Source organism: Sphingomonas sp. FG14 (assembly GCF_057809675.1).
On the sequence record NZ_JBMDKK010000004.1, the window covers coordinates 283370 to 338854 of the forward strand.

At 65.9% G+C, this 55485-nt stretch carries 56 protein-coding genes (2 of these 56 only partly in view); 27 read left to right on the top strand and 29 right to left on the bottom strand.

Annotated features, from left to right (window positions below; genetic code table 11):
- Positions 1-153, top strand: partial view of an MFS transporter gene (locus ACODTA_RS16530; protein ID WP_489067054.1) — the 3' portion only. It extends 1170 nt beyond the left edge of the window; the window shows 153 of its 1323 coding nt (coding positions 1171-1323); its start codon lies beyond the left edge, outside the window; its stop codon occupies positions 151-153.
- Here ACODTA_RS16530 and ACODTA_RS16535 read toward each other — a convergent pair.
- Positions 122-2419, bottom strand: a complete 2298-nt coding sequence (locus tag ACODTA_RS16535) for a CDC48 family AAA ATPase (protein WP_489067055.1) — start codon at positions 2417-2419, stop codon at positions 122-124. The two genes, ACODTA_RS16530 and ACODTA_RS16535, sit on opposite strands and share 32 nt — an antisense overlap.
- 268 nt (positions 2420-2687) lie before the next feature.
- Between ACODTA_RS16535 and ACODTA_RS16540 the strand changes: the two genes are divergently transcribed.
- Positions 2688-3590: a LysR substrate-binding domain-containing protein gene (locus tag ACODTA_RS16540; RefSeq protein ID WP_222991778.1), complete on the top strand. Its 903-nt coding sequence runs from the start codon at positions 2688-2690 to the stop codon at positions 3588-3590.
- Between the two features lie 43 nt (positions 3591-3633).
- Here ACODTA_RS16540 and ACODTA_RS16545 read toward each other — a convergent pair whose 3' ends face one another.
- Positions 3634-4080 carry a peptidylprolyl isomerase gene (locus tag ACODTA_RS16545; protein WP_489067056.1) on the bottom strand — a complete coding sequence of 149 codons (447 nt, stop codon included), beginning with the start codon at positions 4078-4080 and terminating at the stop codon, positions 3634-3636.
- Positions 4081-4224: 144 nt separating this feature from the next.
- Here ACODTA_RS16545 and mgtE point away from each other — a divergent pair, with 144 nt between their 5' ends.
- The 3 genes from mgtE to ACODTA_RS16560 are packed head-to-tail and all read left to right on the top strand — an operon-like array spanning position 4225 to position 6730.
- The gene (mgtE, locus tag ACODTA_RS16550; RefSeq protein WP_489067057.1) at positions 4225-5658 is read left to right on the top strand and encodes a magnesium transporter; all 1434 of its coding nucleotides are present in this window, start codon (positions 4225-4227) and stop codon (positions 5656-5658) included.
- A 54-nt stretch (positions 5659-5712) separates the two neighbouring features.
- Positions 5713-6120, top strand: coding sequence for a DUF1489 family protein (locus ACODTA_RS16555; RefSeq protein ID WP_489067058.1), 408 nt, complete (start codon positions 5713-5715; stop codon positions 6118-6120).
- Between the two features lie 58 nt (positions 6121-6178).
- Complete coding sequence (locus ACODTA_RS16560) at positions 6179-6730, top strand: response regulator transcription factor (protein WP_489067060.1); 552 nt, start codon at positions 6179-6181, stop codon at positions 6728-6730.
- Positions 6731-6751: 21 nt separating this feature from the next.
- On the opposite strand, the gene ACODTA_RS16565 is transcribed toward ACODTA_RS16560, so the two are convergent.
- The 7 genes from ACODTA_RS16565 to argH all read right to left on the bottom strand — a co-directional run bounded on the left by ACODTA_RS16565 (position 6752) and on the right by argH (position 15046).
- Positions 6752-7708 (bottom strand): zinc transporter ZntB, encoded by a 957-nt coding sequence (locus ACODTA_RS16565; RefSeq protein ID WP_489067062.1) that lies wholly within the window; start codon positions 7706-7708, stop codon positions 6752-6754.
- Positions 7705-8475 (bottom strand): precorrin-2 dehydrogenase/sirohydrochlorin ferrochelatase family protein, encoded by a 771-nt coding sequence (locus ACODTA_RS16570; RefSeq protein WP_489067064.1) that lies wholly within the window; start codon positions 8473-8475, stop codon positions 7705-7707. The genes ACODTA_RS16565 and ACODTA_RS16570 overlap by 4 nt, the downstream gene beginning before the upstream one ends.
- 54 nt (positions 8476-8529) lie before the next feature.
- Positions 8530-9801 (bottom strand): diaminopimelate decarboxylase, encoded by a 1272-nt coding sequence (lysA, locus tag ACODTA_RS16575; RefSeq protein WP_489067065.1) that lies wholly within the window; start codon positions 9799-9801, stop codon positions 8530-8532.
- A gap of 49 nt (positions 9802-9850) precedes the next feature.
- Positions 9851-11632 (bottom strand): hypothetical protein, encoded by a 1782-nt coding sequence (locus ACODTA_RS16580; RefSeq protein ID WP_489067066.1) that lies wholly within the window; start codon positions 11630-11632, stop codon positions 9851-9853.
- Complete coding sequence (locus tag ACODTA_RS16585) at positions 11629-13332, bottom strand: Hsp70 family protein (RefSeq protein WP_489067067.1); 1704 nt, start codon at positions 13330-13332, stop codon at positions 11629-11631. The genes ACODTA_RS16580 and ACODTA_RS16585 overlap by 4 nt, the downstream gene beginning before the upstream one ends.
- Before the next feature lie 92 nt (positions 13333-13424).
- On the bottom strand, positions 13425-13673 hold the full coding sequence (locus tag ACODTA_RS16590; protein ID WP_489067068.1) for a hypothetical protein: 249 nt from the start codon (positions 13671-13673) through the stop codon (positions 13425-13427).
- Complete coding sequence (gene argH / locus ACODTA_RS16595; protein ID WP_489067069.1) at positions 13670-15046, bottom strand: argininosuccinate lyase; 1377 nt, start codon at positions 15044-15046, stop codon at positions 13670-13672. The genes ACODTA_RS16590 and argH overlap by 4 nt, the downstream gene beginning before the upstream one ends.
- 16 nt (positions 15047-15062) lie before the next feature.
- On the opposite strand from argH, the gene ACODTA_RS16600 reads away from it, so the two are divergent.
- Positions 15063-15668 carry a TlpA family protein disulfide reductase gene (locus tag ACODTA_RS16600; RefSeq protein ID WP_489067070.1) on the top strand — a complete coding sequence of 202 codons (606 nt, stop codon included), beginning with the start codon at positions 15063-15065 and terminating at the stop codon, positions 15666-15668.
- 2 nt (positions 15669-15670) lie between these two features.
- Positions 15671-16099 carry an OsmC family protein gene (locus ACODTA_RS16605; protein WP_489067071.1) on the top strand — a complete coding sequence of 143 codons (429 nt, stop codon included), beginning with the start codon at positions 15671-15673 and terminating at the stop codon, positions 16097-16099.
- A gap of 3 nt (positions 16100-16102) precedes the next feature.
- On the opposite strand, the gene ACODTA_RS16610 is transcribed toward ACODTA_RS16605, so the two are convergent.
- Positions 16103-16804 (bottom strand): hemerythrin domain-containing protein, encoded by a 702-nt coding sequence (locus ACODTA_RS16610; protein WP_489067072.1) that lies wholly within the window; start codon positions 16802-16804, stop codon positions 16103-16105.
- Between the two features lie 194 nt (positions 16805-16998).
- Here ACODTA_RS16610 and ACODTA_RS16615 point away from each other — a divergent pair, with 194 nt between their 5' ends.
- The 6 genes from ACODTA_RS16615 to ACODTA_RS16640 all read left to right on the top strand — a co-directional run bounded on the left by ACODTA_RS16615 (position 16999) and on the right by ACODTA_RS16640 (position 23994).
- Complete coding sequence (locus tag ACODTA_RS16615) at positions 16999-17421, top strand: hypothetical protein (RefSeq protein WP_489067073.1); 423 nt, start codon at positions 16999-17001, stop codon at positions 17419-17421.
- On the top strand, positions 17418-18773 hold the full coding sequence (locus ACODTA_RS16620; RefSeq protein WP_489067074.1) for a GAF domain-containing protein: 1356 nt from the start codon (positions 17418-17420) through the stop codon (positions 18771-18773). Before ACODTA_RS16615 ends, ACODTA_RS16620 begins: the two co-directional genes overlap by 4 nt.
- Positions 18774-18926: 153 nt before the next feature.
- Positions 18927-20420: a UxaA family hydrolase gene (locus tag ACODTA_RS16625; RefSeq protein WP_489067075.1), complete on the top strand. Its 1494-nt coding sequence runs from the start codon at positions 18927-18929 to the stop codon at positions 20418-20420.
- Positions 20417-21862, top strand: a complete 1446-nt coding sequence (locus tag ACODTA_RS16630; RefSeq protein ID WP_489067076.1) for a mannitol dehydrogenase family protein — start codon at positions 20417-20419, stop codon at positions 21860-21862. Before ACODTA_RS16625 ends, ACODTA_RS16630 begins: the two co-directional genes overlap by 4 nt.
- A 29-nt stretch (positions 21863-21891) precedes the next feature.
- Positions 21892-22686 carry a 2-keto-4-pentenoate hydratase gene (locus tag ACODTA_RS16635; RefSeq protein ID WP_489067077.1) on the top strand — a complete coding sequence of 265 codons (795 nt, stop codon included), beginning with the start codon at positions 21892-21894 and terminating at the stop codon, positions 22684-22686.
- An 18-nt stretch (positions 22687-22704) separates the two neighbouring features.
- Positions 22705-23994, top strand: a complete 1290-nt coding sequence (locus tag ACODTA_RS16640; RefSeq protein ID WP_489067078.1) for an MFS transporter — start codon at positions 22705-22707, stop codon at positions 23992-23994.
- 10 nt (positions 23995-24004) lie between these two features.
- On the opposite strand, the gene ACODTA_RS16645 is transcribed toward ACODTA_RS16640, so the two are convergent.
- The 3 genes from ACODTA_RS16645 to ACODTA_RS16655 all read right to left on the bottom strand — a co-directional run bounded on the left by ACODTA_RS16645 (position 24005) and on the right by ACODTA_RS16655 (position 26508).
- Complete coding sequence (locus ACODTA_RS16645; protein WP_489067079.1) at positions 24005-24421, bottom strand: cupin domain-containing protein; 417 nt, start codon at positions 24419-24421, stop codon at positions 24005-24007.
- A gap of 72 nt (positions 24422-24493) precedes the next feature.
- Complete coding sequence (locus ACODTA_RS16650; RefSeq protein ID WP_489067081.1) at positions 24494-25453, bottom strand: aldo/keto reductase; 960 nt, start codon at positions 25451-25453, stop codon at positions 24494-24496.
- On the bottom strand, positions 25450-26508 hold the full coding sequence (locus tag ACODTA_RS16655) for a mannose-1-phosphate guanylyltransferase/mannose-6-phosphate isomerase (protein WP_489067082.1): 1059 nt from the start codon (positions 26506-26508) through the stop codon (positions 25450-25452). The genes ACODTA_RS16650 and ACODTA_RS16655 overlap by 4 nt, the downstream gene beginning before the upstream one ends.
- Positions 26509-26663: 155 nt before the next feature.
- Here ACODTA_RS16655 and ACODTA_RS16660 point away from each other — a divergent pair, with 155 nt between their 5' ends.
- The 4 genes from ACODTA_RS16660 to ACODTA_RS16675 are packed head-to-tail and all read left to right on the top strand — an operon-like array spanning position 26664 to position 33522.
- A complete protein-coding gene (locus tag ACODTA_RS16660) occupies positions 26664-28058 on the top strand; it encodes a TIGR03013 family XrtA/PEP-CTERM system glycosyltransferase (RefSeq protein ID WP_489067083.1) in 1395 nt (464 codons plus the stop codon).
- Positions 28059-28068: 10 nt separating this feature from the next.
- Positions 28069-30132 (top strand): XrtA/PEP-CTERM system histidine kinase PrsK, encoded by a 2064-nt coding sequence (gene prsK / locus ACODTA_RS16665; protein ID WP_489067084.1) that lies wholly within the window; start codon positions 28069-28071, stop codon positions 30130-30132.
- Complete coding sequence (prsR, locus tag ACODTA_RS16670) at positions 30129-31496, top strand: PEP-CTERM-box response regulator transcription factor (RefSeq protein WP_489067085.1); 1368 nt, start codon at positions 30129-30131, stop codon at positions 31494-31496. Before prsK ends, prsR begins: the two co-directional genes overlap by 4 nt.
- A gap of 7 nt (positions 31497-31503) precedes the next feature.
- Complete coding sequence (locus ACODTA_RS16675) at positions 31504-33522, top strand: tetratricopeptide repeat protein (RefSeq protein WP_489067086.1); 2019 nt, start codon at positions 31504-31506, stop codon at positions 33520-33522.
- Positions 33523-33710: 188 nt separating this feature from the next.
- On the opposite strand, the gene pgmG is transcribed toward ACODTA_RS16675, so the two are convergent.
- The 3 genes from pgmG to ACODTA_RS16690 are packed head-to-tail and all read right to left on the bottom strand — an operon-like array spanning position 33711 to position 36201.
- Positions 33711-35093: a phosphoglucomutase/phosphomannomutase PgmG gene (gene pgmG, locus ACODTA_RS16680; protein WP_489067087.1), complete on the bottom strand. Its 1383-nt coding sequence runs from the start codon at positions 35091-35093 to the stop codon at positions 33711-33713.
- Between the two features lie 36 nt (positions 35094-35129).
- Positions 35130-35411, bottom strand: coding sequence for a J domain-containing protein (locus ACODTA_RS16685; protein WP_489067088.1), 282 nt, complete (start codon positions 35409-35411; stop codon positions 35130-35132).
- A gap of 1 nt (position 35412) precedes the next feature.
- Positions 35413-36201, bottom strand: a complete 789-nt coding sequence (locus ACODTA_RS16690) for a division plane positioning ATPase MipZ (protein WP_489067127.1) — start codon at positions 36199-36201, stop codon at positions 35413-35415.
- Between the two features lie 86 nt (positions 36202-36287).
- Here ACODTA_RS16690 and panC point away from each other — a divergent pair, with 86 nt between their 5' ends.
- Together panC and ACODTA_RS16700 are read left to right on the top strand one after the other, a co-directional pair.
- Entirely contained in the window at positions 36288-37145 is an 858-nt protein-coding gene (gene panC, locus ACODTA_RS16695; RefSeq protein ID WP_489067090.1) for a pantoate--beta-alanine ligase, read from the top strand.
- A 106-nt stretch (positions 37146-37251) separates the two neighbouring features.
- The gene (locus tag ACODTA_RS16700; protein ID WP_489067091.1) at positions 37252-37548 is read left to right on the top strand and encodes a hypothetical protein; all 297 of its coding nucleotides are present in this window, start codon (positions 37252-37254) and stop codon (positions 37546-37548) included.
- A gap of 24 nt (positions 37549-37572) precedes the next feature.
- Here the strand turns inward: ACODTA_RS16700 and ACODTA_RS16705 are convergent, their stop codons facing one another.
- The 4 genes from ACODTA_RS16705 to ACODTA_RS16720 form a co-directional block, all read right to left on the bottom strand.
- Positions 37573-38709 (bottom strand): GNAT family N-acetyltransferase, encoded by a 1137-nt coding sequence (locus ACODTA_RS16705; protein WP_489067093.1) that lies wholly within the window; start codon positions 38707-38709, stop codon positions 37573-37575.
- Between the two features lie 109 nt (positions 38710-38818).
- On the bottom strand, positions 38819-39286 hold the full coding sequence (locus ACODTA_RS16710; protein ID WP_489067094.1) for a RidA family protein: 468 nt from the start codon (positions 39284-39286) through the stop codon (positions 38819-38821).
- 48 nt (positions 39287-39334) lie between these two features.
- The gene (locus ACODTA_RS16715) at positions 39335-39961 is read right to left on the bottom strand and encodes an HAD family hydrolase (RefSeq protein WP_489067095.1); all 627 of its coding nucleotides are present in this window, start codon (positions 39959-39961) and stop codon (positions 39335-39337) included.
- Positions 39958-40221, bottom strand: a complete 264-nt coding sequence (locus tag ACODTA_RS16720) for a DUF3572 family protein (RefSeq protein WP_489067096.1) — start codon at positions 40219-40221, stop codon at positions 39958-39960. Before ACODTA_RS16720 ends, ACODTA_RS16715 begins: the two co-directional genes overlap by 4 nt.
- Positions 40222-40259: 38 nt before the next feature.
- On the opposite strand from ACODTA_RS16720, the gene ACODTA_RS16725 reads away from it, so the two are divergent.
- Positions 40260-40622, top strand: a complete 363-nt coding sequence (locus ACODTA_RS16725) for a response regulator (RefSeq protein ID WP_222991749.1) — start codon at positions 40260-40262, stop codon at positions 40620-40622.
- Positions 40623-40744: 122 nt separating this feature from the next.
- Here ACODTA_RS16725 and rpmG read toward each other — a convergent pair whose 3' ends face one another.
- On the bottom strand, positions 40745-40912 hold the full coding sequence (gene rpmG, locus ACODTA_RS16730; protein ID WP_222991748.1) for a 50S ribosomal protein L33: 168 nt from the start codon (positions 40910-40912) through the stop codon (positions 40745-40747).
- A gap of 251 nt (positions 40913-41163) precedes the next feature.
- Here rpmG and ACODTA_RS16735 point away from each other — a divergent pair, with 251 nt between their 5' ends.
- The 4 genes from ACODTA_RS16735 (at position 41164) to pdeM (ending at position 44710) form a co-directional block, all read left to right on the top strand.
- Positions 41164-42360 (top strand): dipeptidase, encoded by a 1197-nt coding sequence (locus tag ACODTA_RS16735; RefSeq protein WP_489067097.1) that lies wholly within the window; start codon positions 41164-41166, stop codon positions 42358-42360.
- A gap of 111 nt (positions 42361-42471) precedes the next feature.
- Entirely contained in the window at positions 42472-43476 is a 1005-nt protein-coding gene (locus tag ACODTA_RS16740) for an aspartyl protease family protein (RefSeq protein WP_489067098.1), read from the top strand.
- A 6-nt stretch (positions 43477-43482) separates the two neighbouring features.
- Entirely contained in the window at positions 43483-44016 is a 534-nt protein-coding gene (locus tag ACODTA_RS16745) for an MgtC/SapB family protein (protein WP_489067099.1), read from the top strand.
- 31 nt (positions 44017-44047) lie between these two features.
- On the top strand, positions 44048-44710 hold the full coding sequence (gene pdeM, locus ACODTA_RS16750) for a ligase-associated DNA damage response endonuclease PdeM (RefSeq protein WP_489067100.1): 663 nt from the start codon (positions 44048-44050) through the stop codon (positions 44708-44710).
- Between the two features lie 42 nt (positions 44711-44752).
- On the opposite strand, the gene msrA is transcribed toward pdeM, so the two are convergent.
- The 4 genes from msrA to pabB form a co-directional block, all read right to left on the bottom strand.
- Positions 44753-45430, bottom strand: coding sequence for a peptide-methionine (S)-S-oxide reductase MsrA (msrA, locus tag ACODTA_RS16755; RefSeq protein ID WP_489067101.1), 678 nt, complete (start codon positions 45428-45430; stop codon positions 44753-44755).
- 57 nt (positions 45431-45487) lie between these two features.
- On the bottom strand, positions 45488-45631 hold the full coding sequence (locus ACODTA_RS16760) for a hypothetical protein (protein WP_489067102.1): 144 nt from the start codon (positions 45629-45631) through the stop codon (positions 45488-45490).
- Positions 45632-45832: 201 nt separating this feature from the next.
- The gene (locus ACODTA_RS16765; protein ID WP_489067103.1) at positions 45833-47035 is read right to left on the bottom strand and encodes a pyridoxal phosphate-dependent aminotransferase; all 1203 of its coding nucleotides are present in this window, start codon (positions 47033-47035) and stop codon (positions 45833-45835) included.
- Positions 47036-47138: 103 nt separating this feature from the next.
- Positions 47139-48899, bottom strand: a complete 1761-nt coding sequence (gene pabB, locus ACODTA_RS16770) for an aminodeoxychorismate synthase component I (protein WP_489067104.1) — start codon at positions 48897-48899, stop codon at positions 47139-47141.
- Positions 48900-49003: 104 nt separating this feature from the next.
- Between pabB and ACODTA_RS16775 the strand changes: the two genes are divergently transcribed.
- Together ACODTA_RS16775 and ACODTA_RS16780 are read left to right on the top strand one after the other, a co-directional pair.
- Positions 49004-49327 carry a YnfA family protein gene (locus ACODTA_RS16775; protein ID WP_489067105.1) on the top strand — a complete coding sequence of 108 codons (324 nt, stop codon included), beginning with the start codon at positions 49004-49006 and terminating at the stop codon, positions 49325-49327.
- A 9-nt stretch (positions 49328-49336) separates the two neighbouring features.
- Positions 49337-50719, top strand: coding sequence for an L-serine ammonia-lyase (locus ACODTA_RS16780; protein WP_489067106.1), 1383 nt, complete (start codon positions 49337-49339; stop codon positions 50717-50719).
- Positions 50720-50829: 110 nt separating this feature from the next.
- Here ACODTA_RS16780 and ACODTA_RS16785 read toward each other — a convergent pair whose 3' ends face one another.
- The 4 genes from ACODTA_RS16785 to ACODTA_RS16800 form a co-directional block, all read right to left on the bottom strand.
- Positions 50830-51009, bottom strand: coding sequence for a Trm112 family protein (locus ACODTA_RS16785; RefSeq protein WP_489067107.1), 180 nt, complete (start codon positions 51007-51009; stop codon positions 50830-50832).
- Positions 51006-51662, bottom strand: a complete 657-nt coding sequence (locus ACODTA_RS16790; protein ID WP_489067108.1) for an LON peptidase substrate-binding domain-containing protein — start codon at positions 51660-51662, stop codon at positions 51006-51008. The genes ACODTA_RS16785 and ACODTA_RS16790 overlap by 4 nt, the downstream gene beginning before the upstream one ends.
- Entirely contained in the window at positions 51662-52573 is a 912-nt protein-coding gene (locus ACODTA_RS16795; RefSeq protein WP_489067109.1) for a tetratricopeptide repeat protein, read from the bottom strand. The genes ACODTA_RS16790 and ACODTA_RS16795 overlap by 1 nt, the downstream gene beginning before the upstream one ends.
- A 71-nt stretch (positions 52574-52644) precedes the next feature.
- Complete coding sequence (locus ACODTA_RS16800; protein ID WP_489067110.1) at positions 52645-53286, bottom strand: YoaK family protein; 642 nt, start codon at positions 53284-53286, stop codon at positions 52645-52647.
- Positions 53287-53416: 130 nt separating this feature from the next.
- Here ACODTA_RS16800 and ACODTA_RS16805 point away from each other — a divergent pair, with 130 nt between their 5' ends.
- Positions 53417-55485 carry the 5' portion of a S9 family peptidase gene (locus ACODTA_RS16805; RefSeq protein ID WP_489067111.1) on the top strand. It continues 10 nt past the right edge of the window, so 2069 of the gene's 2079 nt are visible here — the first part of the coding sequence; it begins with the start codon at positions 53417-53419; its stop codon lies beyond the right edge, outside the window.

Below are 55485 nucleotides of genomic sequence, written 5' to 3' on the forward strand. Positions count from 1 at the left end.
ATCAACGGCGCGGCGTTCGTCTTCGGCCCCTCGCTGGGCGTCGGCCTGTACGAGGTTTGGCGGCCGCTGCCCTATGGCATCGCGGCCGCCGCACTCGTTCTGCTGATGGCTTATGCCTGGTTCAATCTGCGCCCTTCGGCCCACGAGGCTTGAGCATCCCCGGCGCGACGAAACCGATCGGATCGAGCTTCAATGCGTTCTGCTTCAGTTTCGACGCGATCGTCTCATATTCCTGTTCCATCTCGGGCGTGACAGACGCGCGCGTCTCGTCGAACGCCTTTTCGAAATGGTCCATGGTCACCTGCTTGATGTCGAGCGACTGGCGCAGCGCCGACAGGCCGGCGCGGCGGACCAGATCCTCCAGGTCGGCGCCGGTGAAGCGCTCGGTGCGCTCCGCGAGCTCATCGAGATCGACATCCTTGCCCAGCGGCATGCGGCCGGTGTGAATCGCCAGGATACGCCGCCGCCCGCTTCGATCGGGCACGGGCACATAGATCAACTCATCGAAACGACCGGGGCGCAGCAATGCGGGATCGACCAGATTGGGGCGATTGGTCGCGCCGATCACCACCACCGATTGCAATTCCTCCAGCCCGTCCATCTCCGACAGGATGGTGTTGACAACGCGCTCGGTCACCTGCGGTTCGCCAAGCCCGTTGCCGCGCGCGGGAACAAGGCTGTCGAGTTCGTCGAAGAAGATCACGGTCGGCGCCACCTGGCGCGCGCGCGCGAACAGGCGGGCGATCTGCTGCTCGCTCTCGCCATACCATTTGCTCAGCAGGTCCGACGATTTAGTCGCGATGAAATTGGCCTGCGCCTCGCGCGCCACCGCCTTGGCGAGCAAGGTCTTGCCCGTGCCTGGCGGGCCATAGAGCAGGAAGCCCTTGGCCGGACGGATGCCGAGCCGACGGAACGCGTCGGGATCCTTCAACGGAAGCTCCACGCCTTCCTTCAACCGTTCCTGTGCGACGTCGAGCCCGCCGATATCGTCCCAGCGCGTCGTCGGCATCTGGACCATCACTTCGCGCATGGCCGACGGCTGGACGCGCTTGATCGCGGCCATGAAATCCTCGCGCGTCACCGACAGCGTATCGAGCACATCGGCGGGAATCGATCCTTCCGACAGATCGATCCTGGGCATGATGCGCCGGACCGCCTCGATCGCGGCCTCGCGCGCCAGTGCGGCCAGGTCGGCGCCGACAAAGCCGTAGGTCATCCGCGCGAGCTCGCTCAGGTCCACCTTGTCGCCCAGCGGCATACCGCGCGTGTGGATGCCCATGATCTCGCGGCGGCCACGCTCGTCAGGCACGCCGACCACGATCTCGCGGTCGAACCGGCCGGGCCGGCGCAGCGCCTCGTCGATCGCCTCGGGCCGATTGGTCGCGGCGATCACCACCAGGTTCACGCGTGCTTCCAGCCCGTCCATCAGCGTCAGCAACTGCGCGACCAGGCGTTTCTCGGTTTCGCCCTGCACCTGCCCACGCTTCGGCGCGATCGAATCGATCTCGTCGATGAACAGGATCGACGGCGCGGATTTGGTCGCTTGCTCGAACACGTCGCGCAGCCGCTTCTCGCTCTCGCCATAGGCGGAGCCCATGATTTCCGGGCCGTTGATCAGGAAGAACTCGGCGTCGCTTTCATTGGCGACGGCGCGCGCCAGCCGCGTCTTGCCGGTGCCCGGCGGGCCGTGCAGCAGCACGCCGCGCGGCGGATCGACGCCCAGTCGCTGGAAGAGCTCGGGATAGCGCAGCGGCAGTTCCACCATCTCGCGAAGCTGGTCGATCGTGCCCGCCATGCCACCGATATCGTCATAGGTGACGTCGGCGCGCCGCGATTCCTTGGGCTCGGTATATTCGGGAAGCAGTTCGACCTCGGTCTCGGGATCGATATGGACGATGCCCTTGGGCACGGTCGAGATCACGGCAAGGCGGATCTCCTGCAAGGCATAGGCGGGCGCCGCCAGCATCTGGCGAAGCTGGGCGGGCATCGCACCCTGATCGACCTGCTGTTGCCCGGCGGTCGCGACGGTGTCGCCGGCGGCGAGCGGACGGCCGATGAAGCTGCGCTTGAGCGCGTTCGAGGAACCGTGCAGCCGAAGATTTTGTTGTGCAGGTGCGAACACGACGCGCTGCGCGGGGCGCGATTCGCCCTTGCGGATCTCGACGAAGTCACCGGATCCAACGCCGGCATTGGCGCGCTGCAAACCGTCGAGACGGATCAGGTCCAGCCCTTCATCCTCGCGATAAGGGCCGACCGCGCGGGCCGGGGTCACGCGCTTGCCGACGATTTCGATGACGTCGCCTTCGGCCAGGCCCAGCGCCTGCATCGCCGCGCGGGACAGGCGGGCAAGTCCGCGCCCGCTGTCTTCGGGCCGGGCATTGGCTACCTGGATACGGTGCCCGGTCTCAGCTTCGACCATGTTCACGCTCTCCCCTCGGTCGGTTCGAAACCGGAAAGATAGGGCCGGGGTTCCGGGCTTGCGACCCCAAGCCAAAAAAAAGGCCGATCCCGAAGGACCGGCCCTTGAAAGTTTTAGGAGAGGATGCCTGAAAGGCAGGATCAATTTGCGTTGCAGTACGAAATTGTGCAAGTGCGAAAAGGAATTTGTTGATTGCAAAGAATGCACTCATGGATTCCTGATATACGCGCGCTACAAAGCGCGGACTGGATAGGACCCTGGGATCAAAATGCGGCGATTGCCTCCATTGACGGCGCTCGAGGCGTTTCTGCAAGTCGCGCGGCTCGGCTCGATCAAGGCTGCGGCCGAGGATCTTTCGCTCTCGTCGCCGGCGCTCAGCCGGCGCGTGCAGGCGCTCGAACGCTTTCTGGGCAAGCCGCTTTTCCATCGCCGTCACCAATCGCTCGCGCTGACCGAGGATGGCGAGAAGCTGCTCCATCAGGTGGCGCCCGCGATCGACATGCTGTCGCTCGCGATCGAAGGCATGTCGAACAGCGCCGACGTGATGCGGCTGCGGCTGGGCATCCTGCCGCTGTTCGCCTCGCAAAAGCTTATGCCGCATCTGCCCGAACTACGCGCGCGCCATCCCGGCCTGCATCTTGATATCGACACCGCCGCGCATAGCCTGTCGCGGCTGGGCGAAGGGCTCGACGTCGCGATTCCGCTCGCGCGGGAGATCGATCCCGCGCTCTACGCGCGCCGGCTCGGTCGTAACCTGATCTGCCCGATCGCGAGCCGTGCGACGACGGAGGGGCCGGACGCGATCCGCACGCCCGCGGATCTCGCGCGCACGACGGTGCTGATCCATCGCGACATGGCGGAAACCTTCGAAGTCTATCGCAACGCGATCGGATTGCCCGATCTGACGCCGCTGTCGATCGACCAATATGATTCGGGACAGTTGATCCTGGAGGCCGCGGCCGCCGGGCTCGGCGTGGCCTTCATGCTCGAAAGCCATCTGGCGGATGCGCAGGATGATCGGCTGGTCCGGCTGTTCGACCATGTCGTCGAAAGCCCGTACAGCTATTGGTTCGCCTGCCGCCCACGCGCGCTGGAAATGCGCCCGGTGCGGATCTTCCACGATTGGCTGGTCGACCTGTTCGGAGGCGATGTGGAGCGCCCCGGAGTCTGATCGACTGGCGTACCGCCCCGGCGCACCGGGGCGGCGTTGCAGATCAGGCGGCGGTGGCCTTGACGATCTTGCCGGGCTCGCGCGGTGGCTCGCCCTTGGGCAGCGCGTCGATATGCTCCATGCCCTCGGTCACTTCGCCCCAGACGGTGTACTGGCCGTCGAGGAAGGTCGCATCGTCGAAGCAGATGAAGAACTGGCTGTTCGCGCTGTTCGGATTCTGCGCGCGCGCCATCGAGCAGACGCCGCGGACATGCGGTTCGCGGCTGAATTCCGCCTTCAGGTCGGGTAGTTTGGAACCGCCCATGCCGGTGCCGGTCGGATCACCGCCCTGCGCCATGAAGCCGGGGATCACGCGGTGGAACACGACGCCGTCATAAAAACCCTCATTGGCGAGGGTCGCGACGCGCTCGACATGCCCGGGGGCGAGATCGGGGCGCAGCTTGATGACGACATCGCCGCCTTCGAGCGTGAGGGTAAGCGTGTCGGCCATGGTAAAACTCCATCGGATCGCGGGAAAACGCCCATATAGGGCCATTATGGGGAAGCGGAAGGGGGCGCGGTGCGGCGGCGGTTGCCTGATCCGTTCAGACAGCTTAGGGCACGGAAATCGCGGCACGATCCGGCGGAGAACCGCATGAGCCTAGACGAGCTGAATCCGCTGCCGCCCGGCCATGAACAGGATGGGTCCGAAACCGGGCCGCCCGAAACCAGCCTGGATGCCGACGACCGGCTGAAGCCCGAATTCGTGAGCGCGGTGCTCGAACGAGTCGAGGAGGGCGATTCGGAAGGCGCCCGTGCGCTGGTCGAACCGCTTCATCCCGCCGACATCGCCGACCTGTTCGAACTGACCCCTGCGGAGGAGCGCCGTGCGCTTGCCGCCGCGATTTCGGACCTGCTTGACGCCGACGTGTTCGCGGAAATGAACGACTGGGTCCGCGAGGACCTGATCGACGCGCTCGATCCGCACGAAGTGGCGGAGATCGCGGGCGAACTCGATACCGACGACGCCGTCGCGATCATCGAGGACATGGAGGAGGACGACCAGCGCGCCGTTCTCCGCGCGCTCGCGCCCGACGATCGCGCCGCGATCGAGGAAGCGCTGAGCTATGGCGAGGAAACCGCCGGACGCCTGATGCAGCGCGAGCTGATCGCGGTGCCCGAACACTGGACGGTCGGCGACGTTCTTGACTATCTGCGCAGGAACGAGGATCTCACCACCGATTTCTGGGAGATTTTCGTGGTCGATACCGGCCACAAACCGATCGGCGCCTGCGCGCTGTCATGGATCCTCCGCACGCCGCGATCGATCGCCATTTCCGACGTCATGAAGCGCGAACAGACGCTGATCCCGGTCGATATGGATCAGGAGGAAGTCGCGCTCCGCTTCCAGAAATATGCGCTGATCTCGGCGGCGGTGGTCGATGGCGCCGGCCGCCTCGTCGGCATGATCACCGTCGATGACATCGTCCACATCATCCAGGAAGAGGCGGGGGAGGATATCCTCAAGCTGTCCGGCGCGGGTGAAGGCGACATCAACGAGCCGGTGCTAGACAGCTACAAGAGCCGTGTCCGCTGGCTGATCGCCAATCTCGGTACCGCCCTGGTAGCGGCGACGATCATCAGTCTGTTCGAAGGCACGATCAGCAAGATGGTGACGCTCGCCGCGCTGATGCCGATCGTCGCGGGCGTCGGCGGCAATGCCGGCACGCAGACCATGGCGGTCACCGTGCGTGCGCTCGCGACCAACCAGCTCACCCAGTCGAACACCTGGCGGACGATCCGGCGTGAGATTCGGGTCGCGATGCTCAACGGCGTCACCGTCGCCGCGGTGATCGGCGTCGGTGTCGCGCTGGCCTTCTCCAATCACCAGCTCGGAGCGGTCATCGCCGCCGCGATGCTCGCCAACATCCTGATCGCCGGCCTTGCGGGTGTGCTGATTCCGCTGACGCTGGAAAAGCTCGATGCCGATCCTGCCGTGGCATCCTCGGTCTTCGTGACGATGATGACCGATTCGATGGGTTTCCTTGTCTTTCTGGGACTCGCCAGCGCCAGCGGCCTGGTTCGATAGGAATCTCGACGCAGCCGGCTTGAACCTGGCGGACCGCGCAGCCAGATTACGCCCATGGCTCCGCTCAACATCACCAAGGTCGCGGTCGGCTGCGCTTCGCTCGACATATTGGCCGAGCGCATCGCCGCACGCGCCGAAAACGAGGTCGCGGTGGTGACGACGCGCTATCGCCCGACGCGTCATGAGGAACTGATCGGCGGATCGCTTTACTGGATCATCAAGCACCGGCTCGTCGCGCGGCAGGAGATACTGGGTTTCGCCGAGATGGAGGATTCGCGGCGCTGGCAGATCCTGGTCGCCGCGCGGCTTGTGCCCGTGCTCGAACGGCCGCGCCGAGCGCATCAGGGCTGGCGCTATCTGGAGGGCAAGGACGCACCGGCCGATATCGATGCCGGGCACGGCGCGCTGGGAGAATTGCCCGCCGCGCTGCGTGGAGAGCTCTCGGCGCTGGCGCTGATCTGAATCACGGGTTCCTGTCACGTTAACCATTTTGTGACGGCTGCCGGGCTATGCCATCGGCATGAACCAGGCTTCGACCAATGCGCCCGACGGCACCAGGGACATACTTGTCGTCGACGGGGATGCGGGCAGTCGTGACGAAATCGGCCGCAAGCTGATCCAGGGCGGCTATCGCGCGTCCTTGTGCTCAAGCGGTCGCGAAGCGCTCGATCGCATGCAGGGGCGCTGTTTCGACCTCATCCTGCTCGACATGGAGTTGCGCGGCCAGGCCGGCTTTTCGGTGCTGAGCGAGATTCGTTCGAATCATGCGACGACGCATGTGCCGGTGATGATGGTTTCGGCACGGAACGATCCGGGTGCGGTGATTGAAGCGCTCAATGCGGGTGCCGACGATCATATCGCCAAACCCTTCGCATTCGACGTCCTTGCCGCCCGCATGGAGCGGTTGATCGAGCGCGCGCGCAATATCGCCGAATTACGGCGGTCGAATATCGCACTCGACGAACGCATAGCGCACCGTGCGATCGAGATTGGCGAACTGCGCGAACGAATCGCGTTCATGCAGGCGGAACGCCAGCGGCTGCAGCAGCAGATCGACCGGATGAGCGCCTGAACCGGGCCGTGTGCCGCCCGTTCAACGCCCAAGCCAGTGCCGGGCCGCGAACCAGGCGCTGATCGCCACGCCGATCGCCAGGCAGACACCAACGACACCCCAGAACGCCCAGGGCGCCTCGGCGAAGGGGATGCCCTTCACATTCATGCCGAGCAGGCCGGTGATGAAGGTCAGCGGCAGGAACACCAGCGCGACGATCGAGATCATCAGTGCGCGCGAATCCATCAGCTCGGCGCGCAGGTCGGTCAGTTCCTCATGCATCAGTGCCGCGCGTTCGCGGACCGCTTCCAGTTCCTCCGCCATGCGCGCGCAGCGATCGGCGGCCTCGCGGAGATGCATACGGTCCTGCTCCTCCAGCCAGTCCGCGTCGAGCGCCGAAAGCCGTTCGAGCGCCTGGCGCTGTGGCACCAGGAAACGGCGATAGGCGATGGCCTTGGCGCGCGCGCGCGCGATCATCCGGCGCATCTTGTAGACGCCCTGTGCTTCCAGCGCCGTCTCGCAATCGTCGAGCGTATCGCCCAGCTCGGCGACCTGTGGATCGAGCTCGCGCGAGATCGCGGTGGCGATCTCGGAAATGAGGTCACCGGGATCGCGCACCACGCCCCGTGAGACCGCCTGGCAGACCGTGTCGATCGCTGACGGCGTGCGGAAGCAGACCGAGATCACACTGCCCCGCTGCGCCCATATCCGGATCGAGACCAGCGCGTCGGGATCGTCCTCGGGTGTCTTGCCCAGCGCGCGCAGGTTGATGAGCGCGCCTTCGCCCATCGGTTCGCTGCGCGGCCGGGTTTCCTCCGCGATCAGTGCGCTGCGTGCGATCTCCGGAATCTCGCCACGTGCGGCGAGCCATTCGAGAGACCCATCCTGCCGGCCGTCGAGGTGGAACCAGACGAAATCAGCCGATCCGTTGGCCGCCGCTGCGGCATCGAGCGCGACCTTGCGACCGCCATCGCCATCCACGATCCAGGCGAAGGTCATGGCGCTGCCTTTCCGAGCAGATAAAGCGCCAATCCCGCTGGCGGTGATGCCGGTGGCGCCGTCGCCACCGTCCGTGCGGCATCGGCGCGCGCGCGCGCGAGGATGCGGGGATGGATCGCCGGGCTGTAATAGACATGATCGGCCTGACCGAGCAGTCGCGCTTCGCCGAGCGTGAGATCGTCGGGATCGTCGGACCGAACGGTGATGAAGACCAGCCCGCCGGAAACAGCGCCCGATGGTGATTCGAGCCAGTCGTTCACCGCATCGGCGGCATCGGCGCGCAATGGATCGAGCGGACCTTCGAGGGCCGCGTCGATCGCGCGTCGGCGGTCCACGGCATCCGGCCAGCGCGTCCGGATCGCCTGCCGCGCGCGATCGAGCGCCACCGCGAGTCTGCCGAGCGATGCGGGCAGCAGTGCGTCGAGCCGTTGGCGCAGCACCTTGGCAAGGCCCGCGGACGCCCCGCCCGTGCCGATCGCGATCAGCACGGGATCGCGATTGACGATTGCGGGCAAGGTGAAATCGCAGAGTTTCGGGCGATCGGGCGCATTGACCAGGATGCCGCGCGCCTTCAGTCGGGCGGTCGTCGCTTCGGCTTCGGCATCATCGTCGATCGCGACGATCGCCAGTGCCGCCGTCGCGTCCTCGCTGGAGGGGATAGCGCCGGCGCGTTCGAGCAGACGGCGTTTCGCTGCCGCCGCTTCGCCGTCACCCAGCAGGATGACCGGGCGATCGCGGAGTTTCAGGAAGATGGGCAGGCTATGCATCGGCCCGCTTGTCGCGCGGCGCGCGGCGCTTGCCAAGTCCGCAAGCCGGCCTGTTCAGGCCTTGAGCCAATCAGGGATGGTCTCCGCCTCGATCAGCGCCTCCAACGGCGGTCTCGGTCGCACCACCGCCCATTTGTCGCCCGACACCATCACTTCGGGCACCAGCGCACGGCTGTTATAGGTGCCGGCCATCGTCGCGCCATAAGCGCCGGCCGAGAAGAAGCCGACCAGATCGCCATCGGACACGGCATCCATCTCGCGCGCGATCGCGAAGGTGTCGCCGCTTTCGCAGACCGGTCCCACGATATTCGCCACGACGCGCTCGCCCGTGGGCGCGATGGCGCGGATATCATGCCAGGCGTCGTAGAGGCTGGGGCGAAGCAGGTCGTTCATCGCCGCATCGACGATTACCCAGGGATGGACGGCGCCGTCCTTCACGCGGATCACGCGCGACAGCAGCAGGCCGGCATTGGCGACGATCAGCCGGCCGGGCTCGAACGCCAGCCTGACGCCCCAGCCCGTGGTCACGCGCTTTACCATCGCGCCGTAATCGGCGGGGCTCGGCGGCAGCGGCAGCGCGGGATTATAGGATACGCCCAGTCCGCCGCCGAGATCGGCCAGGGTGATCGCATGGCCGGCGGCGCGTAGTTCCGCGATCAGCGCGCCGACCTTGGCGAACGCTGCTTCGAGCGGGGCGAGATCGGTGAGCTGGCTGCCGATATGGACCGCGACTCCCCGGGCCTTCAGTCCCGGCAGCGCGGCCAGCCGGGCATAGGCTTCAGGCGCGGTGTCGATCGGGATGCCGAACTTGTTCTCGGACTTGCCGGTGGAGATCTTGGCATGGGTGCCGGCATCGACGTCCGGATTGACGCGATAGGCGACCGCGACTTCGCGCCCCATCTCACTCGCCACGGCGGAGAGTGTCACGGCCTCGGGCTCGGATTCCAGATTGAACTGGCCGATGCCGTGCGACAGCGCGATCGCCATTTCCTCGCGCGTCTTGCCGACACCCGAGAACACGATCTTCTCGGGCGCGATGCCGGCCGCCACCGCACGCAGCAATTCGCCGGCCGATACGACGTCCGCGCCAAGCCCCGCGCGCGCCATCGCCGCGAGCACGGCGCCGTTGGGATTGGCCTTCACCGCGAAGGCGATCAGCGGCTCGCCTTCGCCGGCGCCGGCCAATGCGTCGCGAAAGACGCGGATGTGCCGCTCGATCGTTGCCGCCGAATAGACATAGACGGGCGTGCCCACCGCTTCCGCGATTGCGGTCAGCGGAACATCCTCGGCGTGAAGCGCGCCGTCGCGAAGAGTGAAATGGTCCATGGGCGCGCCTTAAAGCCTATCGTTGTGAAAATGAATGCGGCATTCGATGTCAGCTACCCGACTTCGCCGCGGCGCTTATCAGGCTTGATCGGACAAACGCCGCGATATCGGCGTCACCCTCGCGGCCAATGGCCTGGAGCAGCGCCAGCTTCGCTTCGCACCCCGAACGGACATTGGTCTTGTCGGACAAACGCTGGGCATATTGGTCAAGGGTGATGCCAAGCGATCCTGCGGCCTCGCGCATCTTGGGGATCATGTCGATCTTCCTGTCGTCCACCGTGGCGGGGGCCGCTCGGGTGATGGCCTGCACGATAAGCTGGCGCAGTTGCTGCTGGTAGGAAGCGGGCAGCGACGCCGGAGCGACAGGCCGGTTGTCGTCCATGCACGCGGCGGGATCGGCACGGAGCAAATGGCTCAGCCGCATCTGTCTCAACCGGAAATGCCGGACCAGCAGATCCTGCGCCGCCATCGGAAGCGCCTTTGTATAGGCATTCTCGATGATGCCATCGATCCGCTTGCGCATCGCGTCCTCGGCGATATTTCCCTTCTCCCGTTCGTGCGCGGCCGCCCGGATTTCCGCGTAAAGCGCCGGCTTTCCGGTTCGGATCGCGACAAGGTCGGGATTTGCGCGTTCGAGCGCGGCCATCCTGTCGCCCACCTTCTGATCCAGGGTCGCGGGCCGATCCGCCGCGATGACGAGGAATAGCGCGACCACCGCCCAGCCGAATGCAGCCAGCCGCGCCCAGAGCGAATAGCCTTTACGCAGTGTCCACCAGCAGGCGACATAGGGCATCAGCACCAGCCCCAGCCAGACGATCGGTGGCGTCGAGAGCGATTCCGAACTGGTATCGACGGGGCCAGCGAATCCGCTGCCGCTCACATTCTTTCCGTCAAAGACCAGGCCGTCGTCGAAGACGGGCTGACCGCCACCCGACGCGAACCTTGCCAGCCGTCCGGTGGGCGGCGCTTCGAGATGATCGATCCAGGCCCGGACCTTGTCTTCGTCGAAATTCCATTCGGCGGTTGGGAACTGATAGCGGATGCTGCGCAGCAGGATGCGCATGCCGTTGTCCGCTCGCTTGAGTTCCGCCGGCGTCACTTCCGCCGGCGACTGGTGGAGCAGATTATAGGCGTAATGAAGCAGATTGTCGGGCTGGACGAGCTGGTGCAGGAAATACAGGTCGCGCTGGCGGCGCAAGATCGCCGCGACGCGGCCGTCGCCGTTCCAGCGCCGCTCGTCGCCCGACCAGTTGAAGAATTTGATCGCCGGCCAGACGAGCGGATCCGATCGTGGAAGGCTCTGCGCGATGGCGCCGGCGAACCATTGCTCGACGTCCGCCAATATGTCGATCCTGCCCAGCGCCGGATTGTCCATGATCTGCCGCCAGCAAAGCTCGATCTGCCAGCGTGCTCCGTCGCTATCCTGTTCGTCGAACAACAGGCCCCATAGCAACTTGAGTTCGTCGTTGAGCGCGGCCAGCGGATCGGGATCCTTGTCCGCGGCGGGAGGGGGCTCGGCCACCGCGTCGTCAGGCTCGGCGGCTGATTCGGTTGTCAGTTCCGCCGGCGTCGTCAGCCTTGAAGCTATGAAGGGAGTATCGTCCTCCTCTTCATACCAGTCGTCGTCCCAATCATCCGCTTCGGGGTGGTCGCGCCATCGCAGTTCATCCAGCGCCTGTTCCATCGCCTTGCGCAGAGCGATGAACCCTGCCGGATCGGCATCGACATCGATTGCCTTCAGCTTCTGCGCATAGGCTCGCTTGACCGCGCGCTCGTCGCTGTCCTTCGCGTCGATGCCGAGCAGTCGCCACGGGCCGCGGCGCTCGCTCACAGGAAGCGCTCGCCCTCGATCTGGTCCAGCAGTTTCTCCAGTTCGACTCGCGCCTCCTCGATCTGGCGAGGATCCTGGCGTTCCAGGACGCTTTCGAACTGAGAGATCAGCCGGCCGACATAGTTGCGCGTTTCGCCGAGAAATCCTTCATAGCAACGCGCCGCCCGCGCGAGGGCCGCGGCGTTGGCGGCATCATCGCGCGGATGAATCTTCAGTGCGGCCAATGCTTCCCTGCGCTTGGCAAGGTCCTTGGCGCTGCGCTTGTCTTCTTCATCGCAGATCACGAGCTGACGTGTAACGCCCGTATCGGGAATGGAGACATCGACTTCGAGCAATCCGCTGGCGTCATAGCTGAACCGGCATTCGACGTTGACATGGCCGGCCGGCTTGGGCGGAACGGGCACGCTGATCTCGCCGAGCTTCACATTCTCCGCCACCAGCCGCGCTTCACCCTGGTAAATGCCGAACTGAACCTGCCGCTGGCCGTCGGCCATGGTCGAGAACCAGTGCGATCGGCTCGCCGGAATCACGGTATTGCGTTCGATGATGGGTGCAAACAGCCCGGTGCGGATGCCGGTCTGGTCGCGTTCGGCGACCTCGACGCCCAGCGTGAAGGGGCAGACATCGGTCAGGCGGATCTCGTCGAGCGCGGCGTCGCGCGATTTGAGGCCAGCCTGGACGGCGGCGCCCAGCGCGACCGCGTGATCGGGATGAAGCGCGTGATTGGGAAAACGCCCGAACATCCGCGTGGCGATCTTGCGGATCAGCGGCATCCGCGTCGATCCGCCGACCAGGATCACTTCGCGCAAGGCCTCGCTGCGGGTGCCGCTGTCGCGCATCGATCGCATCACCGGCTCGCGCAGCCGGGTCAGCAGGGGCTCGGCGCGCGCCTCGAAATCGGCCTGGCTGATCTCCGTCTCATGACGTTCATCGCGCCAGACCACGGAGAATGACGCGGTGTCCGACTCGGTCAGCGCGCGCCGGGTGCGTTCGGCGGCTGCGCGCAGCACTTCACGAAAGGCGCTGGCTTCCTTGCCCGCCAGCTTGTCGCCAGGGTCGATCCTTTCGCGTGCGAGCTCGACGATCACGTCGTTGAAATCCTCGCCGCCCAGCCGGTTGTCGCCGGCCGACGCGCGCACCTCGATGATGCCGCTGAAGATCTCGACGATCGAGACGTCGAAGGTGCCGCCGCCAAGGTCGAACACCAGGAATGGCGCTTCTTCCTCCAGATCGTGGATGCCATAGGCCAGCGCCGCCGCCGTCGGCTCGTTGACCAGCCGCTCCACCGTGAAGCCGGCGGCCTCGCCCGCCCGGCGCGTCGCCTTGCGTTGCCGATCGTTGAAATAGGCGGGGACGGTGATGACCGCCGATGTCACCGGCTCGCCAAGATACGCCTCCGCGTCCGCCTTCAGGCTACGAAGAACCAGCGCCGAAAGATCCTCGGCCGAGAAACTCTTGCGCCCCAGGGTGACGGTCTGTTGCGTGCCCATATAGCGTTTGAACGCGGTGGCGGTGCGATCGGGATGAGTCGACTGGCGCTCGCGCGCGGCCATGCCGACCAGATAGGCGCCGTCATCGCTCAGGCTGACCGCCGACGGGGTGAGCAGGTCTCCCAGGCTGTTCGGGATAAGCTCGGCCTTGCCGTCCCGCCAGATCGCGATGGCACTGTTGGTCGTGCCAAGATCGATGCCGACAATCATGATGGAACGCGCCCCCGAACTCGATTCACCACGCAGGCTGAATCAGACCGTCGCGCGAATCAAGGCCTGCCGCCTGCTTCGCGCAGGTCGCCTCAGGTTGGCGGCAGATCGAACCTGTCGTCCTGGCGGCGTTGCGAGCGCTTGAGCACTTCGTCGTTGCGATCGGGCCGCGCCTGTGAATCGGGCGTCACCAGCGAGTCCGAATCGGGCGCGGTCTCCGCCGTGGCGGGCTTTGCCGGCACCGGATCGCCGGCCGGACGCGTGAGCGGCTTCTTGCTGCCGCACGCGGCCAGCGCGGCGCTGAGCGCGAGCATCGTCAGGACGGCGAACGGTTTCCTCATTCAGTTATTCCCAGCGCGGTCTTCGCTTCGGCGATGCGCGTTCGCACCTGCGACGGCGCGGTGCCGCCATGGCTGGCGCGGCTCGCTACCGAAGCGTCGACGCTCAATAGCGCGAAACAGTCCTCAGCGATACGCGGATCCACGGCTTGCAGCGCCTCGAGCGGCAACTGGTCGAGCCGGCAGCCGCGATCCTCTGCCAGCTTGACCGCGCGGCCGGTGACGTGATGCGCCTCGCGGAAGGGGAGTCCGGCTTTACGCACCAGCCAGTCGGCCAGGTCGGTCGCGGTCGAAAAACCGCTTTCGGCGAGCGCCCGCATGCGATCGGTGCGGAAGGTCGCGCTTTCGACCATGCCCGTTATCGCCGCGATTGACAGTCCCAGCAGGTCGTGCGCCTCGAACACCGGCGGCTTGTCGTCCTGCATGTCCTTCGAATAGGCGAGCGGCAGTCCCTTCATCGTGATGACGAGCGCGGTCATGCAGCCCGTGATCCGCCCGGCATGGCCGCGCACCAGCTCGGCCGCGTCGGGGTTGCGCTTTTGCGGCATGATCGACGATCCCGTCGACCATTGGTCTGATAGCGAGACGAAGCCGAAGGGCTGGCTCGCCCAGATGATGAATTCCTCCGCCAGCCGCGACAGGTGCAGGCTGCACTGGGTGGCGGCCATCAGATAGTCGAGCGCGAAATCGCGGTCGGATACCGAATCGAGCGAATTGGCGGTCGGCCCGTCGAAGCCCAGCGCCGCCGCCGTCATGTGGCGATCGATCGGATAGCCGGTGCCGGCAAGCGCCGCCGATCCCAGCGGGCAGCGGTTGAGCCGCGCGCGCGCATCGGCGAAGCGCGAACGATCGCGGGCGACCATCTCGTAATAGGCCATCAGATGATGGCCGAGCGTGACCGGCTGCGCCGACTGGAGATGGGTGAAGCCCGGCATCACGCTGTCGGCATGTTCGCCGGCGCGGGTGACGAGCGCGCGCTGAAGCGCGGCGAGCGCGTCCTCGACCTGGTCGATCGCGTCGCGCACCCACAGGCGGAAATCGGTCGCGACCTGATCGTTGCGCGAGCGGGCGGTGTGGAGGCGGCCGGCGGTTGGGCCGATCAGCTCGGCCAGCCGGCTTTCCGTCACCATATGGATGTCTTCGAGCGCAAGATCCTCGGGAACGCCCTCGGCCGCATATTCGGCGGCGACACGGTCGAGCCCGTCGCTGATCGCCTCGGCGTCGGCCGCCGCGACGATGTCCTGCTTCGCCAGCATAGCGACATGCGCCTTGGATCCCGCGATGTCCTGCCTCCACAGGCGCTTGTCGAACGGAATCGACGCGTTAATCTCGCGCATCACCGAAGCCGGCCCTTCGCTGAAGCGCCCGCCCCACATGCTGTTGGAGGATTTGTTGCGATCGCTGATTTTGCTTCTCCCGCTCGGCTGCCTCGCGCTCGGCGGATGCGATAGGCAATCGCAGACAAGCCCGCAAGCGAGTGCGAACGCCGAAAACGCCTCTCAACAGGCAAGCGGCAATGCGGCGGGCGCCGAACCCGCCGAAGAGGAACTCACCGGCTCGCTCGATATCGAGAATCGCGGCAAGCCGATGCCGTCCGACAGTTTCGAGGCGCCCGACGGCAAGACCGTCCGCCTGGCGGACTTCAAGGGCAAGCCGGTGCTCGTCAATCTCTGGGCCACGTGGTGCGGGCCGTGCGTGAAGGAAATGCCGACGCTTGACGCGCTGGCGACGCGCACGCGCGACAAGCTGGTCGTGCTCACCGTCGCGCAGGATAGCAAGGGCGGCGAGGTCGTCCATCCCTGGTTCGCGAAAAAGGGATTCGCGATGCTGAAGCCCTATCTCGATCCCGAGAACAAGCTCGGGCTCAACTATGGCAGCGGTATGTTGCCGACCACGATCCTTTACGACGCGCAGGGCCGCGAGGTCTGGCGCGTCGTCGGCGGTATGGACTGGAACGGCGCGCGCGCGAACACGCTGCTCGCCGAGACGCTGGGCTGATCATGGCGACCGACAGGATCGACGCGCTTGTCCAGGAAAGCGGCGGCAGCGATTTCGCGGTCCGGATCGTCGTGTCCGGCCATGTCATCGACGGCGATGAACCCGAAGCGGCCGGCGGCCGCAATATCGGGCCCTCGCCCTACGATCTGTTGTTGGCGGCGCTTGGCGAATGCACCGCGATGACGATTCGGCTCTACGCGCGGCAGAAGGGCTGGCCGCTCGACGAGGTCGAGGTCGGCCTCACCCATCGCAAGGGCGATGTCGAGGGGCGCCCGGCCTGGACCGATCATTTCACCAAGGTGATTCGCCTACACGGCCCGGCGCTGTCCGACGAGCAGCGTGCGAAGCTGGTCGAGATCGCCGCAAAATGCCCGATCCAGCGGACGTTGCAGGGCGATCCCGTGATCGAGACGCGTCTCGCGACCAGTTGACCGCTATGCCGCCAGACCGAGAGCCTCCAGTTCCGCGAGCTGATCGGGCGTCAGGCTGGGCCGCGCCGCAAGTTCGTAGACGGCGGCATAGGCTTCGGCGGGCGCATTGGCTTTCATGCCGCCAAGCAGCGCCGCACGCTCGGCGGCATTGGTGGCGGGCACCATCAACTGCATGAATCCCATCGCGATTTCGGGCGGCAGGCTGCCGACGATCGCAGCTTCGATCTCGGCAAGCTCGACATCGCTGAACAGCGCGCAAAGCTGCGGCCAGACCATTTCTTCCTCCTCGGCCATATGGACGAGGTCTTCGGCCACGAAGCGCGAGAACAGCAGATGGAGCGTCCGGCCGCGCGCATCGGCGAGCCGGGGATCCACCGCCGCTTCGAGCGCGGCGACCGCGGCCTCGATCTCGATAAAGCGCGCGCGATGATGCGCATGTTCGCGCTCCAGGCCCGCCGCGACGCCCGGCGCCCGCTGCTCGAGCGCCATATGGATGAACTGCTCCTCATCGGCCAAGTGCGTCTCCCCCAGCACCAGATGCATGCGTAGATCGCTGATGAGCGCGGTGGTGTCGCGCGTGAAATCGGCGGTGGCGAGGCGCTGGAGCAGGGAGCAATGCCCGCGTCGCAGTCCCTTGTGCACGGGGCCGTAAATGTCCCAGCGGCCGGCGGTCGCTGGAAGATCGGATGAAGTCGTCGTCAGCATGGCATGTCCTTTCGATCCCGGCATCGCGGCCGGATGGATGGCGGGCGTCTACCTGCTGGCGGTTCGGCGCTCATCCTAAATGGTTCCTAACGGCGCGATTTCGGAACGAGCGGCAATCGGCTAAACATCCGTGGGGATTGGGGGCAGGCACCATGATTCACTCGACGCTCCGCGCGTTTCTGGAGCAACCCGTCATGATGGTGATCGCCGTCGGCGAAACCTCGGGCGGCGCGGCACTGGGGCGATGCCTCGGGCTGCGGCTTCCGGTCGGAGACGGCGCGATCGAGATCGTCTTCTCCGCCTGGCAATGGCCGGATCTCGCGCGGTCGGCTGGCCCCGGCCGCGCTGTCGCGCTGACCCTGGTGCATCCGAGCACATATCGGACCTATCAGCTCAAGGGGCGGATCGAGGCCGTGTGCGAAGGCGATGCGGAGGATATGGCGCTTGCCGATGACTATATCGGCCGCATGATCGGCATGCTGGGCGCATTGGGTGTCGAGCGCGAGGTGATCGATCGCTGGTGCGGCATCGACGCGGTGACGCGCGTCGCGATCCGCGCGGACGATCTGTTCGATCAGACGCCGGGACCGCGCGCGGGCGAACGGATTCCGGCATGACCGTTCCACTATCCGACATACTCGATTGCTTCGAAGGCGTGATTCCGTCGGTGATCGCCACGTCCGATGGCGAAGGCCAGCCCAACATCTCCTATCTCTCGCAGGTCTTCCATGTCGACGATGCGCATGTGGCGCTGTCGAACCAGTTCTTCTCCAAGACCGCCGCCAATGTCGCGCGCAGCGGCCGGGCCACGCTGCTGGCGGTCGACGGCCGATCCGGCGATCAATATCTGCTCGACCTGATCTTTGTCCGATCCGAACGGACAGGAGCATTGTTCCGGCGCATGGCGGCGCATCTCGACGCGATCAGCTCTCAGCATGGCATGGAATCGGTGATGGCGCTGCGCAGCGCCGATATCTTCCGGGTCGAGCAATGCCGGTCGGTGCCCTCGCCCGGCCCCGCGCCGCCACCGCGCGACGACCGGTCCGCGCCCGAGCGGCTGACCTTCGGCGCCGCGCTGGCGGCCGAGCTTGCGGGTGAAAGCGACCCGGACCGGATGCTGGACGTCGTACTCGACCGGCTGTCGACACTGCCGCGCTTCACCAATCTCATGATTCTTGTGCCGGACGAGAGCGGGGCGCGGCTGACCACGCTGGCGAGCCGCGGCTATGGCAGCGCCGGCGTTGGTTCGGAAATCGCGTTCAGCGAAGGGGTGATCGGTATCACCGCAGCGACGGGGGTGGCGGTGCGGATCAGCGACATGAGCCGTGGTCACCGCATGTTCCAGGCGGCGCGCGCAACGTCCGGACTGGTCGCGGAACGCCATATTCCCGTGCCGGGGCTGGCGGATCCGCAAAGCCAGCTTGGCGTGCCGATGCTTTCGCGCGGGCGGCTCGCCGGCATATTGTTTGCCGAATCACCGACCCGGTTCGCCTTCACGCGAGAGGATGAGCGGATGCTTGTCATGGTCGGCGCGCAACTCGCCGCGCATCTCGGTGCGGCGGAGCAAGAGAGCGACGCGTCCGTGCCGGCTTGGAGTGTCGAAGCGCGGCGGTCGGCGCCATCCACCACCAAGGGGTTCAGGGTCCGCTATTTCACATTCGACGACAGCCTGTTCATCGACGACGCCTATGTCATCAAGGGAGTGCCGGGGCGGCTGCTGTTCCATCTCCTGTCGATCCATGCGGAGCAGGGGCGGATCGATTTCACCAATCGCGAATTGCGGCTGGATCCGCGCCTTCGCCTGCCCGATTTCAAGGACAATCTGGAAACCCGTCTGATCCTGCTGCGTCGCCGTCTCGACGAACGCGAAGCGCCCATCCGGCTCGCCCGCCCTGAGCGTGGACTGATCCGGCTGGCGCTGGACGGCACTCCCAGTCTCGAGACCGTCGCCGACCCGCCAGGCCGGTAGATCGCCGCCCGGATCGGGTCGCGAAAGCACGGCCGCTTTACTTTGTTGTCCGGTTATGACACCGGTAGCAAAGAAGGCCGTTCGCGGATGGACCCGGCCGATGACCGGGCGCGCCGTGAGCGGGGAGGAACGCATGAACGCCGCACCGACATCATGACGAGCGCGTCGGCCCTGCTGACCGATCACCGCGATTCGGTGGCGACCGCGCTGCGCGATATCGGCGCGGGCGAGCGGATCGTGATCGATGGGCGTGACGTGCGGCTGGCAGCCCCAGTCGGGCGTGGGCACAAGCTGGCGGTCGCGCCGGTTACCCGTGGCGCGTCGGTCCTCAAATTCGGATTTCCGATCGGGATTGCTTCACGCGACATCGCCGTCGGCGAGCATGTCCATCGCCATAATCTCGAAACCGCGCTCACCGCCAACGGTGACTATGCCTGGCATGGCGCGGCACCGGCGGTCCCGCGTCCGGCCGATGTCGAGGTGCCTGGTTTCCAGGGCTATCTTCGGGCCGACGGCCGCGCCGCGACACGCAACGAAATCTGGATCCTGCCGACTGTCGGTTGCGTCGCGCGAACCGCCCGGAAGATCGCCGACCTGTCGAATGCGCGTCATGCCGGTGCGGTCGATGGCGTTCATGCCTTCACCCATCCTTTCGGCTGTTCGCAGCTTGGCGATGATCTCGGCGCGACACGCGCTTTGCTCGCGGCCCTCGCCAATCATCCCAATGCGGGCGGTGTCCTGATCGTCGGTTTGGGCTGTGAATCCAATCAGATTGCCGCGCTGATCGACGCGATCCCGCCCGAACGCCGGTCGATCGTCCGGCAACTCGTCGCGCAACAGGCAGGGGACGAACTGGCCGATGGGCTGGCGGCGGTCGACGCGCTGGTCGCACAGGCGTCGTCGGCCCGGCGCACGACCCTGCCACTGTCGAAGCTGGTATTCGGCGTCAAATGCGGCGGATCGGACGGGCTTAGCGGTCTTACCGCGAACCCGTTGGTCGGGCGTATCAGCGATGCGGTGGCGGACGCGGGCGGCATCACGATCCTGACCGAGATACCAGAAATCTTCGGCGCGGAGCATCTGTTGATGGCGCGCGCCGCTGATCGCGAGACCTTCGACGGCATCGCCGCGCTGGTGAACGGATTCAAGCGCCATTTCCTCGATCATGGCGAGCCGGTTTCGGAAAATCCCTCGCCGGGCAACATCGCTGGCGGCATCACCACGCTGGAGGAAAAGTCGCTCGGCGCCGTGCAGAAGGGTGGTCACGCCAGCGTCACCGACGTGTTGCGCTATGGCGGGCAAGTGCGCCGCGCGGGTCTGACGCTGCTCGAAGCGCCCGGAAACGATGCCGTCTCCTCGACCGCGCTGGCGGCCGCGGGCGCGACCGTCATCGCCTTCACCACCGGACGCGGAACCCCGCTCGGCTTCCCCGTGCCCACGATCAAGATCGCGTCGAACAGCGATCTCGCCGCGCGCAAGCCGGGCTGGATCGATTTCGACGCAGGCCAGGTGATCGACGCCGGCATGGACGCGGCGGCGCGGGCGCTGCTCGATCGCGTCGTCGCAGTCGCCTCGGGTGAGATCACCGCCGCGGAGCACAATGACGAGCGCGAAATCGCGATCTGGAAGCGCGGTGTGACTTTATGACGTCACTCTCGCTCCGGACGGTGGATCGGCTGCCGGCATCGGTCACACGGCCCGGCTATGATCCGCGCGGCGTCGCGGTCGGTGTGGTGCATTTCGGGCCCGGCGCCTTTCATCGTGCGCATCAGGCCGCCTATTTCGATGCGTTGCTTGCCGACGATCCGCGCTGGGGGATCGCTGCGGTGTCGCTGCGATCCCCGGACACGGTCTCCGCGCTCGCCGCGCAGGATGGTCTCTACAGCGTCGCCATGCTCGATGCCGATCCCGCTTATCGCGTGATCGGGGCGCATCGCGACTGGATCGGGCCGGACGCGCAGGAGCGGTTGATCGCGCGCCTCGCCGATCCATCGGTCCATCTCGTCACGGCGACGGTGACGGAGAAGGGTTATTGCCTGTCGGGTGACGGCAATCTCGATCTGGCTCATCCCGATATCATTCATGATCGTCAGGCGGCGGGCGCATGGCGGAGCCTGGCGGGCTGGCTGACGGCTGGCCTTGCCGAACGCCGCGTGAGCGGGCTGGCGCCCTTCGCGACATTGTGTTGCGACAATATGGCGCGCAATGGCGCGAAGCTGCGTGGCGCCGTGGTCGCACTGGCGCGACTGCGCGACGACGGCCTTGCCGACTGGATCGCCGAAACCGCGGTCTTTCCCGATACGATGGTCGATTCGATCACGCCGGCGACCGACGATGCGCACCGTCTTCGCGCGGCACGGGTGCTCGGCATGGCCGATCATGCGGCGGTTCAGCGCGAACGGTTCGCCCAATGGGTGGTGCAGGATCTGCCATTGCCCGGATTGCCCGATCTCGAACGCACCGGCGTGATCCGCACAGGCGACGTCGCGGCCTATGAACAGGCGAAGCTGCGTATCCTCAATGGCGCGCATAGCAGCCTGGCCTATCTCGGTCTGGCGCTTGGCCACGAAACCGTGGCGGACGCCATGGCCGATCCCGTGCTTGCCGGCTTCATCGAACGTCTGGTCCGCGACGACATCATTCCTTCGCTCGGTGTCGTCGCCGGGCTCGACCTCGCCGGTTATGCCGGTCAGGTTCTTGAACGCTTCCGCAATCCGGCGATCCGCCACCATCTTTCCCAGATCGCCTGGGATGGTTCGCAGAAGCTGCCCTATCGCCTGCTCGACACGGTGGGAGAGGCGCTGGCGCACGATCGTCCCGTCGATCGGCTGGCCGTGCCCGTCGCCGGCTGGATCGCATTCGTCCGTGCCTCGCTCGAAACCGGCCGCGCGCTCGTCGATCCGCTTGCCGATCGGTTGATCGCGATCGCCCGGCGGGAAGGGGATCCCGCGCGGTTGGCCGGTGCGATGCTCGATATCGATGGCCTGTTCCGGCCTGCCATCGCCCAGGCGCCGCGTTTCCGCGACGCCGTGCGCGATGCGCTCGCCGCCGTGACGACGAACCGAACCCGAAACCTGTTGACGATGTGAAGGCGCGAGACGTGCCCGAAGGAGATAAGTTGAGTCACCACGATCAATCCGCCGAAGGCATCGCGCGCGCGTTCGTCGATGCCCGTCAGGCGGGCGCCGCCTTGCCGGACTATCCCGGGCGGCCGCCGCGAACGCTGGCGGAGGCCTATAACATCCAGGCGCATGCGATCGATCTGCATGGCCGTCCGATTGCCGGATGGAAAGTCGGGCGCATCGCCGATCCGCTCGTGCCCACGCTCGGCAGCAACCGGCTGGCCGGCCCGATCTTTGCCGACATGGTGGTGGAGGCGGGCGCCGAGCCCCCGGTCATGCCCGTGTTTGAACAGGGATTCGCGGCGGCGGAGGCGGAATTCCTGCTGCGCATCGGTTCGCTGCCCGCGCCCGGCCGGATCGTCACGAGCAATGACGAGGCGGCGGCGCATATCGATGCCGTCCGCATCGGAATAGAGATCGCGAGTTCGCCCTTTCCCGGGATCAATGATCTTGGCCCGGCGGTGACCGTCTCTGATTTCGGCAACAATAACGGGCTGGTGCTGGGCGCCCCGATCCCGATCGATGCGCCGTTGCTGCGCTGGCCAGTGTCGCTGCGGATCGACGATGTCGAGGTGGGTGCGGGCACGGCGGCGGAGATGCTCGACGGCCCCTTCGGCGCGGCGCGCTTCCTGTTCGCGCTCGCGGCGGAACGCGCTTTGCCGCTTGGTGTGGGGCAATGGATTTCGAGCGGCGCGATCACCGGCGTCCACCCGGTACGGCCTGGCGCGGCGGTGGAGGCACGGTTCGGCGAAGCCTGTTCCGTACGCTGCAAGATCGGCGATAATCGATAAAAGAAGGGAATGGAGAGGATGGCGACAGGGGAGGAGGTGGCGGTCGGCCAGGCGGTGCAACGCGTGGGCCGATATCGCTGGGTGATCTGCGGGTTGCTTTTCGCGGCGACGGCGATCAATTATGTCGATCGCCAGATGATTGGCGTGCTCAAGCCGACGCTGGAGGCCGAACTCGGCTGGACCCAGACCGATTATGCCAACATCGTCTTCTGGTTCCAGGTCGCCTACGCGATCGGCTATATCGGCTTCGGGCGCGTCGTTGACGTCATTGGCGCGCGGCTGGGCTACACCATCGCAATCGTGATCTGGACGATTGCGCATGTCGCGCATGGCGGCGTCCATTCGGTTACCCAATTCGCGCTGGCGCGCTTTGGCCTCGGCATCGGCGAATCGGGCAATTTTCCGGCGGGCATCAAGGCGGTGGCGGACTGGTTTCCGGCCAAGGAGCGCGCACTCGCGGTCGGCATCTTCAATGCCGGCGCCAATATCGGCGCGATCATCACGCCGTTGCTCGTGCCGATGCTGACGCTTGCCTATGGCTGGCGCATGGCCTTTGTGATCACCGGTATTTTCGGCGTGATCTGGGCGATCGCCTGGTGGGTGATCTATCGCCATCCCACCGAGCACAAGCGCGTCGGTGCGGCGGAACTCGCCTATATCCAGCAGGATCCGGCAGATCCGCCGGTGCAGGTCCGCTGGACCACGCTGATCGGCAAGCGCGAGACCTGGGCCTATGCGCTCGGCAAGTTCTTCATCGATCCGATCTGGTGGTTCTACCTGTTTTGGCTGCCGGGCTTCCTCGCCGATCGCTACGATCTCGATCTGCTCAGCTTCGGCCCGCCGCTTGTCGCCATCTATCTGCTGTCGGACGTCGGTTCGATCGCCGGAGGTTGGATGTCCTCACGCATGCTGCGCGCCGGCGCGAGCGTCAACCGGGCGCGCAAGCTGACGATGCTGATCTGCGCGATCGTGATCGTGCCCGTCTTCTTCTCCCAATATGTCGACAGCCTATGGCTCAACGTGCTGATCATCGGCATCGCGACCGCCGGGCATCAGGCATTTTCCGCGAATCTCTACACGTTGCCGTCGGATCTCTATCCTCGCTACGCCGTGGGTTCGGTGATCGGCATCGGTGGAACGGTGGGAGCGGTCGGCGGCATGATCTTCGCCAAATATGCGGGCTATGTCCTCGATCAGGTCGGCAGCTACGCGCCGCTGTTCGCGGTCGCCGGCACCGCCTATTTCGCGGCGCTGCTGGCGGTGCATCTCCTGTCACCCAGGCTTGAGCGGGTCTCCATCGACGCCTGAAGCGCGTCGCCTATTTCTTGACCGGATAGGCGATGATCAGCACCAGCGGATCGTCGCCGGTCTGGCGGATACCAACCTGCGCGCCGTCATAGAGATAGGCCGCCATGCCCGGCTTCAGCACACGGGTCACGCCGTCCGACGTCACGTCGCCTGACCCGGAAAGCACGTAATAGACCTCGTCATGCGCGATCGGGTGAATACCGATCGCGGCGTCGGGATGCAGCACGCGTTTGCGGAACTCCATCGTGCGCGGCTGCGGTACGGCGTCGCTGATGCGATAAGCCGTGCTCATGCCGATATTGCCGTGCGGCGGCGGCTCGTCGCGCATCACCTGGGCTTCTTCCACAACCACCATTGGCGGCACCGTCGGCGATGCGGCCTGCGCCAGCATCGTCAGCGCGGCCAGCGTTCCCGTCGCGAACACCATCGCTTTCCCTTCATGCTACCGGTTACCACAACCTATAGCAGCGGTGCGTCACGGATGAAGCGCAATCTTCTGTCAGGCTTGGTCCAGGCTCGCTTCGTCGAGCATGGCAAGTTGGGTCGCGCTCAGGTCAAGTGTCATCGCGCCGGCGATCTCTTCGAGTTGCGCCATGCTTGTGGCGCTGGCGATCGGTGCGGTGACACCTGGTTGCGCGGCGTTCCAGGCGAGGGCGACCTGCGCGGGCGTCGCTCCGGTTTCGCGCGCGACGGTGTCGAGCGCGGCGAGGACCGCCCAGCCATGCGCATTGAAATAACCGGCCACGCGGCTGCCGCGCTGGCTTTGCGTGAGATCGGCCCCCGGACGGTATTTTCCGGTCAGGAAGCCCGAAGCGAGCCCGTAATAGGGCAGAACCCCCAGCTCGCGATCGATGCAAAGCGCCTGCAGATCGCCTGCGAAGCCGTCCCGCTTGATCAGATTGAGCTCGGGCTGGAGCACCGTATAGGCGGCAAGCCCATTCGCCGCGCTGAAGTCGAGCGACTCCGCCAGCCGTTCGGCAGTGAAATTGGACGCGCCGAGCGCGCGGACCTTGCCCGCCTCGACCAATCGGGAAAAGGCGCCCAGCACGTCCGCGACCGGCGTGTCCGGATCGTCCCGATGCGCATAATAGAGGTCGATATAGTCGGTCCTGAGCCGCTTGAGCGAGGCATCGACCGCTGCTGCGATCCGCTCGGGCTTGAGCCCCGTGCCGCCATCGCCCGGCAGCATGCCTACCTTGGTCGCGATCAGCACGTCGTCGCGCCGGCCACGCCGGGCGAGCCAGTCGCCGATCGCGGTTTCCGATTCGCCGCCGACATGGCCAGGCACCCAGGCCGAATAGACGTCGGCGGTGTCGATCATCGTCCCGCCGCGCTCGATGAAACTCTCCAGGACCGCGCCGGAGCCGGCAGTCTCAACTGTCCATCCGAAGACGTTGCCGCCCAGCACCAGCCGCGGTGTCTTCAATCCGCTCGCACCCAGTGCGCGCATGTCGATCATTGGCCTCGCTCTTTCAAATGATCGGTCACCTTGCGAACGTCCTGCGATCGTCCGCGTGGCAGGATCAATATGTCGTTGCCGCTCGCCACCACGATCAGGTCATCGACGCCGACCAGCGCCACGCGGGGGCCGTCGCTGCGCACCAGGCAATTACGGCTGTCGATCAGGATCGCATCGCCATCGCACGCATTGTCGCTGGCATCGCATTCGCTGAGCGCGTGGAGCGCGTCCCAACTGCCAAGGTCTGACCAGCCCATGCTGACCGGCACGACCGCCACGCGCTCCGCCTTTTCCATCACCGCATAGTCGATCGAATCGCTCGGGGAGGCGGCGAAGCTCGCTTCATGCGGATGAATCCGCGCGCCAACATGCTCGGCGTCGCGCATCGCGGCCTGCACCGCAGCCAGCATGTCGGGCGCATGCACCGAAAGCGCGCCCAGGAAGACATCGGCGCGGAACAGGAAGATTCCGCCGTTCCAGGCATGGCCGCCGGTGGCCAGCATCGCCTCGGCCGTCGCGCGGTCGGGCTTTTCGACGAAGCGCAGGACGCGGTGGGCGCCCGTGGCGATCGATTCGCCGGTCTGGATATAGCCATAGCCGGTTTCCGGTGCATCGGGCTCGATGCCGAAGGTGACGAGCCAACCGTCATCGGCAAGTGGCAGCGCGGTTTCGATTGCGTCGCGGAATGCGCCGGGATTGGTGATGACATGGTCGCTCGGCATCACCAGCAAGACGCGCCCGGGATCGGCGGCAAGTGCCGCGAGCGCGATTGCCGGCGCCGTGTTGCGTCCCGCAGGTTCGAGGATCAAGGCCTGTGGGGTCACGCCGATGCGCGCGAGTTGAGCTTCGATCGCATCGGCATGCGCGGCATTGGCGACGATGATCGGCGGATCGAATCGCGCCGGATCGAGCGTCCGCCGTGCGGTCAGTTGCAGCATGGTCTCTTCGGCGGTGAGCGCCAGCAATTGCTTGGGATTCTCGGGGCGTGACATCGGCCAGAGCCGGGTTCCTGCCCCTCCGGACAGGACGACCGGGACGATGCGCGCGTTGTTCATAAGGCCGATGGACTCCCCCTTGCGATGTGGCTGACCGGTCTATCCGACTAAAGATTGCAGCCTGGCAAATGGTTGCAACCCCATCTTCAGGAAATTTTTGTCAATTTGAGCGACACTCCCCCTGTCGGATTATTTTACGGCACGGGCGAGCGAACGTGATCAGATTCTTCAAGCACTATATTCCGCATGCGGTGCTGCTGCTCGGCCTGCTCGATCTTGCCTTGCTGCTGACCGCCGCCGAACTCGGCTGGGTGGTCCGGCTGCGTCAGATCGACCAGTCGGTGCTGCCGATCGCGACGCGGCTGCCACAGTTGATCAGCTTCGCCGCCACGCTGCAACTCGCGATGATCGCGGTCGGCGTCTATGGCGCGGACGCGCTTCAGTCGCTGCGCTTCGCCGCCGCGCGCTTGCTCGTCGCGATTTCGATTGGCGTGCTGTTCCTTTCGGCGCTGTTCTTCCTGATTCCCGAACTCAGCCTGTGGCGGTCGAATCTGCTCTACGCGATGGCGTTCGCGACGGTTTTCCTGTTTGCCATGCGCATCCTGCTCGGCCAGGCGCTGGGCAGCCATGCGTTCAAGCGCCGACTGGTCGTTTTGGGTGCGGGTGCGCGCGCCGCCCGGGTCAAGGCCCTGGCGCAGAAGCCGGGCGCCGGCTTCGTCGTCGTCGGCTATGTCGGCATGAATGACGGGCCGCAGGAAATTCCCGAGGCGATCAACCGCGACGCGATCTACAATCTCGCCGATTATGTTGTGCTGCTCAACGCCAGCGAGGTCGTGCTGGCGCTTGAGGAACGCCGCAACGGCATGCCGCTCAAGGATCTGCTGCGGATCAAGACCACGGGAGTCCACGTCAACGAGATCTCGACCTTTCTCGAGCGCGAGACCGGCCGGGTCGATCTGGCAAGCGTCAATCCGAGCTGGCTGATCTTCTCCGACGGCTTTTCGTCGGGACGGCGGCTGTCGAGCATCGCCAAAAGGCTGTTCGATGTCACCGCCAGCCTGCTGCTTCTGGTGCTGAGCGCGCCGCTGATCCTGATCGCGGCGATCGCGGTGAAGCTGGAGAGCCGTGGCCCGGCCTTCTACCGCCAGGCGCGCGTGGGGTTGTTCGGTGAGGAGTTCAGCATCGTCAAACTCCGCTCGATGCGCACCGATGCCGAAAGTGACGGCAAGGCTGTGTTCGCGCAGAAGAACGATCCGCGCGTCACCCGCGTCGGCCGCTTCATCCGGAAGACCCGGATCGATGAGCTGCCGCAGACCTGGAGCGTGCTGAAGGGCGAGATGAGCTTCGTTGGCCCCCGCCCGGAACGGCGCCAGTTCGTCGAGGATCTCGAACAGAAGCTGCCCTATTATGCCGAGCGCCATATGGTGAAGCCGGGAATCACCGGCTGGGCGCAGATCAACTATCCCTATGGCGCCAGCCTGGAGGATAGTCGCCACAAGCTGGAATACGATCTCTACTACGCGAAGAACTACACGCCTTTCCTCGACCTGCTGATCCTGCTGCAAACCGCGCGCGTCGTGCTGTGGCCGGAAGGGGCGGGGGCGCGCTGAGGCGCGGGCGATGATCTCCACCATCGGAATCTGGAGCCACGCGGTCGCCGCCGGGCTGTTCGCGCTGCTTGCCGCCTGGCAGGCGCGGCGCGGCGTGGGCGGCGCGCAGGTGACCGCGCTGATCGGCGCACTCGCGCTGTCGGCGGTCTGGGCCTTCGCGGCGGCGGCGGCGGGGTCCTGGTCGGTGCTTGCCCAAGGCGCCGAAACCTTGCGCAACATGGGCTGGCTCGGTTTCATGTATCTGCTGTTGCGCCAGGGCCGGCGTGGCGACGAGAAGTTCGGCGTCACGCTGATCTATGTCGCGGTCGCGCTGCTCTGCGCGAGCCTGATGGCGGTCAATCTGGTTCCACTGGTGTTGGAGGTCGAGGGGCAGGGCGCTGATGCGCTGTTCGTCCTCTCGCTCGTGCTCAGGATGATGAGCGCTGTGGCGGCACTCGTGCTGGTCCACAATCTCTACACCGCCGCCGCGCCCGAGGCCCGCTGGGGTATCCGGCTCGCCATGTTCGGCCTGGCAGGCATGTGGCTCGTCGATCTCAACATCTATACGCTCACTTATCTTGGCCGTGGCTGGTCTGCGGAGGCGTTCATGTTGCGCGGCTGCGCGATGGTGATCGCGGCGCCCGTCTTCGGCTTCGCGCTTCGCCGTAACGAGCGCTGGCAGCTCCGCCTTTCGCGCACCGTAACCTTCCAGTCGCTCTCGCTGATCGCGCTGTGCGGCTATCTGGTGCTGACGGTCCTGATTGCCGGTGTGATCGAATCGATCAGCGGCGCGCTCGCCCGTACCATACAGGCCGGGTTCGTGATGACTGCGACGGTCGCCGCGCTCGCGATGCTGCCCTCGCCGCGCTTCCGCGCGTGGTTTCGCGTCAAGCTCGCCAAGCATTTCTTCCGGCATCGCTATGATTATCGCGCGGAGTGGATCCGTTTCACCGATACCCTCGGTCGTCCGGGCGAAGGCGCGGTGCCGCTCGACGTGCGCGTGATCAAGGCACTGGCGGACATCACCGAATCGCCGGGCGGTTTGCTGCTCGTTCCGGGCGAGGCGGGCGCGCTCGGCGTACAGGCGCAATGGAACTGGTCCGCGCTCGATGTGCAGGCGGTGGGCGGCGATGCTCGGCTCGTCGCACATCTTGCGAGCGGGCGGATCGTCGAGTTCGATACGCTCCGGGGCGACGATCCGCGTCATGACGACGAAGCGGCGCTGGTGCCGCAATGGATGCTTGGTGCGCCTGATGTCTGGGCATTGGTCCCGCTCGTCCATTTCGACCGCCTCCAGGGCGCGGTGCTGCTCGAACGCCCGCCCATCGACCGTTCGCTCGATTGGGAGGATTTCGATCTGCTGCGTATCGTCGGCCGCCAGGTCGCGAGCTATCTCGCCGAGGCGCGCGGCCAGGAAGCGTTGAGCGACGCCCGGCGTTTCGACGAATTCAATCGTCGCTTCGCGTTCATCATGCACGACATCAAGAATCTGGTGAGCCAGCTCAGCCTGGTCGCGCGCAATGCGGAGCGCCATGCCGACAATCCGGAATTCCGTGCTGATATGGTGGCGACGCTGCAATCGTCGGTCGGCAAGATGAACGATCTGCTCGCGCGGTTGTCGCAGCATAACAAGGCCAGGCATGAGGAGCCGCGCCGCGTGTCCGGCCGGCGCATCGTCGAGGCGGTGGCCGCGGCGCGCAATAATCAGCATCCCGTGGTCGTCATGTCGGCAAGCGATCCGATGATGGTTGCCGATCCCGCCCGTCTGGAACAGGCGCTGGGCCACCTTGTCCAGAACGCGATCGAAGCCAGTCCGGCGGGCGAACCGGTGTTGCTGTCGCTCGTCGACAAGGGTGAGGAGGTTGCGGTCGAGGTGCGCGATCGTGGCGCCGGCATGTCGCAGGAATTCGTCCGGTCCAGCCTGTTCAAGCCGTTCGCGTCGACGAAGGAAGGCGGCTTCGGCGTCGGCGCGTTCGAGGCGCGCACGCTGATCGCGGCGATGGGCGGCCGTATCGAAGTGGAAAGCCGTGAGGGCGAAGGCACAAGATTCATCGTGACGCTGCCGGCGGCGTCCAGAATACCGGAGATGCAATGACGATCGAGAAACCCAAGCTCCTTATCGTCGAGGATGACGAGGGGCTGCAGCGCCAGCTGCGCTGGGCTTATGACGATTATTCGGTGATCACCGTCGGCGATCGTGCGTCGGCGATCGCCGCGTTGCGCGCCGAGGAGCCGGCGGTGGTGACGCTCGACCTGGGCCTGCCGCCCGATCCCGACGGCACCAGCGAGGGTTTCGCCACCCTGGCCGAGATCCTCGCGCTCAAGCCCGATACCAAGGTGATCGTAGCCTCCGGCCATGGTGCGCGCGAAAGCGCGCTGCGGGCGATCGCGAGCGGCGCCTATGACTTCTATCAGAAGCCCGTCGATATCGACGAACTGGGGCTGATCGTCCGCCGCGCATTTCAGCTCCACGCGATCGAGGCGGAGAATGTGCGGCTGGCGCAGGCAGGCGGCAGCGACGCGACGGTATTGGGCGGGATGATCACTGCCGCGCCGGAAATGCTGAAGGTGGCGCGCACGATCGAGCGCGTCGCCACCGCCGACGTGTCGGTGATGCTGCTCGGCGCCAGCGGCACGGGCAAGGAACTGCTCGCGCGCGGTGTGCATCAGTCGAGTGGTCGTCGCGATGGCGCGTTCGTCGCGATCAATTGCGCCGCCATCCCGGAGAATCTGCTCGAAGCCGAGTTGTTCGGGCATGAAAAGGGCGCCTTCACCGGCGCGGTGAAGACCAATCAGGGCAAGATCGAACAGGCGCAGGGCGGCACGCTCTTCCTCGATGAGGTTGGGGACATTCCGTTGCCGCTTCAGGTCAAGCTGCTGCGTTTCCTGCAGGAACGCGTGATCGAGCGGATCGGCGGACGCGTTCTGATCGCGGTGGACACGCGCATCGTCTGTGCGACGCATCAGAATCTGGAGGTCATGATCGCCGATGGGCGCTTTCGTGAAGACCTGTTTTATCGGCTGGCCGAGATCGTCGTCCGCATTCCGTCGCTTGCCGAGCGGCCGGGCGATGCCCCGTTGCTTGCGCGCCACTTCCTGCTGCGCTTCGCGAAGGACATGAATCCGGCGGTGAAGGGGCTTGCGCCCGATGCGCTTTCGGCGATCGATTCGTGGAACTGGCCCGGCAATGTCCGCGAACTGGAGAACCGGATGAAGCGGGCGGTGATCATGGCCGATGGCCGGCTCGTCACCGCCGCCGATCTGGATCTGCCCGGTCAGGCGCGCAACGACGACGGAGATGTGATCAACCTCAAGACCGCGCGCGAGGCTGCCGATCGCAAGGCGATTCGCCGGGCGCTGGCGCGCAGCGAGGGCAATATCTCCAGCAGCGCCAAGCTGCTCGGGATCAGCCGGCCGACGCTGTACGACCTGCTCAAGCAATATGGCATGCAGGCCTGAACGATCCATGCGCCGCATCGCCGCCCTGACGACCGCGCTCGCCCTGCTTGCCGCACCCGCCCTGGCCGCGGACCGCGCCGCCGCCGATTCCGCCATGCGGCGCGCGGTGGCAGCGTTCGGTGGCGGCGATCCGCGCACGGCGCGCGTCGAGATGCAGAATGCGCTGAAGGCCGATCCCGGCTGGGGCGCCGCGCATGCGATGCAGGCCCGCATCCTGCTGGCGCTGGGTGACGGGCTGGGGGCGGAAGCGGAGCTTGAGCGCGCGCAGCGCGCCGGGGTTCCCGCAGCCGCGATATCGGCGTTCCTCGCCCATGCCCATGTGCTTAATGGTAATGGCGAGGCCGCGCTGGTCGCGCTCGATCGCGATCCTCCGCCCGCCGATCAGGCTGGTTATGCGACGCGCATACGCGCCCAGGCGTTCGCGGCCATGGGTGACATGGCCGCGGCCGAGACCGCGTTCGACCAATCGCTTGCGTTTGCCCCCAAGGATGTCGCGACCTGGGTCGCGCTCGGCCGGTTCCGCATGGACGTCGCGGATCAGGCGGGGGCGGTCGCGGCGGCCGATCGGGCGATGGCGATCGCTCCCCGATCGGTCGATGCGATGGTGCTCAAGGGCATTCTGGTCCGCAATCAATATGGGCTGGTGGCGGCCTTGCCGTGGTTCGAGCGTGCGGCCGAAATCGACCCGCAGGATGTGGACGCGCTGCTTGAGGCGGCGGCGACGCTTGGTGATCTTGGCCGCGCCCGTGACATGCTGGCGATGACGCGGCGTGCGCTGGCGCTCGATGGTCGTAATGTCCGCGCTTTCTATCTTCAGGCCGTGCTCGCGGCGCGCGCGCGCAATTTCGGCCTGGCGCGCTCGCTGCTCCAGCGGACGGGTGACGCGCTGGACGATATGCCCGGCGGCATGCTGCTCCAGGCCGTGCTCGAAATCGATTCGGGCAGCTACGAGCAGGCGATCGGGCGGCTCGACCGGCTGGTGTCGATGCAGCCGGACAATCTGCGCGTGCGCCGGTTGCTTGGAACGGCGCAGTGGCGTTCCGGCAATTATCGCGACGCCGTCGATGCGCTTCGCCCGATCGCCGATCGGCCCGACGCCGACGTCTATACGCTGACGGTGATGGGGCGCGCGCTTGAAGCGATCGACGCGCGCGACGAAGCCGCTCCCTATCTCGATCGCGCGTCGGCATCGGCGCCGCGCGGCGGCGCGCCTTTCGATGGGGGCGGCGATCTCGGCACACTCGCGCGCGACGCGGCGCTCGATCGCGGGGCGCCTGCTAGGATCCGCTATATCCGTGGTTTGCTTGCGGCGGGACGCGGGGATCAGGCTCTGGCGGAGGCGCGTGCGCTCCAGCGCGCCCATCCGGGGACGCCGGCGGCGCATATCCTGGTCGGTGACGCGCTCGGCGCGGTCGGACAGCCACTGGAGGCGGCGGACGCTTACCGGCTGGCCGCAAATATCAGCTTCAACGAACCCGTCGCGTTGCGCCTGATCGATGCGCTCGATCGCGGCGGACGTCGCCCCGACGCGATCGCGACGCTCAACCTGTTCCTCACGCAGAATCCGCGCAACGTCGCGGCGCTGCTGCTCGCCTCGGACTATTTCCAGGCTGCCGAACAATGGAGCGATTCGATCCGCATCCTCGAAGGGTTGCGCGCGCGCATCGGTAATCGCGACGCGCTGATCCTCAACAACCTGGCCTGGGGATGGTTTCGCAAAGGCGACGCGGACAAGGGGGTGGCCTATGCGGCGCGCGCCTATGCGCTCACTCCATCCAATCCGGCGGCGGCGGATACGTTCGGCTGGCTGTTGTTCGAAACCGACGCCGATCGTCGCGCCGGCATAGAATTGCTTGAAAAGGCGCGCGCGATCGCGCCGGCATCACCAGCCGTGCACTGGCATCTCGCCCAGGCCTATGCAGCGGTCGGCCGCAAGCCCGAGGCGATCGGCGCGGCGCGATCGGCGCTCGCTTCGCCTGGTTTCGGGCAGGCGGCGGAAGCGAAGGCGCTGATCTCCAAATTGTGAAGTGCCTGTACGAAAGGCAAAAAAAGGGCCGATCCAGAGGGACCGGCCTTTGAAAGTTTAGGAGAGGATGCCTGAAAGGCCCGTCCCTCTTGCGGCGCGGCGGCCGATCTCGCAAGTGCGAATGACACCGGTATGCGTGCAAAGATTGCAACCGTACGCAATTTTGCTGCGTGCCGACGCAATCATGCTCAGTGCGCCACGGAGGCTCCCCGCACGATTCCCGATGCCGAAAGCTGGGCATCGATCTGCGCCATCAGCCGCTCCAGGCCGGGTTCGTCACGGGCTTCGGCGCGCGCAACCAGAACGTCCTGGGTGTTCGATGCGCGCAGCAACCACCAGCCGTCGTCGGTGGAGACGCGTGCTCCGTCGGTGCGATCGACCCGGGCACCCTCGGCCTCCAGCCGGTCGAGCACTTCATCGACCACCGCGAACTTGCGGGATTCGTCGACCTGGAAGCGCAGCTCGGGCGTGTTGACCATCGCCGGCATCTCGTCCTTGAGCTGGGTCAGCGACTTGCCCGACATGCGTACCGCGCTCATCAGCCGCACCGCGCCATAGATCGCGTCGTCGAAGCCGTAATAGTCCCAGAAGAAGAAGATGTGGCCGCTCATCTCACCACCGAGGGGGGAATTCTCCTCTTTCATCTTCGCCTTCACCAGGCTGTGGCCGGTCTTCCACATCAGCGGTTTACCGCCCAGCGCGGCGATACGGTCGAACAGAGCCTGGCTGGTTTTCACGTCGGCGAGGATGGTGGCACCCGGATTGGCCTTCAGCACGGGTTCGGCGAGGATGCCGAGCAACTGATCGCCCCAGACGACGCGGCCCTTGCTGTCGATCGCGCCGATCCGGTCGCCGTCGCCGTCGAAGGCGACGCCGAAATCGAGCTGCTTCTCGGCGACGAGCGCCTTCAGATCGGCGAGGTTCTTTTCCTCGGTCGGGTCGGGATGATGGTTGGGGAAGCTCGCATCGACATCGGTGTAGAGCAGGTGATGCTCGCCGGGCAGCAGCTTCACGAGCTTCTCGATCACCGGGCCGGCGGCGCCGTTGCCCGCATCCCAGCCGATCCGATAGGCGCCGCCGGCATAGCCCGCGAGCAGCCGGCCGACATAATCGTCCATGATGTCGGCATTGGAAACCGTGCCCGATCCTTCGGCCCAGTCGCCTGCCGACGCGAGCCGGCCGATCTCCAGGATCTGTTCGCCGTAAAAGGGCGCGTGATGAATCACCATCTTGAAGCCGTTGTAATTGGCGGGGTTATGGCTGCCGGTGATCATGATGCCGCCATCGACCTCAAGCACGGCCTCCGCGTAGTAGAGCATCGGCGTCGGTCCCAGCCCGACGCGGACGACATCGATACCGCCTTCGTTCAGGCCGTTGATCAGCGCATTTTCGAGTGACGGAGAGGATTCGCGGCCGTCATAGCCCACCGCCACGCGCGTGCCCCCGGCCTTGCGGACGAGCGTCGCGAAGCTGCGGCCGATCGCATAGGCGTCCTTCGTGCCCAGCGTCTGGCCCACGATTCCGCGGATGTCATATTCGCGCAGCGTGGTGGGATCGAGGACATGGCTCATCGCTTCACTCCGTTACTCATGGGGCCGTGCCCCGCACTATCGGGATGGCGGCACAACGCGCGAACGCAGCAACAGGTCGCGCGCGGCGTTGATTTTTCCGGCGAGTTCGGCGCTGCCCCCGGCATCGGGGTGAACGCGCGCGATCAGCCGGCGGTGCGCCGCGCGAATCTGGTCGGGCGTGGCTTCGGCCGGCAAATCGAGCAGGCGCAAGGCCTCGGCGACGCTCATCGTCGGACGCGGCGTGCGACGGCTCATCTTGCCGCGCCACCAGAACCAGATCAGCAGGCCGATCCCGGCAAGGAGGATCAGCTTCGCCATGTCAGAGCGCGAGCTCGCCCTGCGCCTGGGGCAGTTCGAGCGCGGAGATCATCTCGCGCAGTTCCTGCCGGGCGGCGATATGGCTGATGCCAAGCTCACCCAGTTCCTCCAGGTCGAGCAAGGTGATGCCGCGCGGAAACAATTCGCGATAGATCACGCGCTCGCCAAGGCCAGGAATCACGCGGAAGCCCACGCGCCGCGACAATTCGGCGACGGCATTTCCGACGCGGCGCATGTTGCGCGCCTCGACATGCTGAAGGCGATTGCGCAGCACCACCCAGTCGACCGTCGCGCCATCGGCGCGCGCGCGCAATTTGCGCTGGTCCCAGATCAGTTCCGCATAGAAGCTGGGGCGCTTGACCTTGAATGTCTCCGGGTCGACCTGGCCGATCAGGTCCAGATCGATGAAGCTGTCGTTGATCGGCGTCACCAGCGTGTCGGCCATCGCGATCGCTGCGCGCGCGACGTCGTCATCGCGCCCCGGCGTATCGATGATCAGGAATTCCTTGCCTTCGCCAAGCGTCGCCACCGCCGCTTCGAGCGCGGGCACCGTCAGCGGATCGAGCACGCCGTGAACGGGCAGAATCAGGTCGACCGACTCACGACGCACCGTCTCCGCGCGATTGTCCAGATAGCGGCCCAGTGTCCGCTGCCGGGTATCGAGGTCGAGCGCCGCGACGCGGCGGCCGGCCTTGGCCAGGCCGATCGCGGTATGGACCGCGGTCGTCGATTTGCCGCTGCCCCCTTTTTCGTTCGCAAAGACGATCAGATGCACGCCATTCACCGCCATGTAGCGATCGGGCCCCCTAGCCACTTGATTCCAGAAGACGCCCCCCGCAAAGAGCGCGTCCCGGCCATATCGGAGGCAAGGCAGGCGTGCAAACGGTCCGTGATCTCGAAAAGCTGCGCGCCGCGATCGCGGCGTTCCGCGCCGAGGGATTGTCGGTTGCGCTGGTGCCTACCATGGGCGCTCTCCATGCTGGGCATATGGCGCTGGTCGAAGCAGCGAAAGCGCGCGCCGATCGCGTCGTCACGTCGATCTTCGTCAATCCCAGGCAGTTCGGCCCCAATGAGGATCTCTCGCGTTATCCGCGTCGGGAGCGTGCCGATGCGGACATGCTGGAGGCGGCGGGTTGCGCGCTGTTGTGGATGCCGTCCGTGGAGGTCATGTACCCGGCGAGCTTCGCCACGACGGTTTCGGTGACCGGCGTTAGCGACGGGCTCGACGGCGCGTCGCGCCCCGGCCATTTTGACGGTGTCGCGACCGTCGTGTCCAAGCTGTTCAATCAGGTCCGGCCCGATTTCGCGCTGTTCGGGGAAAAGGACTACCAGCAGCTCGCGGTGATCCGCCGCATGGTCGACGATCTCGACATGGATATCGAGATCGTCGGCGTGCCGACGCAGCGCGACGAGGATGGCCTGGCGCTGTCGTCGCGCAATATCTACCTGACCGAGCCGGAACGTGAAGCCGCGCGCATGCTGCCGCGCGCGCTTGGCGAGGCGGCGCGCGCCATCAGCGGCGGAACGCCGGTGGCCGCGGCGCTCGGACGCGCCGAGGCGGCGCTCGCCAGGGCCGGATTTGATCCGATCGATTATGTCGCGCTTTGCGATGCCGAAACGCTCCAGCCGGTGGACAGTCTAGAAAGGCCGGCGCGTCTGATGGCGGCCGCCAGGATCGGCGGTACCCGTCTGATCGACAATCTGGCCGTCGAGGCGGAACCGGTAGCGCAATAATCCCGTTTTTCCCCGGAAAAACAAAGTGAAGATGCGTTAACTATTTCTTTAAACCATATGATGGATTGTGCCCTTGGGCCGAAAGGCTGAACAGGGGTGTGGGAACATGGGACATAGCGCGGAGCTTGAACGCTTCTTCATCGAAAGCCGCCTTGCCGATGCTGGCCGCGGCGATCCGGATGCCTGCCTGGAACTGGGCATGGCCTATTCGTCGGGATCGGGAAACACGATCGTCGATCTGATCCAGGCGCACAAATGGTTCAACCTCGCCGCGTTGCGCGGCAGCCATGAAGCGCAGGGCTGGCGGGCCGAAATAGCCGGGGAAATGAGCCCGCGCGAGATCGCCGAGGCGCAGCGCCAGGCACGCGCCTGGCTCAACGAGACGGCGCGCCACGCGGCTTGAGCGCCGACCCCATCGTAAAAGGGGTCAGCAGGATTTCCTGAAGGGGCCGAGTTCGGCGAGCGCGCCGATATCCTGCGATACGGCATCGCGCTCGCGGCGCAGAAAGTCGGCGATCGCCGCGCGAAAGCCGCGATCGGCGATGTAGTGCGCCGAATAGGTCGGCACCGGTTCATAGCCCCGCGCCAGCTTGTGGCCGCCTTGGGCGCCGGCTTCGACGCGATCGAGGCCGCGTGCGATCGCCGCGTCGATCGCCTGATAATAGCAGAGCTCGAAATGGAGGAAGGGCACTTCCTCGACACAGCCCCAATAGCGGCCGTACAGCGTGTCTCCGCCGATCAGGTTGAGCGCGCCCGCGATCGGCCTGCCGTCGCGCAGCGCCAGGATCAGCAGCAGCGCATCGGGCATGCGTTCGCCGAGCAGCGTGAAGAAGTCGCGTGTCAAATAGGGGCGCCCCCATTTGCGCGCGCCGGTATCCTGATAGAATTGCCAGAACGCATCCCAGTGGCGCAGTTCGATCGCATCGCCCTGGAGATGGACGATGTCCAACCCCGCGACGGCGGCTGCGCGCTCCTTGCGGATCGCCTTGCGCTTGCGTGACGCCAGCGCGTCGAGGAAGTCGTCGAAGCCGCGATAGCCGCGATTCTGCCAGTGGAACTGGCTGTCGGTACGGATCAGCCAGTCCGCCGCTTCGAACAGCGGCACCTGATCGGGCGCGATGAAGGTGGCATGGGCCGAACTCAGTTCGTTCTGAGTCACGATCGCCTCCGCAGCCGCAATCAGCCGCGGCGCGACGGCGGGATCGCGCATCAGCAGGCGCGGCCCGGGCACGGGGGAAAAGGGAACCGCGATCTGCAGCTTGGGGTAATAGCGCCCGCCCGCCCGCTCCCAGGCATCGGCCCAGCTATGGTCGAACACATATTCGCCCTGGCTGTGGCTCTTGGCGTAAGCCGGCAGCGCCCCGGCCAGCCGGCCGTCATCATCGTCGACGGCGATCGGCACGGGCTGCCAGCCGGCGGCCGCGCCGACGCTGCCCGAATCTTCCAGCGCGCTCAGGAAGCCATGCGATACGAAGGGATTCGCATCGCCGGCGCAGGCATTCCAGGCATCGGCGTCGAAATCGCCGACGCCCTGTCCGATGCGGGCGACGAAGTCGTCATTCATCGGCGGGCGCCGGCGTCGATCCCGCCCGAATCGCGCAGCCATCATCCATGCGGGGATTGCGGTGGCGGCGTGATGCGAACGGACCTGTGGGCATATGGCCTATATGGGGTCAGGCGGGCTTGACCGCCACGATCGCATCGACTTCGACGGCGGCGCCCAGCGGCAGGGCGGGCACGCCAACGGCGCTGCGCGCATGCTTGCCGGCATCGCCGAACACCGCCTGCATCAGTTCCGACGCGCCGTTGGCGACCTTGGGCTGCTCGGTGAAATGCGGATCGCTGGCGACGAACACGCCCAGCTTGACGACGCGCTCGACGCGATCGAGCGAACCCAGCGCCTGTTCCATCTGCGCCAGCAGCATCAGCGCGCAGTTGCGCGCGGCTTCGTAACCGAATTCGACATTGACGTCCTCGCCGACGCGGCCAGTCATCAGGTCGCCCCCGCGGAAGGGGAGCTGGCCCGAGATATGGAGGAGCCCGCCGATTTCGACGGCGGGAACATAGGCAGCGATCGGGGCGGCCGGCTTGGGCAGCTTCAGGCCGAGTTCCTCGAGCTTCTTGGCAGGCGTATCAGTCATGATCTGGGCTCCGTCTTTGGGGAGGGGTGGTCGGAAAGGTGAAGGGCTTCAGCGCACAAGAGGGGCGGGAGCGAGCTTTTCCGCTATCCACCGCCGCGCCTCGCTCCAGTCGTCGATGCGGACATGCGCGGCGGGGGCTGGCGGCACCGCAGGCGCCAGGCTGGGTTCGGCGATCATATGCAGCCGCCAGACATCGGGCGCCTCGTCGGCTACAGATTGATGATGATGCGCGAGATCATCGACGAAAACCGCCGCGCTCGGCGCATATTCGTCGAGCAGCGTACGTACTGGCGCGCCCTTGCCGCCCTGATTGGTGACGACTCGGAAATCGATGCCGAAACCGCGCAACTGCGCCACGCGATGCGGCTGGCGATGATCCTCCAAATTGGTGAGCACGACGATGTCGGCATAGGCCGAAATCTCCGCCAGCGCCTCGCGCGCATGGGGCACCAGCGTCTGGCGGTGCATCTCGGTATCGAAAAAGCCGCCGAGCAGCGGCCACATCTCTGTGCGCGACAGATATTCGCCATCGGCGCGGCGTCGCATCGCGCGAGAGAAATCGCCGCCATCGGGCGAGAAATCGATCGCATGCGTTTCTCCCAGCCATGCGCCGAAATGGCTGACCATGTGGAGCAGCACTTCATCGCAGTCGGTGATCAGCAGCGGCCGGCTCATGCGTCGAGCATCCTGCGCGTCTCCACCAGGATCAGCGGCTTCACCTCAAGCGCGGCGGCGCAGGCGATCAGATCGGGCTCATGCGCCTCGAGAAAGGCGAGCACCGCTGAAAGCAATGCACGATCGCCCGCGCGGGCGCGCAGATCGTCGGCGGTCAGCCCGGTCACGCTCAGCAGCCGATCGGCGCGCGCGGGCTCGTTCAGCGTCCAGACCAGCGCGGAGAGCGCCAGCGCCTCTGCATTTGTCTCGGGGCCTGCCATCGCCTAGAGCATCTCCATTGCATCGAAGAGGCTGGGACGTGGCAAAAAGGGTGCTCGTTGTCGAGGACAACGAACTCAATCTCAAACTTTTCTGTGATCTGCTGCGTGCCCATGACCACGAAGCGGAACCGGTTCGCGACGGCCGCGAGGCTGTGGACCGCGCGCGCGCCTTTTCGCCAGACCTGATCATCATGGATATCCAACTGCCCTATGTCAGCGGGCTCGACCTGATCCGCACGATCAAGGCCGACGATGCGCTGAAGCGGATTCCGGTGATGGCGGTGACCGCCTATGCCGCGCATGGCGACGAAGAGCGCATCCGGGAAGCGGGCGCGGAGGCTTATGTATCCAAGCCGATCTCGGTGATGAAGTTCATCGGCGAGGTAAGCGGGCTGCTATAGGCCCCGCAACCTCGCAAAGCCGATCTTTTCAAGATATCCGGACATGACAAAGGGCGAGCGCATGCGCGGCCCGCCCCGTCTTCCTTTCCGTCATCCATCCGCGTGCGGATGGATGCGAAGGATCACTTGATCTTGGCTTCCTTGAACTCGACGTGCTTGCGCGCGACGGGATCATATTTGCGGAAGGACAGCTTCTCGGTCTGGGTGCGCGGATTCTTCTTGGTGACGTAGAAGAAGCCGGTGCCTTCCGAGCTGACGAGCTTGATCTTGACGGTGGTTGGCTTGGCCATGACCCGAAACCCTTATGCGAATCTGAATTCAGCGAATCTGAAAAAGAAAAGCGGCGAAAACCGCCGCTCGTTCAAGGGCGGCCCAATGCGCGATGGGGGCTCGATTGTCAACCGCTTTAGCGCGGAGGAACGCGGCGGTTGTCGACCCTGAAGCCGCATTTGCCGAGTCGAGCCGATTCGATGCGGTCTGGCGGTGGCTCTTCCCGCGCGATAAGCAATCGTCACAAAGAGATAAAGGAGAGCCTCCCGATATGCGTGCCTATCTGAATACCCTGCCACTCGTCCTGATCCTCGCGGCCTGCGGTCCGGCGACCAAGACCGCCGAGCCTGTCGATGCGGCCGCGCTCCATGAAAAGCTGCTCGTGCTCGACACCCATCTCGATACGCCCGCCAATTTCGGCCGGCTTGGGTGGGACATCGCGCAGCGGCACACGATGGCCGACGACATGACGCAGGTCGATCTGCCGCGCATGAAGCAGGGCGGCCTCGATGGCGGCTTCTGGGTGATCTATACTGCACAGGGGCCGCTGACCGCCAAGGGCTTCGCCGACGCGAAGGCGTTCGCGCTCAAGCGTTCGGACGAGATCGCGGCGATTGTCGCCAAGAATCCCGACACGATGGCGCTCGCGACCACCGCCGACGACGCGCAGAAGATCGCCGCCTCGGGCAAGGTGATTGTCTATCAGAGCATCGAGAACAGCTATCCGCTGGGTGAGGATCTGTCGCTGCTCGGCGAATTCTACCGCCGCGGCGTGCGCATGGCTGGCCCTGTCCATAGCGCCGACAACCAGTTCGCGGACAGCACCACGGGCAAGGCGCGCTGGGGTGGACTGAGCCCGCTCGGCAAGCAATGGGTGGCGGAGATGAACCGGCTGGGCATGGTGATCGACGGCAGCCATTCGTCGGATGCCACGCTCGATCAGATGCTGGCGCTGTCCAAGACGCCGATCATCCTGTCGCATTCGGGGCCGAAGGCGGCGAACGATCATCCCCGCAATCTCGACGATGGCCGGATCAAGGCGGTGGCGGCCAAGGGCGGGGTGATCCAGATCAACAGCATCTTCCTGGCGCCGCTCAACAGCACGCCCGAGCGTGATGCGCTCGATGCGCGCAAGGAAAAACTGGCCACGATGACACCCGAGGAGCAGCGCAAGCTTGCGGCGGACTATGCCGCGCTAGATGCCAAAGCGCCTTATCAGGATGCCAGCTTCGAGAATTTCATGGCGTCGATGCTGCATGTGCTGAAGCTGGTCGGCGCCGATCATGTCGGCATGGGCGCCGATTGGGATGGCGGCGGCGGCGTCAAGGGCATGGAAGATGTCTCGCTGTTGCCCAAGATCACCGCGCGACTGCTCAAGGAAGGTTATTCGGAAACCGATATCGCCAAGATCATGGGCGGCAACACGCTGCGGGTTCTCCGCAAGGCGGAAGAAGCCAGGGGCAAATAGACGCGGTTCCGCGGGCCACGCCTATGGCGCGGCCCCGCCCGTTCCGTTGTGCTTGCTGGATGTCGAGAAAGGGCATAGCCTTCTTCCGGACGCTTGGGAGAGGGTGTCGCCATGACGAGAAATCTGTTGTTCGCGCTTCCGGCCGCGGCGCTCGCCGTGGCCGTGCAAGCTTCTGCGCAAGAGGCGCCTAAGCCCCCCGCGGCGGTGGCTGTCGCGACGCCGCAGGCGGAAGTCGTCGATATCGGGATCGACAAGACCATGCGCATGACGGTGCCGGTCAGCATCGGCGGTGCTGGGCCCTTCGCCTTTCTGGTCGATACCGGCGCGGAGCGCACCGTGATCTCGCGTGAGCTTGCCGATCGGCTGGCGCTCAGCGATGCGGGATCGGCGCTGGTCCATTCGATGACGGGCAGCGAACGGGTGACCACGGTGCTGATCCCGTCGCTCAAGGTCAGCGCGAATCCGACCACGGACATCCGCGCGCCCGCATTCGCTCAGCAGCATATCGGCGCATCGGGCCTGATCGGCATCGACAGCCTGCGCGATCAGCGCGTCACGCTTGATTTCAAGGCGGGCACGATGACGATCACGCCGGGGCAGAAGACCAGCGATCGCCATGACCCGGACGAGATCATCGTCACCGCGCGGCGGCGTGCCGGCCAGCTTATCCTGACAGGGGCAACGCTCAACGGCTCGCGCGTCGATGTCATCATCGACACGGGCGCGCAGGTATCGGTCGGCAATGGAGCACTCCGCCGGCGGTTGATGGAGCGCAATCCGCGCACTCCCCCGAAGTCGATCGAATTGATCAGCGTCACCGGCGGGCGCGCCGAAGCCAGCTATACCAGCGTGCGCGAGATCAAGCTGGGCGGGGCTACCATCAACAACATGCCGATCGCCTTCGCCGACGCGCCGATCTTCCGCACGCTCGATCTGACCCGGCGTCCGGCGATCCTGCTCGGCATGGATGCGCTGCGCATGTTCGATCGCGTCTCGGTCGATTTCGCGAATCGCCGGATCAGGCTGCTCCTGCCCGATGGCGCGGGGCGCAATACGGGCACGCGGATGGCGGCAAACACACGAAATTCGGAACCGGGACGCATGCCCGCGATTTGATAGCGGATGCTGGTCGCCGATAGCTGGAGCGAAATCGCGCTGCGCCTGGGGATCGCGACGGCGATCGGGCTGCTGCTCGGACTCGATCGGGAATTGCGCGGCCATGATGCCGGGCTCAGGACCAATGCGCTGGTCGCGCTCAGCTCGGCGATGGTCACGCTTTCCTCGCTGCTGCTGTTCGACACGCTCAAGCATCTCAATTCGCAGCCCGATCCGCTACGTGTGATCCAGGGTGTCGCGCAGGCGATCGGCTTCATCGCCGCCGGCCTGATCTTCGTGAAGCGGGGGGACGTCCATAACGTCACCACCGCCGCCAATCTGTGGGTCTCGGCCTCCGCCGGGATCGTGGCGGGGCTGGGGCAATACAAGCTTCTCGCCGTCGGCACCGTGCTCGCGCTGCTGTTGCTTCTGTCCGAATTCCTCTTCAAGCGGCTGATTCCGCGTTATCACCAGCCGCCGCCCGACGATGGCGATACGGCGTCGCAGCCCCAGGGCGCCATTCATCGCAACACCGCCAAATATGACGATCCTCCGCCTTGAACGCGGCAGCGAAGGCAGGTTAAGAGGGGCAATGGTTCCCTTTTCGTTCGCAGGCCATGATCTGATCGCGCTGCCGCAAGGGGCGCTGTTCTGGCCCGCGCGCCGCGCATTGCTGGTCGCCGATCTGCATTTCGAGAAGGCGAGCTGGTTCGCGCGCTTCGGGCAGATGTTGCCCCCTTATGATTCGATCGCGACACTGGCCGATCTCGCGGCCCTGCGCGTGGCGACCGATGCGATGGAGATCTGGTGCCTGGGCGACAGCTTCCACGACAGCCAGGGTGCCGCACGCCTGCCCGAGAGCGCGCGCGAGATGCTGCGTGCATTGACCGGCACGACGCGTTTCGTGTGGATCACCGGCAACCACGATGCCGCGCTGGCCGATTGGCTGGGCGGTGAAATCCGGGAAGAGGCGGTGATCGACGGGTTGGTGTTGCGCCACGAAGCGGATCCGCTGGAGATGCGACCCGAATTGTCGGGGCATTTCCACCCCAAGTTCCGCGTCACCGTGCGCGGACGCCACGTGTCGCGCCGCTGTTTCGTCGCGACCGGCGCCAAGCTGATTCTGCCCGCCTTCGGCGCGCTGACCGGCGGGCTCGATGCCGGCCACCCAGAGATCATCCGCGCTGTCGGCCGTGGTGCGCAGGCGCTGGTGCCATTGAGCGATCGTCTGCTGCGGTTCCCGCTGGCGGCGTGAGCTTTCTCCCTGTCATTCCCGCGTTCGGGCGTGAAAAGGGCCTCAGCGCGCCAATGCCGGGAAGCCGGCCTTGAATGCCGCCACCTTCGGCTTGTCCCAGCGCAGGATATAGGGATGGTTCGGGTTGCGGCGGAAGAAATCCTGGTGGAAGGGCTCCGCCGGATAGAAGCGGCCCGTCTCGATACGGGTGACGATCGGTTTGGGAAAAGCGCGGACGCGCCCGAGCTGCGCGATATAGGCCTGCGCGATCTTCGCCTGTTCCGTATTTTGCGGGAAGATCGCCGAACGATAGCTGGGGCCGGTGTCCGGCCCCTGGCGGTTGAGCTGGGTGGGGTCGTGCGCGACCGCGAAGAAGACGCGCAGCAGCGTGCCGTAACTCACCTGCGCCGGATCATAATCGATGCGGATCGCCTCGGCATGGCCGGTGCGCTCGCTGGAGACCTGGCCATAGGTTGCGGTATTGGCGGTGCCGCCCGCATAGCCGGAGGTAACCGAGCGAACGCCCTTCATCTGTTCGAACACCGCCTCCATGCCCCAGAAGCAGCCGCCCGCGAGCACGGCGGTCTGAGCGCCTTTGGCAGCGGGGGCGTCGATCGCCGCGCGCGGGAGGATTCGCGCCTGTTCGGCATTGGCGGCTGTGCCGGACAGCGTTGGCCAGGCAAGCGCCGCAAACACGGCGGCGCTGGCGACGATTGGAATGACGGCGAATTTCGAAGTCATGGCGGGCATCCTTCGCCCGCCTGTTAGCAGAATCCCGATGAACGGGGGATGGCCCGGTCAGGCGAGGCCGGTGACGATCTTCAAGGCTTCGACGGCGGCGATGGCGCCTTCGGGTGGCTGGATCGCCAGAATAGCCATGGCCCCAACCAGAAAGCCACCGGCGAAGCGGCGAGCCAGATCGGATTTCAGTACCGATATCATCGTCTCGTTTCCTCTTTCGTCCGGCGCGGGGCCGAATCAATTTCGTTTCCCACAACCAGCCGATGCCACCGCGCGGCTGACGCCGCAGTGAACGGGATCACAGGGTTGCGTTCATGTTCATGGCAGCGCGCAGACGGCGGCAGGCGCCATTCGAGCGATGCGATCATGATGCAGGGACGGCGCGGCTGCGCCGTTTCCGCATCAGCGCAGTGCGGCGCAAGCCTCCTGGATGCGGGTGCAGGCATCCGTCAGGATCGCTTCCGACGTCGCATAGCTGACGCGGAATGCCGGTTCGAGGCCGAACGCCGCGCCGTGAACGGCGGCGACACGTGCGTCGTCGAGAAAATACTCGATCAGCGCGGCATCGTTCTCGATCGTCTTGCCGCCCGGCGTGGTCTTGCCGATCAGGCCCGTCACGTCGGGATAGACATAGAAGGCGCCTTCGGGGCGCGGGCAATTGATGCCGTTGACCTGGTTGAGCATCGAGACGACGAGGTCGCGACGGCCCTGGAACGCCTTGTTGCGCTCTTCGAGGAAGCTCTGGTCCCCGGTGAGCGCCGCGGTGGCGGCTGCCTGCGCGATCGAGCAGGGATTCGAGGTCGACTGGGACTGGAGCTTGCCCATCGCCTTGATCAGCCATTCGGGGCCACCGGCGAAGCCGATGCGCCAGCCGGTCATCGAATAGGCCTTGGAACAGCCGTTCACCGTCAGCGTGCGATCGTAGAGGTCGGGCGCGACCTGGGCGATCGTGGTGAAGACGAAATCGTCATAGACGATATGCTCGTACATATCGTCGGCCATCACGAGTACATGCGGGTGGCGGCGCAGCACCTCCGCGATCGCTTCCAGCTCGGTCCGCGAATAGGCGGCACCCGTGGGGTTCGACGGCGAATTGAGGATCAGCCACTTGGTGGCGGGCGTGATCGCCGCTTCGAGCTGCGCGGGGGTGATCTTGTAGTTCTGCGATGCGCCCGCTTCGATCACCACTGGCGTGCCGCCCGCGAAGTTCACGATGTCGGGATAGCTGACCCAATAGGGCGCGGGGATGATCACTTCGTCGCCCGCTTCCACGCTCGCTACCAGCGCGTTGAACAGCGTGTGCTTGCCACCGACGTTCACGCTGATCTGGCCGGGCGTGTAGACCAGCCCGTTGTCGCGCTTGAACTTGGTGGCGATCGCGTCCTTCAGTTCCGCGGTGCCGTCGACATTGGTGTATTTGGTCTTGCCCGCGCGGATCGCCTCGATCGCGGCTTCCTTCACGAAATCCGGCGTGTCGAAATCGGGCTCGCCGGCGCCCAGGCCGATCACGTCGATGCCCTGGCGCTTCAGGTCGAGCACGCGGCTGGTCATCGCCAGCGTGGCGGAAGGCTGGATGCGCCCGAGCGCGGCGGAGGTGCGGGACATGAAATACGCTCCTGTTGCGGTGCGGCATGCCCCATAGGCCGGGCGATTCGTTACGGCAATGGCGGTTCGTCCAAGAATTCCGGCCGGCGGATATTTTTTTGGGTCAGCGAACCAGGACGGCCGGGATCAGCCCGCGCACTGCATTGCCGATGAAAAATCCATCGGCGAGATCGTCCGCCGTCAGATCCGATTCGACGGCGCGACCTTCGTCCAGAAGCTGCCCCCGCAGGATGCCGGGCAACAGTCCGCGCGCGAGCGGCGGGGTCAGCAGTGCGCCGTCCCGTTCGACGAAGATGTTGGTGAAGCTGCCTTCGGTCAGCCGGCCCTCGCCATCCGCGAAGATCACCTCGAAGCTGCCGGCCTTGGCCAGCGCCTCGCGATAGAAGCCGCGATCGGTCGTCTTGTGGCGCAGCCGGAAATCGGCGGGGGCGACGGGAAGCGGCTGGAGAGCGACCGCGACGGGCGCCTGCGGCGTCGGCGGCGCGGGGCGGATCTCGATGGCGACGGCGCCGCTGCGCGCCAGCAACAGGCGGACGCGCGAAGCGGCGCGCAGTCGGAATGTCGCGGCCTGCAGCTCGTTGCGGACTTCGTGACGATCGAAGGCGAAGCCCAGCGCATCGGCGCTCGCCTTCATCCGTTCGAGGTGGCGTTCCAGCAGCAGTAACCCGTCGGACGGGTCGAAGGCCATGGTTTCGATCAGGTCGAACGCGCGCGCGCCTGCGGTCACGAAGCGGCCCTTGGCCAGGCATTCCGCCCATTCGCCCGCCGCGCTCGAATCCGCGACCACCGCGCTTCCCAGTCCGATTTCAGCCTCAACGGCCCCCCGCTTCATTGTCAGTGTCCTGATGACGACATTGAACGCCGCATCGCCCGCCGGATCAAGCCATCCGATCGATCCCGTATAGGCGCCTCGCGCCGAAGTCTCGACCTCGGCTATGATTTCCATTGCGCGAATCTTGGGGGCGCCGGTGATCGACCCGCAGGGAAACAGTGTCTTCAGCACGTCCACCGGCGCGCGGTCGGGCGAAAGCCGTGCCGTGACCGTCGATGTCATGGTGTGGATCGTCGGATAGGTCTCGACCGTGAACAGGTCCGGCACCGCGACGCTGCCCGCCTTCGCCACGCGCGACAGGTCGTTGCGCAGCAGATCGACGATCATCAGATTTTCGGCGCGTTCCTTGGGATCGGCGCCGAGCGCCGCCGCCGCCGCGCGATCCGCGACGGCATCCGCATGGCGGCGCGCCGTGCCCTTCATCGGCCGCGCGGTCAGCATGCCGTTGTCGAGCGTGAAGAACAGTTCGGGCGAGGCGGAGAGCAGCCAATGTTCCCCGGTGAACACTGCGCCGCCCCAGCCCGCCTCCGACGCGGCGCGCAGCCGCGCATAAAGCGCGAGCGGATGGCCCGCGACCGGAACTCGCGCGCGGAAGCTGAGATTGGCCTGATAAATGTCTCCCGCCGCGATATAGTCGCGGACGCGGGCGAAGCGCGCCGCATAGTCGGCGGCGGAAATCTCGGGTTCGGGCGCGCCCGCCCAGGCGCCGGCGGGATCGGGCAGCAGCGCCGCGACCTCATCCGCCGGGATCGCGGCGAAGCCCTGGAACAGACCGAACCAGAGCAGCGGCAGCGATGGATCGTGCCGCACCGGCAATCCGGGCTCGAAGGCTGGACTCGCCTCATAGGCGATATAGCCGGCGGCATGTAGCCCGTCCGTCTTCGCCCGGGCCAGGCGTTCCATGGCGGCTGGAATATCGGCGATCGCCGATGCCGCGACAATCTCAAGGGGATCGCGATACAGTCGCGCCATGCCCGCGCCGGTGGCGCGCGCATCGTCGAGCAGGACGAAAGGCTGGGTATCGGCGATCATCGGGAGCAGCGATTGCCTCACCCGATGGCCCTGCGTAAAGCGAAAGCCACAAAATCGCCGAGGACCGGGATGACCACGCATATGGCAGGCGCCGGTATCGGCCGTTGACACCCCTCATCTATCTCGGTGCCGCCCTGGCGGAGATCTTCGGATGCTTCGCCTTCTGGGCATGGCTGCGGCTGGGCAAGTCGGCGCTGTGGGTCGCGCCGGGCATGGTGTCGCTCGCACTGTTCGCCTGGGCTCTGACGATGGTCGAAAGCGCGCTGGCGGGACGGGCCTTCGCGGCCTATGGCGGCGTCTACATCGTCGCGTCGCTCGGTTGGCTCTGGGCGGTCGAAGGTGCAAGGCCCGATCGATGGGACATCATGGGCGGTGCGGTCTGTCTGCTGGGCGCCGCGCTGATCCTGTTCGGGCCGAGAGGAAGTTGAGGGGCTGAAATGGTTGCGAGCGTATTCGACCTGTTCAAGATCGGCGTGGGACCGTCGAGTTCGCACACCATGGGGCCGATGACGGCCGCCGCCGATTTCGCGCGGCGCCTGTCTGATGCCGGCATCATAGATCGTGTCGTCCGCGTCGATGCGGCGCTTTACGGATCGCTGGCGCTGACCGGCAAGGGCCATGCTACCGATCGGGCAGTGCTGCTCGGGCTCGCAGGCCATGTGCCCGCCGCGATCGATCCCGACGCGGCGGATGCTGCGATCGCGGCCATTCGTAGTGAAAGCCGGCTGACGCTGGGCGGCGTTCACGAGATCGCGTTCGACGAGGCCGTCGATCTGCGTTTCCTCCAGCGCGAGCGGCTCGATTTCCATTCCAACGCCATGACCTTTGCGGCCTTCGACGGGACTGGCGCGGAACTTGGGCGCCGCACCTATTATTCGGTAGGCGGCGGCGCGGTGCTCGACGAGGACCAGATCGGCCGCAATGCAGCGCCCGAAGGTGGATGGGACGTGCCGCACATCTTCCATTCGGGTGCCGAACTGCTCGCGCTGGCGGAGGAAAAGGGGCTGACGATCGCCGGGCTGATGCGCGCCAACGAGGAAGCGACATTGGCGCCGGAAGAGGTTTCGGCGCGGCTCGGTGGCATCGCCGACGCGATGTCGGCCTGTATCGATCGCGGCATCCGCTCGGAGAGTTGCGAGCTGCCCGGCGGTCTGCGCGTCAAGCGCCGTGCGCCCGGCGTCTATCGCACGCTTATCGAACGCCAGGAACGCGCGCTCGCCGATCCGCTGACCGTGATCGACTGGATCAACCTGTGGGCGCTGGCGGTGAACGAGGAGAATGCGGCGGGCGGCAAGGTGGTGACCGCGCCGACCAATGGCGCGGCCGGCATCGTGCCGGCGGTGCTGCGCTATTATGAGCGCTTCACGCCCAAGGCGACGCGCGAGGGTGTCGAGGATTTCCTGCTGACCGCCGCCGCGATCGGTTCGCTCTTCCGCGAGAACGCCTCGATTTCCGGCGCCGAAGTCGGCTGTCAGGGCGAAGTCGGTGTCGCCTGTTCGATGGCCGCCGCCGGCCTTGCCGCGGCACTCGGCGCGACTCCCGCGCAGATCGAGAATGCTGCGGAGATCGGCATGGAGCATAATCTGGGGCTCACCTGCGATCCGGTGGGTGGCCTCGTTCAGGTGCCCTGCATCGAGCGCAACGCGGTGGGATCGATCAAGGCGGTAGAGGCGACGCGGCTGGCGATGCTGGGCGACGGTACGCACCGCGTGAGTCTGGATCAGGTGATCGAGACGATGCGCAAGACCGGTCTCGACATGTCGGAACGCTATAAGGAGACGTCGCTTGGCGGTCTCGCCGTCAATGTGGTGGAGTGCTGAGGTACAACTGCGGCATGGTGAATGCCGTCGCTTTCCGCTGCGGACCACCACCCCTTTGTTTCGAGCGCAGGCTCGACGCTGCTCGAAGCGAACGGAATAGGGACTGATGGCTAGTCGCGTCGGTCGAGCGTACGTGCTTCTTCGACCAGCAGCACCGGCACCCCGTCGCGGATCGGATAGGCCAGTCCTGCCGCTTCGGACACCAGCTCCTGCCGTGCCTCATCATAACGCAGCGGCTGGCGAGTAAGCGGGCAGACGAGGATTGCGAGCAGGTCGGGATCGATCGTCATTGCAGCGTCGCTCCGTCGCCGTCGTCACCACCGTGGCGGGCAAAGAACTGCATCAGTTGCACGATCAGGTCGGCGCGTTCGGCAATTCCGGCGGCTTCGAGCAGGGCCTGTTTCGCGGCGACGTCAAACGGCGCGATCTGGGCGATGCCGTTGACCAGCGATTCGTCGTCGAGCCGGGCCACTGCTTCCCAATCGACGGCATAGCCCTGCGCGTCGGCGAAGCGGCGCGATTCGATCTCCAGCGCGGCGCGGCGGGCGATGTCGAGCACCGCTTCGTCCTCGTCGTCGGCGAAGCCGTCGAAGCTGACTTCGAACTGGCGGAAGGGGGTGGTCACATCCAGCTCGCGCAGCGTGCGGAAACGCGCCAGCCCTTCGAGCACGATATTGTAGCGGCCGTCGTCCAGCGCCTCGACATGCGCGATCCGGCCGACGCACCCAATATCGAACAGGGGTGGCGCGTCATTGGCCGTGTTTCCCGATTCGACCGTGATCGGAATCGGCTGGATCATGCCGATGCGGCGGTCGCGCGCCATCGCGTCGCTGACGAGCGCGCGGTAGCGCGGCTCGAAGATATGCAGCGGCAACTGCATGCGCGGGAAAAGCAGCGCACCAGGCAGCGGAAAGACCGACAGACGGGATCCGCCGCCCGCCATCAGGTGAACAGGATCGCGGAAAGCCGCCGACGAAGCTGTGACACCCAGGGATCTTCCAGCCCGACGACTTCCATCAGCTTCAGCAGCCGCTGGCGCGCCGCGCCCTCGTTCCAGTCGCGGTCACGCGCGATGCTTTCGAGCAGCGCGTCCGCCGCGCCCTCCCGGTCGCCCGCCGCCATCAGGCCGCCGGCCAGTTCGAAACGCGCTTCATGATCGTCCGGGTCGGCTTCAACGCGAGCGCGCAGGCCGGCGAGATCGTCGACGGGCTGCGCTTCCCTGGCGAGCGCGAGCGCGCTTTCGGCGCGCTGGATCGCGGCATCCTTGCGCAGCGCTTCCGGCAGCGCTGCGAGCATCGCCTCGGCTTCTTCGGTCAACCCAGCGGCGACCGCGGCGCGCAACTGGCCCGAAAGCGCCGCTGTTTCCTCCGGCGCCATTTCGACGATCTGCCCAAAGATCGAAAGCGCGCGCTCGGCATCGCCGGCCGCCAGCACTTCCTCGCCCATGGCGAGCAGCGGTGCGATCTCCTGCTTCAGATCGGCTTCGGCGCTCTGCACCGGCAATTGCCGCAGGATCTGGTCGAGCATCTGCTTGAGCTGCCCCTCGGTGCGCGCGGGCGTCATGTCCGCGACGATCTGGCCCTGAAACACCGCATAGACTGTGGGAATCGACTGAATGCGGAACTGTGCGGCGACCGCCTTGTTGGCATCGACATCGATCTTGACCAGCTTGACGCCCTTGTCGGCATAATCGGCCGCGACCTTCTCGATCACCGGGCCGAGCTGTTTGCATGGGCCGCACCATTCGGCCCAGAAGTCGATGATCACCAGGCTCGTCATCGAGGGTTCGATCACGTCGCGCTTGAAGGCCTCGAAAGCCTCGCGTTCGTTAGCACCCATTCCGAGACTCGCCACCGATCTTCACTCCTGCTGATGTCGCGGCCTTATGTGGGGCCGAGGGGCGTCTTGCCAAGCCCCGTACCGGACTATTGCGTGTCGAGAATGACAGCGCCCGGCCGCGCCAGCACCGCGAGCAGCGCCGCGCCGGTCGCGGCGATCCACAGGCTGGCGAGGCCGGCATGCATATAGCCGATCGATCCGGCGACCGCCCCCGCGACGAGCCCCAGCCAGAGCAGCAGATAGGGAATCCAGGCAGTCGGGGCGCCGCCGCGCAGCGCATCGGCGATCCGCTGGCCCAGTTTCACCAACGTGCCCGTCATATAGGTGACGCCGATGCTCACTTCGCCGTCGCGCTGGAAAACGGTGTTCGCGCATCCCATCGCGAGTGCCATGGCGCCGATCGCGGCATTGTTCATGCCGAGCAGGTCCGCCAGCGCGGCGGCGAGCAGCAGCGCCGCGACCATCGCCAGCACCGCGCGTGGGCGGTTCTTCGTGGCAGGCAACAGTGATCCGCCCACGACACCGACCACGAAAGCCGTGATCAGCAGCGCCGCGCGCCATGCGAAGGACGACCCTTCCGAAAGGCCGACCGCCAGTCGCGTCGAATTGCCGCTCATGAACGATACGAACAGACCGCCCAGCTTCAGGAAGCCCACTGCGTCGACGAAGCCCGCGAGCATCGCCAGGCAAATGGCCAGCCTTTGCGCATGTCGGTCGTGTCGGATCATGTCGCTTCATAACCCGCGATTGAAAGAGTCGCGATGCGCTTGTCACTGGGCGTGGCGGGTGGCAGACAACGCCTCGCCTGATCCGAAAAATCATCCTGATCAGGAGCGAATCAAGAATGAGGGGAATGAAATGCCCAAGTCTTTCCGCATGGCTCTGGCGGCGGGTGCCGCGCTGCTTGCTTTTCCCTCCATCGCCACGGCGCAGGACGATACCGCATTTCTCCGTTTCCCGCTGGCCACGACGGTCAGCGCCGCGGACGCACCCGCATTTGCCTGGTTGATCAGGCAGGGCAGCGACAGCGTCATCATGGCTGCCAGCGCCCCCAAATTCGAGCGGATCAAGCTGTTTTCGCGCACCGATACCGATGGTCAGCCGATCACCGATGTCCGCATGTCGCCCGACGGCCGCTATGTCGTCTTCCAGACCGCCGCCGGGATGGGGGGGGGGCGTGCCTATAATCCCGCCAGCCTGATCGAGCCGCCCAAGCCGACATTGTGGGTGATGGAGGCGCGTGCGGGTGCGAAGCCGGTGCAGGTCGCGGCTGGCCAAGGCCCGATCTTCTCGCCCGATGGCCGCACGCTGATTTACCGCCAGGGCCGCGATCTCTGGTCGGCCGACCTCGCGGCGCCGGGCCAGTCCAAGCTGATGATCACGGGCGGGGCCGCTTTCAGTCAGCCGATCTGGACCAGGGACGGCAAGGGACTGATCTTCGTTTCCGAGCGTGGCGGTTATTCGTTCCTCGGCCGCTATACGCTGGGCGCGGACAAGGTGGATTGGCTGGTCACCGGCGTGGACCGGGTCGGCTCGCCGGTGCTGTCGCCCGATGGCAAGACCGTCGCCTATCTCCGTTTCGGCGGCCGCCAGCACGACGTGACCTACGACCTGACCGAAAGCGAACCTTTCGCGGTCGAGACCGTCGAGATCGCGACCGGTGCGATCCGTACCTTGTGGCAGAGCAAGGGCAAGGCGGTGACGGCGGGGCTCGAGGATGGAGACAATGCGCTGCGCTGGGCGGGCGACGACACCATCGTCTTTTATTCCGAACATGACGGCTGGGGACGGCTCTATGCCGTGGCCCGCGCGGGCGGCGAGATTCGCGGCCTGACGCCGACGGGTTGCGAGGCGGCGGAAAGCGAGCCGGCCGGTCCTGATTCGCTGTTCGTCGTCCATAACTGCCGCGACATCGACACGCGTCAGCTCTCGATCATCAACGTCCGCACCGGCGCTGAACGCCAGGTGAAACGAGACGATATCGTGATGGCCAATGCCGTTGCGGCGGGCAGCAGCGGTTATGTCGCATTCACCGGTGGCAATGCCGAGGATGCGCCGCTCGTCCGCGTCGTCGATCTGAAATCTGGCGCGACCGTGATGGCGGAGAAGCCGGCGGACTATGGCTATGGCCGCAGCTTCGCGGCGCCCGCGCCCAAGGCGATCCGCATCAAGGCGGCGGATGGCGGCGACGTGCCGGCGCAGCTCTTCATGCCGGCGGGCAAGGGGCCGCACCCGGCGCTCGTCTATGTTCATGGCGGGCCACCGCGCCAGATGTATCCGGCCTTCCATTATAGCGACTATTACGCGAACGATTATGCGATGAACCGGCGCCTGGCCGAGCAGGGCTATGTCGTCGTCGCGGTCAATTATCGCTCCGGCATCGGCTATGGCCGTGCCTTCCGCGAGGCGGAGGGGCGGGGCTGGCGCGCCGCGTCCGAATATAGCGATGTGCTGGGCGTCGGCCGCTGGCTCGCGCAGCGCGACGATGTCGATCGCAAGCGAATCGGCATCTGGGGCGGCTCCTATGGCGGGCTGCTGACCGGCCAGGCACTGGCGCGCAATTCCGATTTGTTCAGCGCGGGCGTGGCGATCCACGGCGTGTTCGACTGGTCGTGGCCGTCGGCACAGGAAGGGCATCTCAATCCCAGTCGCTTCTTCGGGGTGAGCGAGGCCGATCGCCCGACCGCGCTCAAGGCGTCGCCGCTCGGCGCGATCGACGGCTGGCGCTCGCCGGTGCTGCTGTTCAGCGGCGACCAAGACATGAATGTCGATGTCCGCGAAACCGTCGACCTCGCGCAGAAACTGAAGGCGCGCAACGTCGATGTCCGCACGGTGATCCTGCCGGGTGAGGCGCATGGCTTTGTACGGCACGAAAGCTGGGTGCGGCTGTGGCACGAGCAGGATCGCTTCCTGAACGAGAAGCTGGG

Bases quoted from the DNA above. Each gene is read 5' to 3' on its own strand.
- ACODTA_RS16535 (WP_489067055.1), bottom strand. From the start codon at position 2,419: ATGGTCGAAGCTGAGACCGGGCACCGTATCCAGGTAGCCAATGCCCGG.
- ACODTA_RS16540 (WP_222991778.1), top strand. From the start codon at position 2,688: ATGCGGCGATTGCCTCCATTGACGGCGCTCGAGGCGTTTCTGCAAGTC.
- ACODTA_RS16545 (WP_489067056.1), bottom strand. From the start codon at position 4,080: ATGGCCGACACGCTTACCCTCACGCTCGAAGGCGGCGATGTCGTCATC.
- mgtE (WP_489067057.1), top strand. From the start codon at position 4,225: ATGAGCCTAGACGAGCTGAATCCGCTGCCGCCCGGCCATGAACAGGAT.
- ACODTA_RS16555 (WP_489067058.1), top strand. From the start codon at position 5,713: ATGGCTCCGCTCAACATCACCAAGGTCGCGGTCGGCTGCGCTTCGCTC.
- ACODTA_RS16560 (WP_489067060.1), top strand. From the start codon at position 6,179: ATGAACCAGGCTTCGACCAATGCGCCCGACGGCACCAGGGACATACTT.
- ACODTA_RS16565 (WP_489067062.1), bottom strand. From the start codon at position 7,708: ATGACCTTCGCCTGGATCGTGGATGGCGATGGCGGTCGCAAGGTCGCG.
- ACODTA_RS16570 (WP_489067064.1), bottom strand. From the start codon at position 8,475: ATGCATAGCCTGCCCATCTTCCTGAAACTCCGCGATCGCCCGGTCATC.
- lysA (WP_489067065.1), bottom strand. From the start codon at position 9,801: ATGGACCATTTCACTCTTCGCGACGGCGCGCTTCACGCCGAGGATGTT.
- ACODTA_RS16585 (WP_489067067.1), bottom strand. From the start codon at position 13,332: ATGATTGTCGGCATCGATCTTGGCACGACCAACAGTGCCATCGCGATC.
- ACODTA_RS16590 (WP_489067068.1), bottom strand. From the start codon at position 13,673: ATGAGGAAACCGTTCGCCGTCCTGACGATGCTCGCGCTCAGCGCCGCG.
- argH (WP_489067069.1), bottom strand. From the start codon at position 15,046: ATGTGGGGCGGGCGCTTCAGCGAAGGGCCGGCTTCGGTGATGCGCGAG.
- ACODTA_RS16605 (WP_489067071.1), top strand. From the start codon at position 15,671: ATGGCGACCGACAGGATCGACGCGCTTGTCCAGGAAAGCGGCGGCAGC.
- ACODTA_RS16610 (WP_489067072.1), bottom strand. From the start codon at position 16,804: ATGCTGACGACGACTTCATCCGATCTTCCAGCGACCGCCGGCCGCTGG.
- ACODTA_RS16615 (WP_489067073.1), top strand. From the start codon at position 16,999: ATGATGGTGATCGCCGTCGGCGAAACCTCGGGCGGCGCGGCACTGGGG.
- ACODTA_RS16620 (WP_489067074.1), top strand. From the start codon at position 17,418: ATGACCGTTCCACTATCCGACATACTCGATTGCTTCGAAGGCGTGATT.
- ACODTA_RS16625 (WP_489067075.1), top strand. From the start codon at position 18,927: ATGACGAGCGCGTCGGCCCTGCTGACCGATCACCGCGATTCGGTGGCG.
- ACODTA_RS16630 (WP_489067076.1), top strand. From the start codon at position 20,417: ATGACGTCACTCTCGCTCCGGACGGTGGATCGGCTGCCGGCATCGGTC.
- ACODTA_RS16640 (WP_489067078.1), top strand. From the start codon at position 22,705: ATGGCGACAGGGGAGGAGGTGGCGGTCGGCCAGGCGGTGCAACGCGTG.
- ACODTA_RS16645 (WP_489067079.1), bottom strand. From the start codon at position 24,421: ATGGTGTTCGCGACGGGAACGCTGGCCGCGCTGACGATGCTGGCGCAG.
- ACODTA_RS16650 (WP_489067081.1), bottom strand. From the start codon at position 25,453: ATGATCGACATGCGCGCACTGGGTGCGAGCGGATTGAAGACACCGCGG.
- ACODTA_RS16655 (WP_489067082.1), bottom strand. From the start codon at position 26,508: ATGAACAACGCGCGCATCGTCCCGGTCGTCCTGTCCGGAGGGGCAGGA.
- prsK (WP_489067084.1), top strand. From the start codon at position 28,069: ATGATCTCCACCATCGGAATCTGGAGCCACGCGGTCGCCGCCGGGCTG.
- prsR (WP_489067085.1), top strand. From the start codon at position 30,129: ATGACGATCGAGAAACCCAAGCTCCTTATCGTCGAGGATGACGAGGGG.
- ACODTA_RS16675 (WP_489067086.1), top strand. From the start codon at position 31,504: ATGCGCCGCATCGCCGCCCTGACGACCGCGCTCGCCCTGCTTGCCGCA.
- pgmG (WP_489067087.1), bottom strand. From the start codon at position 35,093: ATGAGCCATGTCCTCGATCCCACCACGCTGCGCGAATATGACATCCGC.
- ACODTA_RS16685 (WP_489067088.1), bottom strand. From the start codon at position 35,411: ATGGCGAAGCTGATCCTCCTTGCCGGGATCGGCCTGCTGATCTGGTTC.
- ACODTA_RS16690 (WP_489067127.1), bottom strand. From the start codon at position 36,201: ATGGCGGTGAATGGCGTGCATCTGATCGTCTTTGCGAACGAAAAAGGG.
- ACODTA_RS16700 (WP_489067091.1), top strand. From the start codon at position 37,252: ATGGGACATAGCGCGGAGCTTGAACGCTTCTTCATCGAAAGCCGCCTT.
- ACODTA_RS16705 (WP_489067093.1), bottom strand. From the start codon at position 38,709: ATGAATGACGACTTCGTCGCCCGCATCGGACAGGGCGTCGGCGATTTC.
- ACODTA_RS16710 (WP_489067094.1), bottom strand. From the start codon at position 39,286: ATGACTGATACGCCTGCCAAGAAGCTCGAGGAACTCGGCCTGAAGCTG.
- ACODTA_RS16715 (WP_489067095.1), bottom strand. From the start codon at position 39,961: ATGAGCCGGCCGCTGCTGATCACCGACTGCGATGAAGTGCTGCTCCAC.
- ACODTA_RS16720 (WP_489067096.1), bottom strand. From the start codon at position 40,221: ATGGCAGGCCCCGAGACAAATGCAGAGGCGCTGGCGCTCTCCGCGCTG.
- rpmG (WP_222991748.1), bottom strand. From the start codon at position 40,912: ATGGCCAAGCCAACCACCGTCAAGATCAAGCTCGTCAGCTCGGAAGGC.
- ACODTA_RS16735 (WP_489067097.1), top strand. From the start codon at position 41,164: ATGCGTGCCTATCTGAATACCCTGCCACTCGTCCTGATCCTCGCGGCC.
- ACODTA_RS16740 (WP_489067098.1), top strand. From the start codon at position 42,472: ATGACGAGAAATCTGTTGTTCGCGCTTCCGGCCGCGGCGCTCGCCGTG.
- ACODTA_RS16745 (WP_489067099.1), top strand. From the start codon at position 43,483: ATGCTGGTCGCCGATAGCTGGAGCGAAATCGCGCTGCGCCTGGGGATC.
- pdeM (WP_489067100.1), top strand. From the start codon at position 44,048: ATGGTTCCCTTTTCGTTCGCAGGCCATGATCTGATCGCGCTGCCGCAA.
- msrA (WP_489067101.1), bottom strand. From the start codon at position 45,430: ATGACTTCGAAATTCGCCGTCATTCCAATCGTCGCCAGCGCCGCCGTG.
- ACODTA_RS16760 (WP_489067102.1), bottom strand. From the start codon at position 45,631: ATGATATCGGTACTGAAATCCGATCTGGCTCGCCGCTTCGCCGGTGGC.
- ACODTA_RS16765 (WP_489067103.1), bottom strand. From the start codon at position 47,035: ATGTCCCGCACCTCCGCCGCGCTCGGGCGCATCCAGCCTTCCGCCACG.
- pabB (WP_489067104.1), bottom strand. From the start codon at position 48,899: ATGATCGCCGATACCCAGCCTTTCGTCCTGCTCGACGATGCGCGCGCC.
- ACODTA_RS16780 (WP_489067106.1), top strand. From the start codon at position 49,337: ATGGTTGCGAGCGTATTCGACCTGTTCAAGATCGGCGTGGGACCGTCG.
- ACODTA_RS16785 (WP_489067107.1), bottom strand. From the start codon at position 51,009: ATGACGATCGATCCCGACCTGCTCGCAATCCTCGTCTGCCCGCTTACT.
- ACODTA_RS16790 (WP_489067108.1), bottom strand. From the start codon at position 51,662: ATGGCGGGCGGCGGATCCCGTCTGTCGGTCTTTCCGCTGCCTGGTGCG.
- ACODTA_RS16800 (WP_489067110.1), bottom strand. From the start codon at position 53,286: ATGATCCGACACGACCGACATGCGCAAAGGCTGGCCATTTGCCTGGCG.